General features: G+C 57.0%; 52 protein-coding genes (2 of these 52 cut by a window edge). 25 read left to right on the plus strand and 27 right to left on the minus strand.

Features of this window, described 5'->3' with window-relative positions:
• The 5 genes from pyp to HVA01_RS08540 all read right to left on the minus strand — a co-directional run.
• Window positions 1-154 carry the 5' portion of a photoactive yellow protein gene (gene pyp / locus HVA01_RS08520; RefSeq protein WP_146874836.1) on the minus strand. It extends 230 nt beyond the left edge of the window, so only the first 154 of its 384 coding nucleotides appear in the window; its start codon is at window positions 152-154; its stop codon lies beyond the left edge, outside the window.
• Window positions 155-332: 178 nt separating this feature from the next.
• Entirely contained in the window at window positions 333-830 is a 498-nt protein-coding gene (locus tag HVA01_RS08525) for a CIA30 family protein (RefSeq protein WP_146874838.1), read from the minus strand.
• Between the two features lie 103 nt (window positions 831-933).
• Window positions 934-2,376 carry an ethanolamine permease gene (gene eat, locus HVA01_RS08530; protein WP_146874841.1) on the minus strand — a complete coding sequence of 481 codons (1,443 nt, stop codon included), beginning with the start codon at window positions 2,374-2,376 and terminating at the stop codon, window positions 934-936.
• 115 nt (window positions 2,377-2,491) lie between these two features.
• The gene (gene eutC, locus HVA01_RS08535) at window positions 2,492-3,328 is read right to left on the minus strand and encodes an ethanolamine ammonia-lyase subunit EutC (protein ID WP_146874843.1); all 837 of its coding nucleotides are present in this window, start codon (window positions 3,326-3,328) and stop codon (window positions 2,492-2,494) included.
• Window positions 3,318-4,733, minus strand: a complete 1,416-nt coding sequence (locus HVA01_RS08540; RefSeq protein WP_146874845.1) for an ethanolamine ammonia-lyase subunit EutB — start codon at window positions 4,731-4,733, stop codon at window positions 3,318-3,320. Before HVA01_RS08540 ends, eutC begins: the two co-directional genes overlap by 11 nt.
• Before the next feature lie 228 nt (window positions 4,734-4,961).
• On the opposite strand from HVA01_RS08540, the gene HVA01_RS08545 reads away from it, so the two are divergent.
• Window positions 4,962-5,912: a helix-turn-helix domain-containing protein gene (locus HVA01_RS08545; protein ID WP_146874847.1), complete on the plus strand. Its 951-nt coding sequence runs from the start codon at window positions 4,962-4,964 to the stop codon at window positions 5,910-5,912.
• A 1-nt stretch (window position 5,913) separates the two neighbouring features.
• Here HVA01_RS08545 and HVA01_RS08550 read toward each other — a convergent pair whose 3' ends face one another.
• Complete coding sequence (locus HVA01_RS08550; protein ID WP_146874849.1) at window positions 5,914-8,259, minus strand: putative bifunctional diguanylate cyclase/phosphodiesterase; 2,346 nt, start codon at window positions 8,257-8,259, stop codon at window positions 5,914-5,916.
• A 413-nt stretch (window positions 8,260-8,672) separates the two neighbouring features.
• On the opposite strand from HVA01_RS08550, the gene HVA01_RS08555 reads away from it, so the two are divergent.
• The 4 genes from HVA01_RS08555 (at window position 8,673) to HVA01_RS08570 (ending at window position 11,658) form a co-directional block, all read left to right on the plus strand.
• Window positions 8,673-9,020 (plus strand): helix-turn-helix domain-containing protein, encoded by a 348-nt coding sequence (locus HVA01_RS08555; RefSeq protein WP_146874851.1) that lies wholly within the window; start codon window positions 8,673-8,675, stop codon window positions 9,018-9,020.
• Window positions 9,021-9,256: 236 nt separating this feature from the next.
• On the plus strand, window positions 9,257-9,889 hold the full coding sequence (locus tag HVA01_RS08560) for a class I SAM-dependent methyltransferase (protein ID WP_146874853.1): 633 nt from the start codon (window positions 9,257-9,259) through the stop codon (window positions 9,887-9,889).
• A gap of 97 nt (window positions 9,890-9,986) precedes the next feature.
• Window positions 9,987-11,366: a PepSY-associated TM helix domain-containing protein gene (locus HVA01_RS08565; protein WP_146874855.1), complete on the plus strand. Its 1,380-nt coding sequence runs from the start codon at window positions 9,987-9,989 to the stop codon at window positions 11,364-11,366.
• Window positions 11,367-11,382: 16 nt separating this feature from the next.
• Window positions 11,383-11,658, plus strand: coding sequence for a TIGR03643 family protein (locus HVA01_RS08570; RefSeq protein WP_146874857.1), 276 nt, complete (start codon window positions 11,383-11,385; stop codon window positions 11,656-11,658).
• A 54-nt stretch (window positions 11,659-11,712) separates the two neighbouring features.
• Here HVA01_RS08570 and darG read toward each other — a convergent pair whose 3' ends face one another.
• The 3 genes from darG to HVA01_RS08585 are packed head-to-tail and all read right to left on the minus strand — an operon-like array spanning window position 11,713 to window position 14,016.
• Window positions 11,713-12,792 carry a type II toxin-antitoxin system antitoxin DNA ADP-ribosyl glycohydrolase DarG gene (darG, locus tag HVA01_RS08575; protein WP_146874859.1) on the minus strand — a complete coding sequence of 360 codons (1,080 nt, stop codon included), beginning with the start codon at window positions 12,790-12,792 and terminating at the stop codon, window positions 11,713-11,715.
• Window positions 12,793-12,802: 10 nt separating this feature from the next.
• Window positions 12,803-13,447 carry a type II toxin-antitoxin system toxin DNA ADP-ribosyl transferase DarT gene (darT, locus tag HVA01_RS08580; protein WP_146874861.1) on the minus strand — a complete coding sequence of 215 codons (645 nt, stop codon included), beginning with the start codon at window positions 13,445-13,447 and terminating at the stop codon, window positions 12,803-12,805.
• Complete coding sequence (locus tag HVA01_RS08585; RefSeq protein ID WP_146874863.1) at window positions 13,447-14,016, minus strand: DarT ssDNA thymidine ADP-ribosyltransferase family protein; 570 nt, start codon at window positions 14,014-14,016, stop codon at window positions 13,447-13,449. The genes darT and HVA01_RS08585 overlap by 1 nt, the downstream gene beginning before the upstream one ends.
• Before the next feature lie 335 nt (window positions 14,017-14,351).
• Between HVA01_RS08585 and zigA the strand changes: the two genes are divergently transcribed.
• Window positions 14,352-15,578 (plus strand): zinc metallochaperone GTPase ZigA, encoded by a 1,227-nt coding sequence (gene zigA / locus HVA01_RS08590; protein WP_146874865.1) that lies wholly within the window; start codon window positions 14,352-14,354, stop codon window positions 15,576-15,578.
• A gap of 7 nt (window positions 15,579-15,585) precedes the next feature.
• Here the strand turns inward: zigA and HVA01_RS08595 are convergent, their stop codons facing one another.
• Genes HVA01_RS08595 through HVA01_RS08610 form a run of 4 tightly spaced genes read right to left on the minus strand, consistent with a single transcriptional unit; the run spans window position 15,586 to window position 19,552 of the window.
• Complete coding sequence (locus tag HVA01_RS08595; protein ID WP_146874867.1) at window positions 15,586-17,622, minus strand: RecQ family ATP-dependent DNA helicase; 2,037 nt, start codon at window positions 17,620-17,622, stop codon at window positions 15,586-15,588.
• Window positions 17,623-17,664: 42 nt separating this feature from the next.
• Entirely contained in the window at window positions 17,665-17,883 is a 219-nt protein-coding gene (locus tag HVA01_RS08600; protein WP_146874869.1) for a DUF1653 domain-containing protein, read from the minus strand.
• Window positions 17,880-18,767 (minus strand): tRNA cyclic N6-threonylcarbamoyladenosine(37) synthase TcdA, encoded by an 888-nt coding sequence (tcdA, locus tag HVA01_RS08605; protein WP_246129559.1) that lies wholly within the window; start codon window positions 18,765-18,767, stop codon window positions 17,880-17,882. Before tcdA ends, HVA01_RS08600 begins: the two co-directional genes overlap by 4 nt.
• Window positions 18,768-18,778: 11 nt before the next feature.
• Entirely contained in the window at window positions 18,779-19,552 is a 774-nt protein-coding gene (locus HVA01_RS08610) for a pseudouridine synthase (RefSeq protein ID WP_146874872.1), read from the minus strand.
• A 255-nt stretch (window positions 19,553-19,807) separates the two neighbouring features.
• Here HVA01_RS08610 and sodC point away from each other — a divergent pair, with 255 nt between their 5' ends.
• Window positions 19,808-20,344, plus strand: a complete 537-nt coding sequence (gene sodC, locus HVA01_RS08615) for a superoxide dismutase family protein (protein ID WP_146874874.1) — start codon at window positions 19,808-19,810, stop codon at window positions 20,342-20,344.
• A 110-nt stretch (window positions 20,345-20,454) separates the two neighbouring features.
• On the opposite strand, the gene bfr is transcribed toward sodC, so the two are convergent.
• From bfr to lptF, 5 genes are all read right to left on the minus strand, one after another.
• Window positions 20,455-20,937, minus strand: coding sequence for a bacterioferritin (gene bfr / locus HVA01_RS08620; RefSeq protein WP_146874876.1), 483 nt, complete (start codon window positions 20,935-20,937; stop codon window positions 20,455-20,457).
• Window positions 20,938-21,140: 203 nt separating this feature from the next.
• Window positions 21,141-21,347, minus strand: a complete 207-nt coding sequence (locus tag HVA01_RS08625; RefSeq protein WP_146874877.1) for a (2Fe-2S)-binding protein — start codon at window positions 21,345-21,347, stop codon at window positions 21,141-21,143.
• 158 nt (window positions 21,348-21,505) lie between these two features.
• The gene (locus HVA01_RS08630; protein ID WP_146874878.1) at window positions 21,506-21,979 is read right to left on the minus strand and encodes an RDD family protein; all 474 of its coding nucleotides are present in this window, start codon (window positions 21,977-21,979) and stop codon (window positions 21,506-21,508) included.
• A 36-nt stretch (window positions 21,980-22,015) separates the two neighbouring features.
• The gene (gene lptG, locus HVA01_RS08635) at window positions 22,016-23,080 is read right to left on the minus strand and encodes an LPS export ABC transporter permease LptG (RefSeq protein ID WP_146874880.1); all 1,065 of its coding nucleotides are present in this window, start codon (window positions 23,078-23,080) and stop codon (window positions 22,016-22,018) included.
• A complete protein-coding gene (gene lptF / locus HVA01_RS08640) occupies window positions 23,080-24,159 on the minus strand; it encodes an LPS export ABC transporter permease LptF (RefSeq protein WP_146874882.1) in 1,080 nt (359 codons plus the stop codon). Before lptF ends, lptG begins: the two co-directional genes overlap by 1 nt.
• 123 nt (window positions 24,160-24,282) lie before the next feature.
• On the opposite strand from lptF, the gene HVA01_RS08645 reads away from it, so the two are divergent.
• The 15 genes from HVA01_RS08645 (at window position 24,283) to HVA01_RS08715 (ending at window position 45,622) form a co-directional block, all read left to right on the plus strand.
• Window positions 24,283-25,806, plus strand: coding sequence for a leucyl aminopeptidase (locus tag HVA01_RS08645; protein ID WP_146874884.1), 1,524 nt, complete (start codon window positions 24,283-24,285; stop codon window positions 25,804-25,806).
• Window positions 25,807-25,970: 164 nt separating this feature from the next.
• Window positions 25,971-27,104 carry a branched-chain amino acid aminotransferase gene (locus HVA01_RS08650; protein WP_146874886.1) on the plus strand — a complete coding sequence of 378 codons (1,134 nt, stop codon included), beginning with the start codon at window positions 25,971-25,973 and terminating at the stop codon, window positions 27,102-27,104.
• Window positions 27,105-27,191: 87 nt separating this feature from the next.
• The gene (locus tag HVA01_RS08655) at window positions 27,192-27,623 is read left to right on the plus strand and encodes a DNA polymerase III subunit chi (RefSeq protein ID WP_146874888.1); all 432 of its coding nucleotides are present in this window, start codon (window positions 27,192-27,194) and stop codon (window positions 27,621-27,623) included.
• Window positions 27,624-27,743: 120 nt separating this feature from the next.
• Window positions 27,744-31,202 carry a DEAD/DEAH box helicase gene (locus tag HVA01_RS08660; protein WP_146874890.1) on the plus strand — a complete coding sequence of 1,153 codons (3,459 nt, stop codon included), beginning with the start codon at window positions 27,744-27,746 and terminating at the stop codon, window positions 31,200-31,202.
• 1 nt (window position 31,203) lies between these two features.
• Complete coding sequence (locus HVA01_RS08665) at window positions 31,204-32,403, plus strand: MFS transporter (RefSeq protein ID WP_146874892.1); 1,200 nt, start codon at window positions 31,204-31,206, stop codon at window positions 32,401-32,403.
• A 95-nt stretch (window positions 32,404-32,498) separates the two neighbouring features.
• A complete protein-coding gene (locus HVA01_RS08670) occupies window positions 32,499-35,345 on the plus strand; it encodes a valine--tRNA ligase (protein WP_146874894.1) in 2,847 nt (948 codons plus the stop codon).
• Window positions 35,346-35,435: 90 nt separating this feature from the next.
• Complete coding sequence (locus tag HVA01_RS08675; RefSeq protein ID WP_146874896.1) at window positions 35,436-36,143, plus strand: ZIP family metal transporter; 708 nt, start codon at window positions 35,436-35,438, stop codon at window positions 36,141-36,143.
• A 133-nt stretch (window positions 36,144-36,276) separates the two neighbouring features.
• Window positions 36,277-37,311: an aminoglycoside phosphotransferase family protein gene (locus tag HVA01_RS08680; RefSeq protein WP_146874898.1), complete on the plus strand. Its 1,035-nt coding sequence runs from the start codon at window positions 36,277-36,279 to the stop codon at window positions 37,309-37,311.
• A 38-nt stretch (window positions 37,312-37,349) separates the two neighbouring features.
• Complete coding sequence (locus tag HVA01_RS08685; RefSeq protein ID WP_146874900.1) at window positions 37,350-38,570, plus strand: ABC transporter substrate-binding protein; 1,221 nt, start codon at window positions 37,350-37,352, stop codon at window positions 38,568-38,570.
• Between the two features lie 2 nt (window positions 38,571-38,572).
• Window positions 38,573-40,246, plus strand: a complete 1,674-nt coding sequence (locus HVA01_RS08690) for an ABC transporter permease (protein WP_146874902.1) — start codon at window positions 38,573-38,575, stop codon at window positions 40,244-40,246.
• A gap of 10 nt (window positions 40,247-40,256) precedes the next feature.
• The gene (locus tag HVA01_RS08695) at window positions 40,257-40,895 is read left to right on the plus strand and encodes an ATP-binding cassette domain-containing protein (RefSeq protein WP_146874904.1); all 639 of its coding nucleotides are present in this window, start codon (window positions 40,257-40,259) and stop codon (window positions 40,893-40,895) included.
• The gene (locus HVA01_RS08700) at window positions 40,882-41,592 is read left to right on the plus strand and encodes a TIGR04283 family arsenosugar biosynthesis glycosyltransferase (protein ID WP_246129561.1); all 711 of its coding nucleotides are present in this window, start codon (window positions 40,882-40,884) and stop codon (window positions 41,590-41,592) included. The genes HVA01_RS08695 and HVA01_RS08700 overlap by 14 nt, the downstream gene beginning before the upstream one ends.
• Window positions 41,582-42,205, plus strand: a complete 624-nt coding sequence (locus HVA01_RS08705; protein ID WP_146874908.1) for a TIGR04282 family arsenosugar biosynthesis glycosyltransferase — start codon at window positions 41,582-41,584, stop codon at window positions 42,203-42,205. Before HVA01_RS08700 ends, HVA01_RS08705 begins: the two co-directional genes overlap by 11 nt.
• 139 nt (window positions 42,206-42,344) lie before the next feature.
• Window positions 42,345-44,492: a dihydrolipoyl dehydrogenase family protein gene (locus HVA01_RS08710; protein WP_146874910.1), complete on the plus strand. Its 2,148-nt coding sequence runs from the start codon at window positions 42,345-42,347 to the stop codon at window positions 44,490-44,492.
• A complete protein-coding gene (locus HVA01_RS08715; RefSeq protein WP_146874912.1) occupies window positions 44,489-45,622 on the plus strand; it encodes an FAD-dependent oxidoreductase in 1,134 nt (377 codons plus the stop codon). Before HVA01_RS08710 ends, HVA01_RS08715 begins: the two co-directional genes overlap by 4 nt.
• Window positions 45,623-45,636: 14 nt before the next feature.
• Here the strand turns inward: HVA01_RS08715 and HVA01_RS08720 are convergent, their stop codons facing one another.
• The 6 genes from HVA01_RS08720 to HVA01_RS08745 form a co-directional block, all read right to left on the minus strand.
• Window positions 45,637-46,092 (minus strand): META domain-containing protein, encoded by a 456-nt coding sequence (locus tag HVA01_RS08720; RefSeq protein WP_146874914.1) that lies wholly within the window; start codon window positions 46,090-46,092, stop codon window positions 45,637-45,639.
• Window positions 46,093-46,121: 29 nt separating this feature from the next.
• Window positions 46,122-46,562 (minus strand): lactoylglutathione lyase, encoded by a 441-nt coding sequence (gloA, locus tag HVA01_RS08725; protein WP_146874916.1) that lies wholly within the window; start codon window positions 46,560-46,562, stop codon window positions 46,122-46,124.
• 263 nt (window positions 46,563-46,825) lie between these two features.
• Window positions 46,826-47,872, minus strand: coding sequence for a sodium:calcium antiporter (locus tag HVA01_RS08730; protein ID WP_146874918.1), 1,047 nt, complete (start codon window positions 47,870-47,872; stop codon window positions 46,826-46,828).
• A gap of 410 nt (window positions 47,873-48,282) precedes the next feature.
• Window positions 48,283-49,647 (minus strand): glutamate--cysteine ligase, encoded by a 1,365-nt coding sequence (locus tag HVA01_RS08735; RefSeq protein ID WP_146874920.1) that lies wholly within the window; start codon window positions 49,645-49,647, stop codon window positions 48,283-48,285.
• Between the two features lie 2 nt (window positions 49,648-49,649).
• Window positions 49,650-50,789 carry an aldo/keto reductase gene (locus tag HVA01_RS08740; protein WP_146874922.1) on the minus strand — a complete coding sequence of 380 codons (1,140 nt, stop codon included), beginning with the start codon at window positions 50,787-50,789 and terminating at the stop codon, window positions 49,650-49,652.
• 77 nt (window positions 50,790-50,866) lie between these two features.
• Window positions 50,867-51,628: a DUF72 domain-containing protein gene (locus HVA01_RS08745; protein ID WP_218031546.1), complete on the minus strand. Its 762-nt coding sequence runs from the start codon at window positions 51,626-51,628 to the stop codon at window positions 50,867-50,869.
• A gap of 302 nt (window positions 51,629-51,930) precedes the next feature.
• On the opposite strand from HVA01_RS08745, the gene ligD reads away from it, so the two are divergent.
• Entirely contained in the window at window positions 51,931-54,546 is a 2,616-nt protein-coding gene (ligD, locus tag HVA01_RS08750; RefSeq protein ID WP_146874924.1) for a DNA ligase D, read from the plus strand.
• Complete coding sequence (locus tag HVA01_RS17845) at window positions 54,497-54,631, plus strand: YqaE/Pmp3 family membrane protein (RefSeq protein ID WP_146874926.1); 135 nt, start codon at window positions 54,497-54,499, stop codon at window positions 54,629-54,631. Before ligD ends, HVA01_RS17845 begins: the two co-directional genes overlap by 50 nt.
• Before the next feature lie 125 nt (window positions 54,632-54,756).
• Here the strand turns inward: HVA01_RS17845 and HVA01_RS08760 are convergent, their stop codons facing one another.
• Window positions 54,757-55,206 (minus strand): DUF2267 domain-containing protein, encoded by a 450-nt coding sequence (locus HVA01_RS08760; RefSeq protein ID WP_170243495.1) that lies wholly within the window; start codon window positions 55,204-55,206, stop codon window positions 54,757-54,759.
• A 322-nt stretch (window positions 55,207-55,528) separates the two neighbouring features.
• Entirely contained in the window at window positions 55,529-55,978 is a 450-nt protein-coding gene (locus tag HVA01_RS08765) for a DUF411 domain-containing protein (protein WP_146874930.1), read from the minus strand.
• A gap of 78 nt (window positions 55,979-56,056) precedes the next feature.
• Between HVA01_RS08765 and HVA01_RS08770 the strand changes: the two genes are divergently transcribed.
• Window positions 56,057-57,127: a metal-dependent hydrolase gene (locus HVA01_RS08770; protein WP_146874932.1), complete on the plus strand. Its 1,071-nt coding sequence runs from the start codon at window positions 56,057-56,059 to the stop codon at window positions 57,125-57,127.
• Window positions 57,128-57,142: 15 nt separating this feature from the next.
• Here the strand turns inward: HVA01_RS08770 and HVA01_RS08775 are convergent, their stop codons facing one another.
• On the minus strand, window positions 57,143-57,671 hold the 3' portion of the coding sequence (locus HVA01_RS08775) for an MliC family protein (protein WP_146874934.1). It continues 200 nt past the right edge of the window; 529 of the gene's 729 nt are visible here — the last part of the coding sequence; the start codon falls outside the window, past its right edge; its stop codon occupies window positions 57,143-57,145.

Raw genomic sequence — 57,671 nt, forward strand, 5'->3', positions numbered from 1 at the left:
TAATGCCGCCTTCCGCTGCGTTGTATTGAACGATTTTGCCGTTGGCATCAAGCTGAATGGCGCCAAAGGCTAGTTCGTCAAGTTTTTTATCATCCATTTTTGCCAGCGAATTTTCGATATCATCGCCGCCGAAACGAACCGTTTCCATTGCCATTACCGCATCTCCTGAGTAAAACGCACTATGGGATTGGTTACCCACCGAAAGCTCTACAAATATTTTACAGTAGTTATAAAGCTAAGCTAAAAAATAGCAGCATCGATGCTCTAGGGCAATTAAATCATACGAATGGATGAATCAAATATCATACTTTAGCGAGACTGGCGTCATACGTTCATTCTAGTAGCCCACAAACACTCGTCACCTGTAAACAAAACCGCCCGGCGGTGCGGTCGGCGATCAGAAACCCCAACTGGGTAATCTGCGCAGGCTGAATAGTCGGCGCATCGGTGAGCAGCGTGCCACGCCGCACTGCTTCAAAGGCGCGCCAGGGGAAGTGCAGCGTTTCCCAACCGTCACGCGCGGGGGTAAATTTCACTCGATAGGCTGAAGCGTCGCCAAGGGAAGTGCTTTTCAAGCGCAGCTGATAGGTACGCCCGTCGCCGCGAACGGTGAGCGCTATGCCCTGGGCATCCGCTAACATGGGTTCAAAACCGTTGGGCTCGCGGCGAACGGAGGCAAAGCCGCCGCCGTTTTCCAGCGACACCTCGCCATGAAAACGCCCTTCACCATCCACAACGCTGAACGAGCTCTGGGAAACACCACCCATAACGCCATCGTCCACGGCAAACCAGCGCTGCTGTTCGTTAGGGTTATCAAAGGTTAGCTCCATGTTGTCTCCTTACCTTTCCTTAAGCCAAAAAAATAAAAGCCCCTGTACCGTGAGGCACAGAGGCTTCAAAGACATCATTAGCCTAGGTGATTAGCCCTGCCAATTACAGCTTGCTCGCGGCTACCGGCACCGGGGCCACGTCGTTATCGTCCAGGTCTTCAGGCGAGGCGACCACCAGGGCGAATTCTTCTTCGGCCGTTTTCGCCACCAGGTTATTTTTGCTGTAAAGGAAGTAATAGGCGGCACCGGCGATGAACAGCACGATCGTGTAGTTAAACGCGCGGGGATCAAACGCGTACACGCCCGTCAGCGCGACAATTGCCAGCACTAAGGCAATCGATGAGGTCACTACCCCGCCCGGGGTTTTATAGGGGCGCGGCAGATCGGGCTGTTTTACTCGCAACATAATGTGGCTCAGTGCCATCAATGCGTATGAGATCGTCGCACCCACTACGGCCATGCCTAAAATCAAATCGCCTTCGCCACTGAGTGACACCAAAAAGCCAAACACGCCGGGCACGATCAGCGCTAAATAGGGCACTTTACGCTCGCTGGTCAGCGACAGGCGCTTAGGTAAATAGCCTGCCCGCGAGAGCGCAAACACCAATCGGCTGTAGCCATAGATAATCGAGAAGAACGAAGCAATTAAGCCTGCCAGTCCCAATACGTTGACCAGTGTGGCCAGCACCGGGCTGCCTGCGACGTTCAGCGCATCAACTAACGGCACACCGCTTTGGCCGATCATTTCGGCCCCCGCCGCTCCGGCCAGCAGCACCACCACTAGCAAGGCGGTGAACAGCAAAAACAGCATCGCACCGATAATGCCTTTGGGCATATCCCGCGCAGGGTCTTTGGCCTCTTCCGCCGCCAGCGGAACACCCTCAACCGCTAAGAACAACCACATACCAAACGGCAGCGCCGCCCAAATGCCGTACCAGCCAAACGGCATAAAGGTGCTGGCACCCGCGGCATCGGTAGGGGCAATATCAAACAGATTAGCCGCATCAAAATTACCGATTAGCGCCACCGCGGTAGCCAGAATGGCGAACACCGCCAGGCCGCTAATTACCATCATCACTTTGAGCGCTTCGCCTACGCCGGCCAGGTGAATGCCGATAAAGATGGCATAAAACAGAAGATAGACGAGCGGCCCGTTGATCCCCAGCAGCGATTCCACCGCGGCGCCGATAAAAATCACAATCGCCGCAGGGGCCAAAGCGTACTCAATCAGTACCGCCAACCCCGTTAAGTAACCACCGGCTGGCCCCATGGCCTGGCGGGCAAAGCTGTAGCCGCCACCCGCGGCGGGAATCGCCGCCGACATTTCCGCAAGCGACAGTACCAGCGCCAGATACATCAGCGCCATTAAGCAGGCGGCAATCGCAAAGCCGCCCCAGCCGGCTTCGGCAATGCCAAAGTTCCAGCCGGCGAAGTCACCGGAAATCACGTAGGAAACCCCTAACCCCGCCAGCAGCATCCAGCCGGCGGTGCCTTTGCGTAGCTGGCGCTTGGCCAGATACGCTTGATTAACAGATGGTTGTGTCATCGTTTTGCCCTCATGGTGTGGAACATAATCGTCGCAAGCGGCGTGCTGGTGATTACTCACGTTGTTCCGTGTTGTTGTGTGATTATTATTAGCGAGTGTCGCTCGTGGGGGGACGTTAATCCGCCACCAAAAAGTTACGCGTCGAGCCTGAGGCTGAGTCGCCTTCCAGTACGTCGTCTTCACTGCGGTCTTTTAATTGAACGCCTGATAACTTGAGCTGGCGGGCCTCTTTTAAGAGCAGAAAGAAGCGCCGAGCAGCCTCCTCCACTTGCAGGCCTGCCGGGCGCACGTTGGAAATACAGTTGCGGCGGTCATCCTTAAGCCCTGGCTCTGGTGCCCAGGTCATATACAGCCCCAGGCTATCCGGCGAGCTCAGCCCCGGCCGCTCGCCGATCATCACCAGCACGGCATCGGCATTGAGCAGTGCGCCAATTTCGTCGCCAATCGCCACCCGCCCCTGCTCGACAAGTGTCAGTGGTGCTAGCGTCCAATCAGCCGCATCGCTGTTCAGCATCTGATAAAGCGCGCTAAGAAACGGCGCACTGTTCTGCTGAACGGCCAGCGCAGAAAGCCCATCGACCACGACCACCGCAAGGTCATAGCGCTGCTGAGACTCAGCGGCTTGCTGTAGGTACTCACGGGTCTCGTCGTTAAGGCGACGGCCATAGTCGGGCCGCTGCAGGTACATGGCACGGTCCTGGGCATAGCTGTGCAGGCGCAGCGGTGCTTTAGACAAATCCAGCGCTTCGGTTAACGCTTTCGCCAAAGTTTCTACCTCAAGCGGGCAATGAACCGCATCCTGGGCCTGGGCATGGGCGAGTTGAAAAGCCAGTAGCTTGTTGGTGGGCAGGCTGACCCCAGCACGCCCCAAACCAATCCGTGCATCGGTAAAGGCATTCAGCCGCTCCCAGGGGTTTTCCACCACGATGGGGGATGAAGGTTTATCCGCCATGGCTTGGCTCCTTGGGCAGGTGGCGCAGGCTGTTGGCAAACGCAGCGGGGAGCTGGTCGTTGAGCCTGTGGGTGCTGATATCCTGAAAAATCTGCATCTCTTCGAGCCAACGCTCAAATTCCGGTGCCGCTTTTAGTCCCAGCACTCGCCGGGCATAGAGCGCATCGTGAAAGGAGGTGGTCTGGTAATTGAGCATAATGTCGTCAGAGCCGGGAATGCCCATAATAAAATTGCAGCCCGCGACACCCAGCAAGGTGAGCAGGTTATCCATATCGTTCTGGTCGGCCTCGGCGTGGTTGGTATAGCAAACGTCGCAGCCCATGGGCACGCCCAACAGCTTGCCGCAGAAGTGGTCTTCCAACCCCGCCCGGGTGATCTCCTTGCCGTCGAACAGGTATTCAGGGCCGATAAACCCCACCACGGTATTGACCAGCAGCGGGTTAAATTTGCGCGCCACGGCGTAGGCACGGGCTTCGCAGGTTTGCTGGTCGAGCCCGTGATGGGCATCGGCGGAGAGCGAGCTGCCTTGGCCGGTTTCAAAATACATCACGTTGCGCCCCACCGTGCCGCGGTTGAGAGACTGCGCCGCCGCTTCGGCTTCAGCGAGGGTGCTTAAGTCAAAACCAAAGCTGCGGTTAGTGGCTTCGGTACCGCCTATTGACTGAAATACCAAATCGACCGGGGCGCCCTGCTCTATGGCTTCCAGCGTGTTCGTCACATGGGTAAGCACGCAGGATTGAGTAGGGATCTGATACTTCTGAATGACGTCATCCATCAGGCGCATCAGCTTGACGCTTTGGGCGACGTTATCGGTGGCCGGGTTAATGCCAATCACCGCGTCACCGCTGCCGTAGAGCAGGCCATCGAGAATACTGGCGGCAATGCCGGTGACATCGTCGGTGGGGTGGTTTGGCTGAAGCCTTGTCGAGAGCCGACCCGGCAGGCCGATGGTGTTGCGAAACGCTGTGGTGACCTGGCACTTTTTGGCGACCAGAATCAGATCCTGGTTGCGCATTAGCTTGCTGACGGCGGCGGCCATTTCGGGGGTAATCCCGGCTTTCACCTCCGCGAGTACCTCGCTGGTGGCGTGATCGGAGAGCAGCCAGTTCCGAAAATCGCCCACGGTCAGGTGGCTGATGGGAGCGAAGGCGGCGGCATCATGGTCATCCATAATCAGCCGGGTGATTTCGTCCTCTTCGTAGGGGATCAACGCTTCGTTCAAAAAGGTGGTAAGCGGGAGTTCCGCCAATACCATTTGGGCGACCACACGCTCTTCGGCACTCTCCGCCATTACGCCAGCCAAACGGTCGCCGGAACGAGGCGGCGTGGCCTTGGCCATCAGCTCGGCTAGGCTTGCGAAGCGGTAGCTGCGGCTCCCCACCGTGGTGTAATAGGTCTGCGCCATGAGACTTTCCCCTATGCATTGCGGATGCTTGCATTGCGACTACTTTTTAATCGCGCTAATAGCGCATTGAGGTATAAAACTTGCTTGTCTTTACCATAGCGTTATCAATAGATAGCGAGTATCGAGTTTTGGCAAACCCGTCACCCTTCTATTAATACCAATAAATACAAAGCACTAAGGCGATTGCCAAGTAAAAATTAGACTTTTTAGCGCCAGAAGGAGAGCCCCATGGCCACACTCGACAGCGCGCTTGCACCAAAAAAACGCACCCAGGAGGCGTTTGATGCCGATGAGCATGCACAAAACCTGACGCGTTGGCAGCAAGAATACGACCAGCTCAGCCCTGGTTGCTTTTACGGGCGGCTGGATGAAATCGAGCTGCCCGCCATGCAGGTGTTTAAAGAATATACCGGGCAGGCGCTGCGTCAGGACTGCCGCGTGTGGACGGACTCACTGTGGTTGGGCATTCCCACGCGGGCACTTGGGTCACGGATCAATGGGCAGGCGTTAGACGAGCATGAGGTGATGTGTCGCCCCGGCGGGCACGACTTTGAACTGGTTACTCCAGAGGCTTTCAATATTTATGGGCTGGTGATTCGCCTGCCGCTATTACAGGCCGCCGCACGGCAGCAGGGGGTTGTACTGGATGAGGATTGGCACTGTTCACCGCGCCGCCGCATCACCCCGGAGACGCTAAGTGCCGTGGCGTTTTTACTTGAACGCCTGCTCTCTCATCAACAGGACGCCATTGCCGAGAAGGTGCATCAGGATATCCTCCTGACGGGACTGCTTGAGCTACTTAAAACCAACCAAACAAGCCATGCGTTGCCACCCAGTTACACCCATCGAAAAGCAGTGGTTGACCGTGTTAAACGCTACGTTGAGGAAAACCTGGAAGGGCCTGTGACCATGGAGGAGCTTTGCCAGCTAACCCATGTTAGCCGCCGCACTCTGCAGTATAGCTTTACCACTATCTTAGGCATTAGCCCGCTGCAGTTTTTACGCTTAACGCGGCTCAATCGCGTACGTCGAGCGTTGCGGGCGGCATCATCGGAGCATTCAGTCACCGAAATAGCCACCTATTGGGGCTTCTGGCATTTGGGGCAATTTGCCCATGACTATAAGCAGCAATTTGGCGAATGCCCTTCGCAAACGCTTAATGCGCAATCCACTCTATAATTTAGCTCAGCCAGCGCTGAGCAAATCGCTCGGCGGTGAGAGGCCGGTCAAAGTAATAACCTTGACCCTGAGCGCAGCCCATCGAGACCAACGCGTCTAATTGAGCCTGACTTTCGATTCCTTCCGCTATTGTCTCTAGCCCCAGCGTATTCGCCATAGCAATAATCGTCGCCACAATCACACGGTCGTTGTCGCTGGTCAGCATATCGCGTACGAAAGAGATATCGATTTTGATTTTAGCGGCGGCAAAGCGTTTTAAATAAGCCAGCGACGAGTACCCCGTGCCGAAGTCGTCGATGGCTAGCCCAAACCCATGGTTTTTTAGCACTTCGGTCATGGCAATCGCTTTTTCGGGATTGACCATGATGCCGCTCTCGGTAATTTCCAGACTAAGTTGCCATGCTTCTAAACCGAAATGGGCACAGCTTTGAAGCAAGTTGGCAATCAAGCCTTCCGCTTCAAACTGCTGGGCGGCAATATTAATCGCCAATTGACCCGGCATCGAGTGCCCCTGTGCTCGCCACACGGCAAGCTGGCTGCACGCCTGCTCGATTACCCCGTTACCGAGGGCCACAATCATGCCGCGCTCCTCGGCGATAGGGATAAACTTGCCCGGTGGCACGTCACCAAGCTCTTCATCGTGCCACCGGCAAAGTGCCTCAGCGCCGACCAGCTGACCGCTGCTTAAATCCACCTGAGGCTGAAAGTGCAGGTTCAACTGCTTGTCAGCAATCGCTTTGCCAAGGCGTTTCGCAAAATTGAGCTGCTCAAACACAACGCGACCCATCCACGGTTCAAATAAACACATGGCGTGCTTTTGCCGCTTGGCTTGATACATCGCAACATCAGCGTATTTCAACAGCGCCTGAGGGGTCGAACCATGCTGGGGATAAAGCGAAATACCCACTCCCACCGACAGCGTGAATGACTGCTGGTTAATAACGACAGGCAGCGCGATGCTGTCGCTTAGCCGTTGCGCCAAGGCTAACGCATGGCCTGCCTCCATATCAGGACAGACCACCACAAACTCATCGCCACCTAGCCGGGCTAAATAGTGGTGACGGCTCAACGACGCCACTAACCGCTCCGCGACGGTTTTGAGCACTAAATCGCCCAGGTCATGCCCTGCGGTGTCATTAATCTCTTTGAAGTGGTTGAGGTCCAGTAGCAATAGCGCAAAGTTAGGGGACTGGGGATCGAGGACCACTTGCTCTAAGTGGTGCATAAAGGCAGTGCGGTTAGGCAACCCGGTGCCTGCGTCACAAAAAGCCAATTGGCGTATGCGCTCTTCGTCTTGCTGGCGCTCAAGCTCCCCGGCGGCTCGCGCGGCAAATAGCTGCAGCACATTACGTACGCTATCCACATCGGTCAGTGGCGCTTTAAACATCACCCCAATAAGCCCCATCGGCTGGCCGTGGCTATTGTCCAGGCGTCTCCCAACGTAGCCGTTTACCCAAGAAAGCGCTCCGTTACTTTCGGCAGGCAGCATAATGGCCGCGCCCTCTACTACGATGCACTCCTGCTCAACCATCACCTTGTGGCAAGGCACCCCCGGTAGATAGTAGGCAAAATTATCCTGAATTTGACCATTTACATACAGCGTTAAGGTATGCGCGAAATCAGCATTGTGTGTATCTAACAGGGCAATAAACCCCACCTCTGCCGATAATGCCTCAGCCATATGAGCGGTTAGTTGATGCAGAAACGCTTCACCATTTTCCGCAGCCACGGCGGTCGCGACATTGACTACGGCGTTTTGAAATCGTTGCTGTTCATTGATGGTATTCAGCAGTGCTTCATTATGTCGGCCTATCCGCTTCAGCGCCTGATTTTTATATAACAGCCGCTCGCGCGTTTTGCTTTCCGCTAACTGATGCGCTAATTCGGCGCCTGCCAGCACGGACGCTATACGTAGCACTTCCTCGGCATATAGCGGCAGTATTAAAGGGGAAGAGTGCATTAGAGAAATAACACCCAAGAGATTGCCATCAGGTGCTATCATGACGACACCCCAGTATCCCTCGACTCCCAGCGCGGCAAGCCGCTTATCGTCAGGGAATTGTTGGCTAACCTGGGAATAAACAAAATAGGTAGAGTAATTGACGACATGTTGGCATGGTGTGCCTGACAGTAAATACGGCGCCGTCTTATTGAATTTACCCTGGGACCACTCTGCCAGACTGGTGACCCTACCCTGTTGGCTGTCGACATGCTCGACGGCAACATGATCGACCTCGAGAATATCCGCTAAGGACTTCACAAGGTGTTGAAAAAAGCTCTCTTCACTGATGTTGGACAACTTGTCGGCTAGTTGTCGAAAAACATCTGGTGCAGCTGTTAGAGACATGGTATTAAAGCCTTCAGGTTTAGTCATATACGAAAAGCTGCTCTTTCGTCATTCTTTAACAACATCTCAAAACAACTTCTAAGCATTCATCACTTAACCATCATAATATCACCCACTCACTACAATCATTTTAAAAGCCACCTCAAAACCAATAATTAAAATTTAAAAGCCACACTTAAAAAAACAATAATTTCAAAAAAAGGCTTAAAAAAAATAAAAAAAAAGTCGTTTATTTTATTTAAATGAACAATAAAGAGCATTTAACCACTTCTCGAATACGTTTATAAGTAATCATAAGCAGCAAAACGTAACTGACAACACACAAACCAACCTAAGAGGGTGATATTCAACCCAAACAGTCCTTCATGTCAATAGGTTGTTACCCAACTATTTAGGTCTAATTGGAGGGCGTTGTGAATAAGACAGAACAGAAACGGCTAGCAGACAGCATTGGCGGGGCTATTGCCAAACAGCGAGTTCGTAGTCAATTGACCCAAGAAGAAGTTGCTGAGCGCTTAGGAATCGGTAATGAAGCCGTTTCACGCATTGAGCGCGGGCGTGTCATTCCCAATATTGTGCGTTTAATCGAGTTTGCGGAAATTTTCAACTGCGAAGCCGCAGAGTTGCTTGGCCAAGCCAGTTCTCATATTGACGACCAGTCAACTAGAATAAAAAATTTAATTAACCCTTTAAACCATAATGATCGCCAACTGATTATCGATATGATTGAAAGAATCGCTATACGGCTAAAAAAAGAGTAAACAAACGCAATAGCTATAGGCAAGATCACTGGCTATCTAAAACATATCACCCATAAAAAAATCAACCATACAGACAAGCTTATTTATCGTATCGCTCTCTAAAAACGCTCAAAGAAAAAGATAATGGAAGCCGCTATTGGTTGATCCTTCGCGTTCGTGCTATAGGTATTCCAATGCGTAAGGTACTCAGTGTGCCGTTCCGCGCGAAAGCAACTGCCCCACTGCAAAGAGGCGTTATGTTCAACACCACCGCTTGGAACCGCCTGCGCTATAACGCTTACGCCCCCTTCTACGATGCAGTGGCGACCCGTGTCTTTCGTAGGGCCCGGCGTGTTGCGCTGGGCCAGGTGGACTGGGAGCCAGGTATGCGTGTGCTGATGGTGGGAGCTGGAACAGGGCTAGACTTGCCTTTTCTGCCCCACGATATTGAGCTGCATGCCACCGACTTAGCGCCAGCGATGGTCAAGCGCACGGCCAAACGCGCTGAGGCCCTGCGCCGTGATGTGGAGTGCCGCGTCATGGATGCCGAGTCGCTCAACTACCCTGACGAGCACTTTGACGCCGTTATCATGCACCTTATTATTGCGGTTATGCCTGACCCACAGCGGGGGCTCACCGAAGCACACCGGGTATTAAAGCCGGGGGGCCAGCTCTGCGTCATGGATAAATTCCAGCCGGATAGTCAGCCGGCGGGGGCAGGTCGGCGGGTTTTGAATCATTTAACCACGACACTGGCAACCGACATTACCCGCCAAGCGCAACCACTGCTCACCGAGGCAGGGTTCTTTATCCGCCACGATGAACCGGTGCTCATGAACGGTCTGTTTCGGGCTCTGCTTGCTGCAAAGCCAACCACGCCTAGCCGCTGAGCGTGTGACTTTTTACCGCTGCTTTCGGGCTAGCGATTACTAAGTAAACTATCTAAGCTGTCTGGCTATTTTACCGATACGACTCGGATCCAAGCTAATGACCGCCCGCTCGCCTAATCACACCCGTCACCTGCTGTTTGTCATGCTTAGCCGCCTGCACTTATATATCGGCCTTTACATCGGCCCTTTTATTCTCATCGCGGCACTTTCCGGCATGGCTTACTTACTCAGCCCACCGCTTGAAGAGTGGCTTTACCACGACACCCTGTATGGCGTTACCCAGGGCGAGCCTCAGCCGCTTGCCGACCAGCTTGAAACGGCTCAGCGCTACCTGGGCGATTCGTCGCTCCCCAGCGCCGTGCGCCCTGCCCCAGGACTAGGCGACACCACGCGGCTCATGTATAGCGACCCAGGCTTAGGCCCGTCTGAGCACCGGGCGATATTTGTGGACCCGATCACCCTGCAAGTAACCGGCGACACAACGGTTTACGGCACTAGCGGTATTTTGCCGCTGCGCACAGCGATTGATCACTTTCACCGCCAGCTGTTGCTGGGCGATGTAGGCCGGCTTTACAGCGAACTGGCCGCCTCTTGGCTTTGGCTTGCCGCGCTGGGTGGCCTTTTACTGTGGATTTGGCGACGTCGCTCGCTGAACGCGCTTTCCGGCCCGCATGCCACTCGCCGACGCCACGCAACATTAGGCCTGATTCTATCGTTAGGGCTGGTGTTCTTTTCAGCCACGGGCCTTACCTGGTCACAGTGGGCGGGGGGCAATATCGCCGAGCTGCGGCATGCCTGGGGCTGGAGCACTCCAAGCGCCTCGACGGCGCTGATCGATACCGATACCCAACCCCACGATGAGCATGCCGAGCATCGCGGCCACACGGCCATGGTGGCCACGTCTATCGCGCCTGAAGATTTTGACCGAGCGCTGAGCGCTGCGCGTCAGGCGGGCCTCAGCGCAGCGCGCCTTCAAATAATGCCCCCAAGCAGCCCACAGCAAGCATGGCGGGTAGCTGAAATTGACCGCCAATGGCCCACTCAGGTAGATCAAGTGGCATTGCATCCGCGCTCAATGGCAGTGACTGATCAAACCGACTTTGCCACCTTTCCCTGGGCGGCCAAACTCACCCGCTGGGGGATTGACCTGCATATGGGGGTCCTGTTTGGCCTCATCAATCAAATAATGCTGGCGTTAATCGCTGCGGGGCTTGTGACATTGATCGCATGGGGCTATTTAATGGCGTGGCGGCGTTTACGCGCAGCAAGCGGTGAGCGCTTTCCTACCGTGGCTGAGCCGTTTTGGCAACTGCCTCTCTCAGCCAAATTAAGCCTGCTGGCAGGCGCTATCGCATTGGGCTTGGCGCTGCCTGTCTTGGGCGGCAGTCTAGCGATTTTCGTCGTGATTGACGCGCTGCGCTGGTATGTTAAAAGACGCGATACTGGGCGCAGCTCAAATGCCCATCACATTCGTTAATACTTTGAGGTAATCAATGCCAAAAGCTGCCGTAAAACGCTTTCGCCGCTTACCCGATGACGAGCAGTCGCGCATTATTGAGATGGCCTGGGAAGACCGCACGCCGTTTGAAGCCATCGAAACGCTGTTTGGCCTTGCCGAACCTGATGTAATTGAAGTGATGCGCCATCAGCTTAAACCTGCCTCGTTTCGCCTATGGCGCAAGCGCGTCACCGGCCGTACGACCAAACACCAAGCCCTGCGCTCACCGGATGTGCTACGTGGCTACTGCCCCACGCAATATAAGCGCTAGGTGTCTGCTCAACCGGATTTTATAGATATGAATATGCGCATTCTGTTAGTGCCACTAACCAGCAGCCTTTAATGGAATAGCGTTGAGCCGGTTGAGCGCCAATTCGACGTTGGTGCGATCAAATAACTTCAGTTTACGCTGCGCCGAGTGTTGACCTCCCGGCCAGTGACGCACACCTTCCATCAATGACGCAGGGTCTGGCGTTGCCTGTGATTGGGCCAACAACCAATCCACCGTGGCTAGTAGTTCCATTCCAAAAGGCGACTCAAAACCATCAATCAGAGCGGCCGTTTTTTCAAGCGCTGGCAAGTAAGCTTTCGCCTCAGTTTTGAGATACAGCGTCACTTTTTCCCGGTTGGCATCATTGAACCAGATAGTATCAAGCGGGCCGCAATCATTGATGCGCTTCTCGCTTTTTAGATAGCTACCATCCAGCCCATTGAGTAAATGGCGCAGCCGATCGGCATAGGGGCCATAGCTGTTAGCCTCGAAACGGAGATCCAGCGGGTTATCGACACCCTCTGCTTCAATCGCTCGTTCCAGAAACCAGGCCAGCTTTTGAATTTCCAACAAACTGCACTCCATGCCTAGCACCCAGTAACGGCGAACCAGTTCAGCAATCAAGGCACGAGCAGGCGTTAATTGTTCTACGCCCTGACGTTTTGCAACATTTTGGTATTTGGCCGTCGGCTCAAAGACGATAATCTCGACGCCCTGCAAATCCCCCAGCGCTTGGTCAATGTGGGGCTTCACCTCAGCCCAATCCAGCCCACCGTTGCCTGCGCCCAGTGGAGGGAGAGCAATTGAGCGCACTTGATTACGCTCAATAAAGCCGCGCAAATCGGCCAAGCCGTCAATAACCCACTGTAGTTGAGACTTCGCACGCCAGTGCTGCTTGGTAGGAAAATTGATGATCCAGCGGGGGCCCATCAACTCATCGGTTTCGGTTACAAACATGCGGCCAGTTTGCACTTCTCCGCTTTTGCAAGCTTGTGCATAGGCCGCCATATTGGCGGGGAAGCGTTCTTTGAACATCAGCGCAATTCCCTTGCCCATCACACCCACCGTATTAACGGTGTTGACCAGGGCCTCAACCTCAGCATCCAGCAAGTTGCCTGTTGTATAGGTGATCATGACTGACTCCTTAAAAGTACCAGCTGGGCCGACAGTGAATATCCAACGCGCCACCCAGCTCAGCGGCCTGCTGCTGTAATTCTAGCTGTACCTTCGGGGTATAACATATTGCCCCTAGCAGTGCCTGTATAGGTACATATTTGTGAATCAGCGCTTCTGCTTGATAACGTTCAATTTTCTCAGGATCATCGGGGTCACGCTGAAAGTTGCGCTGTTGTAGAAGCGGCCAGTCAATGGCGCTCAGATTGTCTAGGTCATTAAAATAATTGGCAGTGACTGGGTAAGCATGACGGTCGGTAAAGACAAAGGGCAAACCCAGCTCAGCAACTTTATGCAGGCTGGAAACCAGAATCACGATGTCTGCGTTCGCCACCGTTTTCACGCCGCCACGGCCAGTATGGATGTTGTACATCATTGGCGAAAAGGGCGTGAAGTAAAAAGGCACATAATCGTTTAGCACACCGCCGGGCGCTCGCGGTACATCACGATGCGCACGGCGGTTAATTAACTCTTCATTGCCAATCACCACCCACTCCGACGCACGCATGCCATGATGTCCGGCATGAAGCCCATTCACCAGAATCCATGGCAGGTTCTGGCGATGGGTTATTCGCCAAATCAGGGCTTTTTGGGGATTCAACTTATTGAGCGCCATCAGCAGAACATACCCCGGTTCACCGTAACTTCAATACCTAGATCCCGAGTAGCCAATTCTTCAAGCACTCTCCTCTGAACTTGCTCCGTTGGTACGAAGATTTTAAAAAAATCAGCAACCCTGACGGTCTTTGGGGACAGGCACTCCGCCATGCAAACACTTTTACAGTCAGCGTCATTATACTCCCGATTATCCATCAGTCCCCAATCAATCAAATCAAAGCCTTCTCGGTAATCGTAAAACCTGAACTCCTGCCTGGCCAAAGGGTGCTTTGGCAGAACTCTCCAGTTCCTGCCCATGGCAAGGGTTCGGTGCACCGTTAACAGTACGAAATCTTCATCAGGGCGATCTGTCTGTACACGCCCGTCAAAAGGATTCCGCGAAAACCAGTGAAAAGGAACATAATCATCTAGCCCATGTTCAGCACGCCCAGCCAAAATCTCTACATCAGCAACATCGTGGAACCCATTCAAAGCTGATCTCGGCTGTAGGCCGCTTTCCAAAATCGAGCCAACATTGTTCAGGCTTGTCAGATGGTAAAGCAGCTTCTGTTCCCTGATGGATGCCATGTGCGCTTGCCCCTAATTAATTAGACGATTTCAGCTGCTTGTTCTACTTCTGTTCCGATACACGCGGAGTGGGCACGTAATACATAATGATTATATGGGACTCTCAGTCGTACCGACGAAACTATCGAAAATCTTTTAACCAGCTGTTTTATTTGAAATAAATTGATTATAATTTTTTCTCATCAATCAAATGCATACGTTAGCCTACCTGTAACTGCTCCTCACATCGCTCAATGTTAACAGGCTTCATATAAACCCTACTCAGCCTATTCTAAAATCACCCCTTAATTGTTATATTATCACATAACATAAACCCGTTTAGAGGTGACCTAGCAATGACCGCATTTACTCCCCTGCCCGTGACGGTGCTCTCGGGTTTTCTGGGTGCCGGTAAAACCACCGTGCTCAATCATATCCTTGCCAACCGCGAAGGCCGCCGCGTCGCGGTGATCGTCAACGATATGAGCGAGGTGAATATCGACGCTGCGCTGGTGCGCGGCGGCCCTGGCGAGTCGACGTTGGATGGCGACGTGGCGCTTAACCGCAGTGAGGAACGGCTGGTCGAGATGAGCAACGGCTGCATCTGCTGCACCCTGCGCGAAGACTTGCTGGAAGAGGTCAGCCAGTTAGCCCGAGAAGGCAAGTTCGACTACTTGGTGATTGAGTCCACCGGGATTTCCGAGCCCCTACCCGTGGCGGAAACCTTTACCTTTGAAAACGAAAGTGGCGAGAGCCTTTCCCACGTTGCGCGGCTGGATACACTGGTCACCGTGGTGGACGGCGCTAACTTCCTAGAGCAGTACCGCGAAGCGCAGAGCCTTGCTGAAGCCGGTGAAAGCCTGGGTGAAGATGATGAGCGCAACGTCGCCGACCTGCTAGTCGATCAAATTGAGTTTTGCGATGTACTCCTGATCAGCAAAACCGACCTGATCAATGAGAAAGAGTTAGAGGCCTTGAAAGCCATTTTGCATTCGCTGAATCCTGACGCCGAGCTCATACCTATCACTCAAGGCGGCGTGCCGCTGGACAAGGTGCTGGATACCGGCAAGTTCAACTTTGAGCGCGCCCAGTTGGCACCGGGTTGGCTAAAAGAAATGCGCGGCGAGCATGTGCCTGAGACCGAGGAGTACGGCATCGGCAGCTTCGCCTACAATGCTCGTCGCCCCTTCCATCCACAAAAATTCCACGACTTGCTCAACCAGGAGTGGTTCGGACAAGGCCTGTTACGCTCGAAAGGCTTTTTCTGGCTCGCCACCCGCCCCCAAGCCGCAGGTCAGTGGAGCCAGGCAGGCGGCATCGCCCACCACGGCCCCGCAGGTGTGTTCTGGAAAGCCATCCCCGAAGAGCGCTGGCCAACAGACCCAGAAACGCGTCAGTTTATTATGGAGAAGTGGCAGGAGCCGTTTGGTGATATGCGCCAGGAGCTGGTCTTTATCGGCCAACACCTGGACCAAACCAAGATGCGCGAAGCGTTGGACGCCTGCTTGCTTAGCGAAGCTGAGGTACTGGCAGGCCTTGAGGCGTGGAAGCAGCTACCCGACCCCTTCCCTGCTTGGGAATAATAGTGCGCTAGATGTTCTCAACGCGACCTGCATTGCCCACATACTGCGCTGCCCACTGGCGCATTTCGGGATAGGCGCGCTGCTCAAAGACCGCGAAGCCATTCAGACTGCGGGCTTTGAGCGGGTTAAAGATCGGCATGGTTAAGCCGCACAGAAAATGCGCCAGCCGCTGCTCGTTGGGCGGCTGGCCGAACTGTTTAGTGTGGCACTCAATCAGCGGCGTAGCGTAGCGCTGAAAATCAGCAGCGGTTAACTCAGGCGAAGGCGGCGCATCCGGTAGTTTTACCGGGTTGCCGTAACACACCGAGCAGTGGCCACAGCGGCCCTGTTCGCTCTCAGGCGGTGCGTCAAACGTATTATCGCCAAAGGTACTGTCACCAAAGTGCATGGCCAATCGCCGCGTTAGGCAACTCTCCGACTCAAACAGCGCCAACATAGCCTGGAGCCGTTCAATTTCGATACGTTCGCGATTGAGGCAGTCGTCATATAGCTTCCTTGCCAGCGTCTCAATGGCAAACGCCGGCTGACACACTTCATAGACATCGGTCATCCGCTTGCCTTCCAGGGTCAGCCAGCCCTTATCCTGAAAGTACTCAAGGGCAGTAATAACGCGGGCGCGAGAGGCGTCGATTTGCTGCGCCTGCCCCGCACTGTGCAGGCGGTCAAAATCCACCGTTCCCCAAGTGCGTGCGATGGGAATATTGTCGACCAGCAAACGTACAAAGGCCGCCCGCTCGCCTTGAAAGCGGCCCACCAGGGCATCTGGTTCGATGTGATAGCGCAGCCGGTACTCGGCGAGAAACGCAAAGCGCGGGGCAATAATGCCGTGCATTTCCAGCCGCACCAGCAGGGTTTTCAACGGCAGCAGGCGAATATTGGTGTCGCGGGAGAGGGTATTGAGCAGTACTTCCCACTGGCGATCTGGCGCATTGCCAGCCGCCGCGATCTCTTCCAGCAGGCGGTAGATGCCAGCGTGCTCGGGGGTATCGCCGTAAACGAAGTTTTCCAGCACCCGCAGGCCATCCCGCCCGGCCATGGTCAGGCAGGTGGAAGGCAGGCCGTCACGCCCTGCCCGGCCAATCTCCTGGCTGTAGTTCTCGATGGATTTGGGCAGGTCAAAGTGCACCACATTGCGGATATCGCCCTTATCGATGCCCATCCCAAAGGCAATGGTAGCCACAATGCAGGGCGACTCGCCGCCCATAAATTGGCGCTGAATCTCATCGCGCCGCTGGGAATCCAACCCCGCGTGATACGCCTGGGCGGCGATACCCTGGGCCGCTAATGCTTTAGCGACTCGCTCAGCGGTTTGCTGGAGGGTAACGTAAATAATCGTCGGCGCTTCGCTGCCCAGCTGCATCTGGGGTTTCAACCAATTGGCCAACTGCTGCTGGCGATCCGCCACCGCGGGTGCCACCAGCAGCTCAAGATTAGGGCGGTAGAAGCCGGTGGTAATGATGTTATCTTCCGCGATGGCAAACTTCTCGCCCATATCGGCAATCACAGTGGGCGTCGCGGTAGCGGTCAGCAGCAGTACCTGGGGAATGGCAAAATCGCGCTGGTAGTCCGGCAGTTTCAAGTAATCGGGGCGGAAGTTATGCCCCCATTCAGAAAGGCAGTGGGCTTCGTCGACCACTAATAGCGATATCTGCACCTGACGCAGAAAGTGCCGAAAACGCTCATTCTTAAGTCGCTCCACCGAAATCATCAGGATTTTCAGCTCGCCGCTTTTGGCGCGTTCCATCACATCCCGAGTCGTGTCGCGGTCTTGGGTGGAGTCGATACTCGCCGCCGCCACACCGTGGCGGGTTAGAAACGCCAGTTGATCCTGCATCAGCGCCAGCAGCGGCGACACCACCAGCGTTAGATGCGGCAGATGCAGCGCCGGGAGCTGATAGCACAAGGATTTCCCCGCGCCGGTGGCAAAAATCGCCGCTGTAGAATGCCCCGCCAATACCCGAGACACCACCGCCTGCTGGCCGCCACGAAAGTCGTCAAAGCCGAATACGTCTTTCAGCGTTTGCTGGGGTGATGATGAGGTCATAAACACTGCCTACTAAGTAATGAATAGCTACGTAGTGAAGATCTAAAACGCCTTTTCCAGCGCAAAGCGCGGTTGGGTATGGCCCTCTTTGGTAATGGTTTCCGTAAACATCTCCAGCGGGCGAACCCATAGGCCGTAGTCTCCATAGAGAGCGCGGTAGACCACTACATGCTCTTCGCTTTCGCTGTGCTGGGCGGTGCCGAGCACTTCGTATAGGTTACCTTTGTAATGGCGGTAAATACCGGGAACGGGAGCGGTCATTCATTTTCCTTTGGAGTAGCGGCTGGCTGGTTGGCTTTTTTGGCGAGTCGTTCAAGCACTTTTGAAGCAGCAACGAAGCCAAAGGTGCCGGTCAGAAAAGTGGCGGCGCCAAAACCGGAGGCGCAGTCCAGGCGCGTGGCCTCGCCATTGCCGGGCTTTTGCAGGCATACCTCACCGTCGCTGCTGGGGTATACCAGCTGCTCGTCGGAGTAGACGCACTCCACCGAGAAACGCCGCTTGGGGTTACGGGAGAAGCCGTAATCCCGGCGCAGCCGCGAGCGCACTTTGGATAACAACGGATCATGCTCGGTGCGGGTGAGGTCCGCTACCTGAATACGCGTGGGATCAGTTTGCCCACCCGCCGCGCCGGTCACGGTAATCGGAATTTTACGCCGCTTGCACCAGGCGATTAGCGCAGCTTTGGCGATCACGCTGTCGATGGCATCCACCACGTGGTCGGCATCATCGGGGATGCGCTCGGCCAGATTGGTGGGCGTCACGAAGGCGGTGTCGGCAACGATCTCAATTTCGGGGGCAATCAAACGGCAGCGCTCAGCCAGCACGTCGACCTTGGGCTGGCCAATGGTGCCATTCAGCGCGTGCAACTGGCGGTTGACGTTGGAGACGCAGACGTCATCCAGGTCGATCAGCGTCAGCTTGCCAATGCCCGAGCGCGCCAGCGCTTCCACCGTCCAGCTCCCCACCCCACCCACACCGACCACCACCACGTGGGCGTGACGAAATGCTTCGGCAGCACGTTGGCCATAGAGGCGACGAATCCCGCCAAAGCGCAACTCATAGTCGGTAGAGGCTGGGGCGTTAGAAACTGGGACGGCAGTGGCCGGCTCCACATTAGCCGTCGGTATTGGCGAGGTTGAGGACATAGCAGACTCACTCATAGTGCTTGCAGGGCTGAAGGCGTTTTTTGCGGCGGGGTGCGCACGCTATCCAATGGCAAGTGCCCCGCCCAGCCAAGGTGTTCAAACAGCGCAATCATGGTGGCATCCAAGGCGCAGGTTAATTGTACACGCTTGGCCAGCACCGGGTGGTCAAACGCCAGGTGAGTGGCTGCCAGCAATAGCCGCGGTGCCGCCAGCTGTTCGGCAAAAAAGCGGTTGTGGACACTTTTACCGTGCTTGGCATCGCCGATAATCGGATAGCCACGACGGGAAAGGTGACGACGAATTTGGTGGCGCCTCCCGGTCAGCGGCCGCGCTTCCACCAACGAGTAGCGCGCCACTGGGTAGCGGTCGACTTGCACCGGCAATTCAACGCTATCCAGACGACGGATATCGGTCATCGCCGGCATGGCGGGCATCTCGGCTTTGGGTCGCGTACCATCTTCCTCTCGCAACGGGTAATCCAAGCGCTGATTTTCTGGGGCTTTGCCGCGTACCACCGCCAAATAGCGCTTGTCTACCTGGCGCTCGCTGAACGCTTCGCTGAGTAGCCCCGCCACTGCTGAAGAGAGCGCAAACACCATCACCCCCGAGGTGGGCCGGTCTAACCGGTGAACGGGATAGACCCGCTTGCCAATCTGGTCGCGCAGCCGCTGGAGCAGAAATTCTGTTTCGCCACGCGCTAACGCCGAGCGATGCACCAAAAGCCCGGACGGCTTATGCACCGCAACGAGGTGCTCATCCTGGTAAAGGATGTTGAGTGGCGTCATAACGCTCCCTGGTAAAACAGCGGCAAAACAATTGACAAAGAAAGGCCGTTATTGTCGCGGCTGGGCAGCGAGATGTCATCCGCTCGATACGGTAATTCTCCTTCTCACCCAGCGCGCGATTTAACAAATACTGAGGTGAGTGAGATCGCACCCCATCACTCACAGGGTAAGCTGGCGCCGCAACCATTAGGCAGCTACCTTAAATGAGCAACGCTACTACACAGCGTTTCCATGGACTTGGAAGGAGAAAATGTTATGCGCTATTCAACACCATTGACGGCTATTGCTGCGTCACTATTACTCGCCACTTCAGCAGCTCAAGCCAACGAAACCCTTGACGTCGAAATGCATAAAGTCAGCGCCGATGGAACCGAAGAGTCGATTGGTACCGTAGCCCTTGAGCATACGGATCACGGTTTATTACTCACGCCTTCGCTGACGGACCTTGAACCCGGCGTTCATGGCTTTCACGTGCATCAGAACGCTAGCTGTGACCCCGCAGAGAATGACGACGGTGAAATGACCGCCGCACTTTCGGCTGGCGGGCACTATGACCCCGAAGAGACCGACACTCACCAAGGCCCTTACGGTGAAGGCCACCTAGGTGATCTTCCGGTGCTGACGGTGAATGATGATGGCGAAGCCAATCTGCCCGTCTTGGCCCCGCGCCTGAGCATGGCAGATATGTCAGGCCGTAGCTTAATGATTCACGCAGGCGGCGATACCTACTCGGATGAGCCGCATCTTGGCGGTGGCGGCGCCCGCATGGCCTGCGGTGTCGTTGAGTCTTAATGCCAGGTTTGCATTTCAGCGCAACAAAACGGGCAGCCAAGTGGCTGCCCGTTTTGCGTTATATGATTAGCTGAACGAAACAGTTAGCTAACAATATTGGCTAAAGCGCGTTACTCGTCGCCAGCCATCTGCATTTGACGCTGCATGTAATTCTGAATACCCACTTTATCGATCAAACCAAGCTCGGTTTCGATATGATCGATGTGATCTTCTTCGTCGGCAAGCAAGTCACGCAGCATATCGCGAGTAACGTAATCTTTAACGCTTTCGCAGTAGGTGATCGCTTCGATGTAATCGTTGCGGCCATCGTGCTCGATTTTTAGATCGCTCTCGAGCATCTCTTTAACGTTTTCGCCGATGTACAGCTTGCCCAAGTCTTGCAGATTGGGCACACCTTCTAGAAACAGGATACGCTCGATAATTTTATCAGCGTGCTGCATTTCTTCGATGGATTCGTCGTATTCCCATTTGGCCAGCGCTTTTAAGCCCCAATCTTTATACATTTTAGCATGCAAAAAATACTGGTTAATCGCGACCAGCTCATTGCCGAGGGCAATATTGAGATGCTGAATAACTTTTGGATCACCTTTCATAACGTCACCTTTTCTACTGTAATGCTGATGCTTAAGCTGTCTTTAAGCTGGCTTTAGATAATGCGATCAAGCAGTTACGTCAATGGAGAAATGTAGACGCACATAGCTATACTCCCAGCGTTCATGGGAGTATAGACAAAGTGACTAAAAGTTCAAGCAAATCATATATTTGCTAACGATAACCCTAACAATAGCGATTCGCGTCACACCGCGTATGCAAGGCCCATATCGGCTTCTTGGCGCGCTTCCTGTAAGGCATCGCGGGTAATCGTTTTAGCAAAGCACGCGCATTTACCACACTGCGTTGCGCAGCCGGTGGCTTCACGTACCTCTCGCCAGCTGCGCGCTCCGTCGCTAACGTGCTGGCGAATCTGATGGTCGGTTACTCCCTTGCACACGCAAACGTACATGGCGACACCTCATAAAAGTCATGAGATGAATGTAAATGATTCGCATACATTTTATCAAGCAGAAATAACTCTTTTTTGTTAGCCATTCGTCTTAACAAGCAACGGCAGCACGATAAGATGTTGTCGCGACTCTACTTTTCGCCCCGCGCCCGCTGGAATTATTTTTTGGGCAAAACTACCGTTTGCGTGTTGGAAGCAATATCCGGCCAGCTACGCCGTTCGGCATCAAATAACACCCATACATAGCCCAAGCCAAACGCCAGCAGCGATACCCAGGCTACCGCGCAGCGAATCAGGCACTGCTTCAAATCCAGCGAGTAGCCATCCAGCGTTTGCACCCGTAGCCGCCATGCCTGCATGCCCAGGGTCATGCCCCCCCGCGACCAGGAGAAAACAAAAAATAGCGTGACAAAAAACACCAGCATGATGCGCAGGCTCCAGATATCGCTGGCCGTGGTGCCAATCTCTTCGGGCTGCTGGCCAAGCACATAGCGGAAAAACACCATATGGACGACGGTCACCGCGATCCAAATCGCTGTGACCAAAAAGCCGTCATACAGCATAGCGCCCAAGCGGCGGCCAAGACCGGCTGGCCATACGCTGTCCAACTGAGTAAAACGTCGTATCTTCATAGCTCTCTCTTTTTGGCTTTTTTACGGCGAATATCGCTAACCATTACGGCGCAGAAAGTAGATCCCAACGCCCGCACACGCCAGTGTGGGCACCAGCACGGCCCAGACGGGGGAAAAGCCGAAAATTGTTGAGGCGGGCGCCAGTAAATCCTGAATATATTTAAAGCTCAGCCCGGTGATAACGCCGTAGAACACGCGGGTACCGGCGGCCACGGTACGCAGTGGGCCAAATACGAAGGAGGCGGCAATCAGCACCAGCGACCCCATGGTGAGCGGCATCAGCATCTTCTGCCAAAAATACAGCAGCGCCTGGTCATTCTGCAGGCCCTGCGCTTCCAGGAACTGGGCATAGGCCCACAGTTCACTGGGCGCCTGGCTCTCAATATCGCGCAACAGCCGCTCTAGCTGGGTGGGCGTAAACGAGGTTTCCCAGCCCATGCTCGCCGTTTGGTCAGACTCGGTGTGATCGTCAAAAATGTGCGTGGTCGCCACGTTTTCCAATCGCCAGGCATCGCCTTCCCAGCGGGCGCGCTGGGCATAGGTGGCTTCGACTAGTTGGCGGCCATCAAAACGGTAGCGGGTTAAGTCGAGCACCACGTCATCGGCACGAATCGCCCCGAATCGGTAAACGCTGTCGCCCTCGATCTGCCAGCCGCTGCGGCTGGTCAGCATGGCGCCTTCCCCCTGGAGTTTTTCCAACCGCCACGCTTCGGCATACTGCTCGGTGCGCGGGCTGACGTACTCGGCGACCAGCAGCACCACGATCACCACCACCAGCACTGGCTTCATCACCCCCCATACAATACGCGCCAGCGATCGCCCAGCAGCGCGCATCACGGTGAGCTCGTTACTGGAGGCCATGCTGCCTAGGCCAATCAGCGCCCCAATTAACACCGCCACCGGCGCATACTGGTAAAAACGCCAAGGGGTGCGCATGAGCAGGTAAAACAGCGCATCCAAGGCACTGTAGCCCACCTGCACATCGTTTAAGTCATCGATATAAGCAATGGTGATATCCAACCCCAACAGCACGAACTGAACGACCACAATGGCCGCCAGCACGTTGCGGGCGATATAACGATCCAGACGATCAATGAACATTAACGCATCCCCTTACGTTGTGAGCGCCACAGCAGTAGCAGGCCCAACCCTAAAAACAGCCCGTGTACCGGCCACACACCCAGGATGGTGGGCCAAGTGCCACTGCCAATCGCATCGACAACCGCGAGCAGCAGGCTGAGATAGGCAACGTATAAAAATACCGCTGGCAGCAGTTTGCCAAAGCGCCCCTGGCGGGGATTAACGCGAGAAAGCGGCTGCGCCATCAAGGCCAGCACAAACACCATCAGCGGAAGCCCTGCCCGCCACTGCCACTGGGCCTGCGCCCTGGGGTTGGGGTTATTCCATAGCGCGGGCGTGGTGGCATACTCCAGTGAATCAAGCTGCTGCCGGTCGTGGCTCAACCCTAGGCGCAGCGTGTAGCGCTCGAAAGTCAGCCGTTCGGCGCTCTTATCGCCTGGCGTCACCCCGTAGCGCTCACCGTCATCCAACACCAAAAAACGGCTGCCGGTGTCGGGCTGGGTTTCCTGATAACCCGAGGCCGCACGGGTAACGAAGTCATGGGTTCCCTCGTCGCCGGGCTGGTTTTGTTCGTGCACTAGCACGTCCTGCATCTCCGTGCCGTCGCTAGAAAAGCCGGCAATATACGCGGTGCGGCCGCCGCCAAACTCTTGAAAGCGCCCAGGCGCCAATACCGAAACATCCAGGCGACTACGCTGTTCTTCCAGTGCGGTTTCGGTTTGCAGCGCCCCATACGGCGTCAGCCACAGGCTGCAGATACCCACCAGCACTGCCACTACGCTGGCAGGCAGCAGGGTCACTTTTAACAGCCGTGAGGGGCTCATCCCACAGGCGACCATGACGATGATTTCGCTGTTCATATACAGCTGCCCATAGGCCAGCAGGATGCCCAAAAAAAACGCCAGTGGTAGGATTAGCTCCATAAAACCAGGCAGGTGGAACATCATTAGGCTGCCTAACATGGTGACCGGGATATCGCCTTCCGCCGCGTCCGAAAAATAGCGAATAAAGCGGCTGCCCATGATCACCAGCAGCAGAATACCGGCGACTGCCGACATGGTCAGTAACACTTCGCGAGTTAGATATCGAAATAAAATCAACGCGCTCTCCGGCTAGTCGTGCAGGATGCCATGCAATACGGCCATGGCTTGGGTACACTAATCAAACGTTAAATAGCGGGTCATTATCCCGAATCCCTCGATGCTTGTCTTGTTGGAGACGTCATGGAATTTTCCGTTCAGACTGCTAACCCGGCCAAAGCCGAAACGGCCTGCTTTTTGGTGCCGGTTTTTAAAGCTGGCGAGCTACTGCCCACCGTCGCCAAACTGGACGACGCCAGCGAGCGCCTGATTGGCCAACTACTGGAGCGTGGCGACTTTGATGCCGCGTTGGGCAATGTGCAGCTGGTCCCCTTTGCGCCGGGCCTGGGCGCCGAACGCATCCTACTGGTGGGCTTGGGAGAGCGCGAAAAATGCCAGGAAGCGGCTTTTATCAAAGCCCTGGACGCTGCCATGATGGCACTGATCAAACTGCCTATCGATGAAGCCAGCGTAGTTTTTAACGATGTGCCACTGGCTGACCGCGACGCGGCATGGAAAGCGCGCAAAGTCATGGAAGCCGCGGAGCGAGCGATTTATCGCTTTGACCAGTTCAAATCCTCGCCTGCTCCCGCCCCTAGCCTCGCCAAGCTCAACTTGATTATCAGCGACATCGATGCGGCCCCGCTGGTTAAACAGGGCGCGCTGGTGGGTAACGCCATTGGTCAGGGCATTAACTACACCCGCACCCTGGGTAATTTGCCCGCCAATGTCTGCACGCCCCGCTACCTAGCTGACCAGGCACAGCAGTTGGGGCGCGACTCCAAAGGCGCGCTGGCAATCGACATTCTCGATGAAGAAGCGCTAGAAGCCTTGGGCGCAGGTTCTTTGCTCTCAGTCGGCCGTGGCAGCAAAGAGCCCTCGCGTCTAATTGTGATGAAATACCAGGGCGCGGAAAGCGCTGATGAAGCCCCCCATGTGCTGATCGGCAAAGGCATTACCTTCGATACCGGCGGCATTTCGCTCAAGGCCGGCGAAGGCATGGACGAAATGAAGTTCGACATGTGCGGCGCCGCCAGCGTGTTCGGCACCGTTAAAGCCGTACTGGCGATTAAGCCCAAACTCAACCTGGTGTTTATCGTGGCCGCCGCGGAAAACATGCCCGACGGTCACGCCACCAAGCCCGGCGATATCATCAAGACGCTCAAAGGGCTGACCGTCGAAGTGCTTAACACCGATGCGGAAGGCCGCTTGGTACTCTGCGATGCGCTGACTTACGCCGAGCGTTTCACTCCGGCCAGCGTAGTGGATATTGCCACCCTCACCGGCGCGGTGATTGTGGGCCTGGGCCACCATGCCACCGGCCTGCTCTCCAACGACGATGACTTGGCACTCGATCTGCTGGATGCGGGCGAAGCCGCCTGGGATCGCGCCTGGCACCTGCCGCTGTGGGACGAGTACCAGGAACAGTTGGAGTCCAATTTTGCCGATCTGGCCAATATTGGCGGTCGCCCGGCGGGCACGATTACTGCAGCGTGCTTTTTGTCACGCTTTGCTGATCACTTCCCCTGGGCACACCTGGATATTGCCGGTACCGCCTGGCACTCCGGCAAGCAGAAAGGCGCCACCGGGCGCCCTGTGGGGCTACTAACCCAGTACCTGCTGGACCGTGAAACCGACGCCCAAGTAGAAAATAGCGACACCCAATAGCATAACGCGTCATCACAATCAGGCGATCAACGGTTGCCTTTCGCAAGCGCAACCGTTACACCTGAAAGTATTAGCGTGTGCCGACGCCATAAAGGCACACGCTACTCCTAATGACACGCTCATATTTGCCCTTCGGGGCCTGGCTCTAGCGGAGACAACACGCCGTGCCCACAGCTTCAGATACCCAGTTTACATCTCAGTTTGAAACCCTGCCGTCCAATCAGCCGATGGCCGATGAGATCCGTGCCAACATCCTTAACAATCCCGGTTTTGGCAAGCACTTCACCGATCACATGGCGCATATACGTTGGACCGTCGACGCCGACTGGCATGGCCATCAGGTGCGCCCCTATGGCCCCTTGACGCTCGACCCGGCCGCCTCTGTGCTGCATTACGGTCAGGAGATTTTTGAAGGCATTAAAGCCTACCGCCACGCCGACGGCTCTATCTGGACGTTCCGCCCGGAGAAAAATGCCGAGCGTTTCCGCCGCAGCGCCCGCCGGTTAGCGCTGCCAGAGCTTTCCGACGCAGACTTTATCGGCTCGTTGAAAGCCCTGCTGGCCCAAGACCACGCCTGGGTGCCAACGCCCGCCAGCGCTTCTGATGAGTGCAGCCTCTACCTGCGCCCGTTTATGATCGCCTCTGAAGCGTTTCTGGGCGTGCGGCCAGCGCATGAGGTCGATTACTACGTGATTGCCTCACCGGCGGCGGCCTACTTTAAAGGCGGCGTTGCCCCGGTGTCGATCTGGCTCTCTTCGCACTACAAGCGCGCCGCCCCAGGGGGCACCGGCTTTGCCAAGTGCGGTGGCAACTATGCCGCATCGCTAGCCGCGCAAAAAGAGGCCGAAGCCCACCAGTGCGGCCAGGTCGCGTTTCTCGATGCGGCCGAAAACAAGTGGGTGGAAGAGCTGGGCGGCATGAACCTGTTCTTTGTTTTCAAAGATGGCCGCTTAGTGACCCCGCGCCTGACCGACACCATTTTGGAAGGCGTCACGCGCAACTCGGTATTGACGCTTGCCAAAGAGGAAGGCCTAACGCCGGAAGAGCGCCCGATCAGCATCGACGAATGGCGTGAAGGTGCCGCCTCCGGCGAGATCACCGAAATATTTGCCTGCGGCACCGCCGCGGTAATCACACCGGTGGGCGAGCTGGTCTCTGAGCACGAGCGCATTCGCCTCACGGCAGGCGACGCCAATAACGACAGCAATGAAGTCGCCATGCGCTTGCGCACCAAGCTGCTCGACCTTCAGTACGGCCGCAGCGAAGACAAGCATGGCTGGCTCACCCAACTGGTTTAAGCTGTTTTTAACCCCAACGCTTCACTCCTCATCGCCGCCGCAACGTTTGCGGCGGCGCTGTTTGGAGCCGTTCACTCTGGAACCGCTATGGCGCGCATTGATTTCTACATTTTGCCCGATACGACCTTGGAAGCGCGCTTACAGTTTGCCTGTAAACTCGCCGAAACCATCTGGCGAAAAGGCTACCGCCTGCATCTGCACTGCGAAGATAAAGCCCTCGCCGAGCAGGCCGACGACGCGCTGTGGAATTTCCGCCCGGACGCCTACCTTCCCCACGCCCTGGAAGACAGCGAAATGGCCGCCAGCGTGCCCATCACGCTAGGCTGGCAGCAACTGCCGGTGCCCACAGAAGAAACCGCGCTGCTAAACCTGCACCCCGACATTCCCGACGGCGTAGAAAACTACGCGCGGATCGCCGAGATAATTAACCAGCACCAACAAGTGCTCGTCGCCAAACGCGCCTGCTGGCAGCGCTATAAAGCATTGGGCCATGAAGTTGTGCCGCATAAGTTGGGGTAGCGACCCTGGGGACACATTTGATATGAGCCAGCCAACCGGCGAAGCGGCAATACTGGTCAACGAGCCCTGGGGATTGATAGATTCGGCTCGAAACGTTCACTGTTACGGAGCATATCGACTGTGTCTTTAGACCCTGCTGCTGAACTCGCCATTGCCTTAGACTCAGGCAACTGGGCACACTATTTTGATGCACAAAGCCGCAAACGCGGTCAGGCACTCGCACGCCAGGGGCGGGTGACACTAGGCGGCTTAGAGCATACCGACCAAACGTATTTTTTAAATGGCAGCGTCGACGGCAATACGGGCAATTATTCGGTTCAAGCATTTATTCAACAGCAAGATCGTCGCCTGGCGCTGTTTACGAGTTGCGACTGCCCTGTGCACATGAACTGTAAGCACGGTGTCGCGCTGATCCAGACGTTTATGAATGAGGTGATGCCTCACACGCCAACCGACCCTATCAGCGAAAGCGCCGCTGAATCAGATATCACCCAAGCGCACGAGCGCCAATGGCAACGCTGGCTCAACCGGTTCAACAAGACGCATGAAGACGACGCTCAAAACGTGGAAAGTGATCGCCGCCTCGCGCTCTTTTTGTCTCTCGACAAAGGTTACCGCGCTATCAGCGTGCAGATTGCTGCCGTATGGCTGCGCCCCTCCCGTGCGCTCAAGGGCGCAGCAGCCAAGCGCTGGGTAGACCCTATCGGCATCCAGCGTCAGCCAACGGGGCTAAAACCTGCCCCAGCCAGTGGCTGGCCCGAAGGTGTGGAAGAAAATCTGCAGCTGCTCTTGCAGGGCGCCCCCCAACGCCACCGCGATATTAGGACAATTGAAGAGTATCCCCTGGCAACCGACCTGCAACAGCGGGCACTCCTTCGTTTGCTTGAAAGCACCGAGCCGCCGCCGATCTTCCACAACAAGCAGACCGGCGCGGCGCTGCACTACACTCCAGATCGCACGCTAACCCTCGACTGGCAGCTAGGGGAGGATGGGCTGCAGCATCCTGTCGCGTTGCTCGATGATGTCCCGGTGGACAATCACCGCGTCGCGCTGGTGGCGATCGGCAACGCCCTGTGGCAATTCGATCTTAACCAAGCGTGCTTTGGTCCTGTTGAGGGCGACACGACGCTGTTTACCCAGTTGGAGATGGCCCCAGGATTGCCGCCTGAAAAAGCCGCTTGGCTGGCCCAACAACTTGAACAAATGCCGCAGCGGCCCAAGCAGCTAAAGGCCCCTGCTGCGCCCGTAAAACGTCAGATCAACGATGTTAAACCGACGTTATCAATGCATATGCAGCTACTGGCACTCGCTCAGCCGAACCGTGCTGCACCTACCGATACGCTAGGCCTAGGCATTTTACGCATTGATTATGACGGTATTTCAGTGCCACTCGATGACACATCACAGGTACATTTTCAGCAAGGAAATGAACTGGTTGATATAACCCGTCAGCCAGAAACGGAAAAAGCCCTCGTCCGTCAACTGCCCAGCGGCATGGCCCCGCTGGTAACGCTGTTGGCGCAATCCAATCAGCCCTCGGAGGACTTCGACCCGGCCAGTATGGTGCTGCTGCGTGACCAGCAATTGCCCACCCACATAGAAGAGTGGCCCGACTGCCTGGCAACTCCCGATGAGTGGTGGCCGATGATCCACCAGCTGCGCCAGCAAGGCGTTGCCATTACCTTTGATGACGACTTTCCCGACGAGCCGACCTACCTCACCCCCGATGCCTGGTATGGCGAGCTTGAGGAAGGTGGCGGCGGCTGGTTCACGCTCTCGCTGGATATTGATCTGGAAGGCGAACGCGTCAGCTTGCTGCCACTGCTGGGGCAGCTACTCGATCACCCAGACTTCCCCATTGAGCCCGAGCCCGGCGAGGTTGAAGATGCCACTTGGAATGTCGCCCTGGGCGATAACCATTTCGCCGTACTCCCCCTTGGGCGGCTGCGCGAGCTAATGTCACCCATCATCGACTGGCTGCGCGACAATCCCGGCCGCGAAACACTGGCGCTGCCCGTTACTCAGGCTAGCCAGTTGGACGCCCTGGCCAAGCAAGAACAGTGGCAAGGGCGAGAAAATGTACAACAGCTGGCCGCCGCGCTGCACCAACTGCCACCAGCGTTACCCACCCCGGAGGCCTTCGCTGGCACGCTGCGCCCCTATCAGGCCGAAGGCATTGCCTGGCTGCGTTTTCTGGCGACGCTCAATATCGGTGGCATTCTCGCTGACGACATGGGGCTGGGCAAAACCATTCAGGTGCTGGCGCATATTCTTGATGAGCGCCAGCGTGGCAATCTCAACGGCCCAGTACTGATCGTTGCCACCACCAGCCTGGTGGGCAACTGGCAGGCCGAAACCGCACGCTTTGTGCCCACCCTGAGCGCGCTGGCGGTGGTCGGCAGTAAGGCGGCGCGCGCCCGCTTGTTGGAACGTATGGGCAGCGCCGATATCGTCATTACCACCTACCCCCTGCTGATTCGCGATATCGAAGCGCTAAGCGCCCAGCGGTTCAGTCTTGCGGTTTTTGATGAAGCCCAAGCGATCAAAAACCCCGCCGCCCAAACGGCCAAAGCCGTGCGGGGGCTAAACGCAGAGCGCCGCCTCGCCTTGACCGGCACCCCGCTGGAAAACCATTTGGGCGAACTATGGGCTGAACTCGATGCCATTAACCCCGGCTTTCTTGGCAGCCAGCAGTGGTTTGGCCAACATTACCGCCGCCCCATCGAACAGCACGCCGATAGCGATGCCCGGGCGCGGCTCTTGCGCCGCATTCGCCCGCTGCTGCTAAGGCGTACCAAACAAGAAGTGCTCACCGACCTGCCTGAGAAGACAGACATTCAGCGCAGCGTCGAACTGGTCGGCAAGCAGCGCGAGCTCTACGAGAGCCTTCGCATCGCCCAGCATGAGCGCTTGCGCCAATCGATCGAAAAGCGCGGCTTGGCGCAGTCTGGCATCGTGATGCTCGACGCCCTGTTAAAACTCCGTCAGGTCTGCTGCGACCCACGCCTGGTCAAGCTCGATAGTGCCCAGCGCGTCACCCGCTCCGTGAAGCTGGAGCTACTGCGTGAACTGCTGCCCGAGCTGATTGACGAAGGGCGCCATATCCTGGTGTTCTCGCAATTTACCGAGATGCTCGACCTGATTAGCGACGCGCTGCAGCAGGATAAGATTGCCCACCTGATGCTCACCGGCCAGACCCCCAATGCTAAGCGCAGCGACTACGTGACGCAGTTCCAGCGCGGCGACGTGCCCGTCTTCTTGATTAGCCTTAAAGCGGGCGGTGTCGGGCTCAATCTCACCCAAGCAGATACCGTGATCCACTACGACCCCTGGTGGAACCCCGCCGTGGAGGCCCAGGCCACCGGCCGCGCCCACCGGATTGGCCAGCAGAACCCGGTGTTTGTCTACAAGCTGGTGGCTAGCGGCACGGTCGAGGAGCGCATTATGGCCTTACAAACCCACAAAGCCGACCTTGCCAGCTCGATTCTGGCTCCCGAAACGCACCCACAAGACGACAAAGGCAAGCTTGCGTTTGACGAAAACGACCTCGCCGAACTGTTTGCGCCTTTGGACGCCTGATATGTCGAGCTTAAACCTTCGACGGTTTCCGCTCGCCGTTATCGTCATCGCCCAACTGTTTGGCACCTCGCTATGGTTTAGCGTTAATGGCGTTGGTTTGGCGCTGCAGGAGGCCGTGGGCCTTAGCGAGAGCGATTTAGGTCTGCTCACCATCGCCGTTCAGGCGGGGTTTATCAGCGGCACGCTGCTGATCGCCACCACCGGTCTTGCCGACCGCATTCGCGCCAGCCACCTGTTTGCGGTCTCGGCTGTTCTCGGCGCGCTGATCAACGCTGCGTTTATCGGCGTGGCCGAAAGCGTCACGCTGGCCGCTATTGCGCGCTTTGCCACCGGGCTCTGTCTGGCGGGGATTTATCCGCTGGGCATGAAGTTGGTGGTGAGCTGGACACCCAGCCACGCAGGCGCCGCGCTGGGTTGGCTGGTGGGCATGCTGACGCTGGGCATTGCCTCGCCGCATCTACTGCGCGGTTTAACGCTGCACTTACCCTGGCAGTGGCCGCTGCTGCTTGCCTCGCTGTTGGCGCTGGTCGCCGCGCTGATGATTTTCAAACTGGGCGTTGGGCCGCACCTTCCTGCCATCGCCAAAAGCGGCCGCCCCTGGGCCGGGTTAGCCGCCTTTAGGCAGCCGCGTTTTCGTGCCGCTGCGCTGGGTTATTTTGGCCACTGCTGGGAGCTGTATGCCCTGTGGGCGCTGGTGCCGTTCCTGGTCGCCCGGGAGCTAGAGCGCTTGGGCGCCACCAATGGCGCTCAACCGTGGCTAAGCTTTGCGGTCATTGCACTGGGCTTGCCCGGTTGCGTGCTGGCGGGCAAATGGAGCCGCCACATCGGCAGCGATCGTGTGGCCTGCGTGGCGCTGGCAGTCTCCGGCGCGCTGTGTTTGATTTATCCCCTGCTTGGCAGCGCATCGCCCTGGCTTTTGTTGGCGCTGCTCGGCGTATGGGGCGTTAGCGTGATTGCCGATTCCGCGCAGTTTTCTGCGCTGGCTTCGGCGACTGCCCCACCCGAGCGGTTGGGGGCGGCGCTGGCGATGATGAATGCGATTGGCTTTGGGCTGACCATCCCCTCCATCGCCCTGGTTACCGCGCTGTGGTCGAGCCAGTCGCTGGCAGTGATTTGGTGGCTGCTGCCGGGGCCCATCCTCGGGCTAATCGCCATGCGCGGGTTTTCCGCCCATACCATGACGGTCGATAATCGAGCGTGAGTAGCCCCTGACGATCCATGCGCTATCGCGGTATACTCTTGCGCTATACATTTTCATATTTTGTACATTTCTCGCCAGCCGTGAGCCGACTCTCCATGGAAAAGACCTACCAACCCGAACAGATCGAAACCCGCTGGTACGAGCGCTGGGAAGCCGACAACCGCTTCGCCCCTTCCGGCAAGGGCAGGCCCTTTTCGATCATGATTCCACCGCCCAATGTGACCGGCAGCCTGCACATGGGCCACGCGTTCCAGGACACCATCATGGATACCCTGACGCGCTGGAAGCGGATGCAGGGTAACAATACCCTGTGGCAGGTAGGCACCGACCACGCCGGTATCGCCACGCAAATGCTGGTAGAGCGCAAAATCGCCGCCGAAGAAGGCAAAACCCGCCATGATCTCGGCCGCGATGCGTTTATCGATAAAGTATGGGAGTGGAAGCAAGAATCGGGCGACCATATTACTCGCCAGCTGCGCCGCATGGGTGCCAGCGTTGACTGGTCGCGTGAACGCTTCACCATGGACGACGGTTTCTACAAAGCGGTGCAGGAAGTGTTTGTGCGCCTGCATGAAGAGAAACTGATTTACCGCGGCAAGCGTTTGGTCAACTGGGACCCCACGCTGCACACCGCCATTTCTGATCTGGAAGTGGAGAACAAAGAGCAGCAGGGCAGCTTCTGGCACTTCCGCTACCCGCTGGCGGACGGCGTTAAAACCGACGACGGCAAGGATTACTTGGTGGTCGCCACTACCCGCCCGGAAACCCTACTGGGCGATACCGGCGTGGCGGTGAATCCAGACGATCCGCGCTACGCCTCGCTGGTCGGCAAGTTCATCGAGCTGCCGCTGGTCGGTCGTCGTATTCCGGTGGTCGCCGACGAACACGCTGATATGGAAAAAGGCTCCGGCTGCGTCAAGGTCACCCCGGCTCACGACTTCAACGACTACGAAGTCGGCAAGCGCCAGAACCACCTGCTGATCAACGTCTTCTCTAAAAACGCGGCGATTCTTGAGCAGGCCGAGATCTTTGATCTCAAGGGCCAACCCCAGCCGGATGCAGACGCCCGCCTGCCCGCCAAGTACGCCGGGCTCGACCGCTTTGAAGCGCGCAAGCTGATCGTCGCCGATATGGATGCCCTGGGCCTGCTGGAACAAGTCGAAGCTGTTAACAACACCATGCCCTATGGCGACCGCTCCGGCGACGTCATCGAGCCGCTGTTGACCGACCAGTGGTTTGTGGCCGTGGAAAGCCTCGCCAAGCCCGCCATTGAAGCAGTGGAAAGTGGCGATATCCAGTTCGTGCCCAAAAATTACGAAAACATGTACTTCGCCTGGATGCGCGACCTGCAGGACTGGTGCATCTCCCGCCAGCTGTGGTGGGGCCACCGCATTCCCGCCTGGTATGACCCCGAAGGCAACGTCTACGTTGCCCGCAGCGAAGAGGAAGCCCGGGAGAAGTACGCACTCGACCCCGAGGTGGTGCTTACTCAGGACGAAGACGTACTCGACACTTGGTTCAGCTCAGGCCTGTGGACCTTTGGCACCCTCGGCTGGCCGGAACAAACGCCGGAGCTGGAAACCTTCCACCCCACCAGCGTGCTGGTCACCGGTTTTGACATTATCTTCTTCTGGGTCGCCCGGATGATCATGATGACCCTGAAGTTCACCAAGCAGGTACCGTTCAAGACGGTTTACGTGCACGGCTTGGTGCGCGACGGTCAGGGGCAGAAGATGTCCAAATCCAAGGGCAATGTGCTGGATCCCATCGACCTGATCGACGGCATCAGCCTGGATGCGCTGCTCGAAAAACGCACCGGCAATATGCTGCAGCCGAAACAGGCCAAGGCGATTGCCAAGGCCACCAAGGACGAATTTAAAGACGGCATTGAAGCCCACGGCACCGATGCGCTGCGCTTTACGTTCCTCTCCCAAGCCACCACCGGGCGCGATATCAAGTTTGATATGAACCGCCTGGATGGCTACCGCAACTTCTGCAACAAGCTGTGGAACGCCTCGCGCTACGTGTTGATGAACGCTGAAGGCGAGGACTGCGGCACCGATGGTAGCGAGGTTGAGCTTTCCCTGGCCGACCGCTGGATTATCTCGCAGCTGCAAAAGGTTGAGGCCCAGGTCACTAAGGCGCTGGAAGAGTACCGCTTCGACCACGCCGCCCAGGCGCTGTATGAGTTCGTTTGGAACGAGTACTGCGACTGGTATTTGGAGCTTTCCAAGCCTGTTTTATGGGATGAAAATGCCACGGTAGAGGCGAAGCGGGGAACGCGCCGCACCTTGGTACGTGTACTCGAAGCGATTCTGCGCCTGGCTCACCCGATGATGCCCTATATCACCGAAGAGATTTGGCAGCGCGTGTCCCCGCTGGCGGGCATGTATATGGGCGAAGACGCCTCGATCATGCTGCAAGCCTGGCCGGAAGTCGACGAAAGCAAAATCGACGACCAGGCCAGCCGGGATATTGAGTGGCTGAAAGGCGTCATTATCGCCGTACGTAATATCCGCGCTGAAATGAACATCGCCCCCGGCAAACCGCTGGACGTGCTGCTCACCAAAGGCAAACCGGAAGACGCCAAGCGCCTGGAGAGCAACCGCCACTTCCTTTCAAAACTGGCCAAGTTGGAAAGCGTTAGCTGGCTTGACAACCCCGACGACGCACCCCTCTCAGCCACACAGCTAGTCGGCGATATGGAAGTGCTGGTGCCAATGGCGGATTTGATCGATAAAAATGCCGAGCTCAAACGCCTCAGCAAAGAAATCGACAAGCAGGACAAGCTGATCGGCGGCATCGAGAAGAAGCTCAGCAACGACGGCTTTATCGCCAAAGCCCCGCTCGCCGTGGTGGATAAAGAACGCAGCAAGCTGGCCGAATTCCAAGCCGCTAAAAAGCTGTTGGAAGAACAAAAAGCGAAAATTGAAGCGTTGTAAGGTTGGTTCGTAGGTAGTAGCGAAACAAAAACGGCACCTCATCGGTGCCGTTTTTGTTTTTTGGCAACCGATGTGGGAACTGGTGGATCAATGAGTGTTTATGTCATGCTTTTCATCGCCTGGGGCGCCGGTCTTATGGCTCTTTTCGGCGGCTTTTTAGCGCATGTTGAGGGCACTGCTAATACGCTTGCCAAACAAGAGCTGGTGCATGGCATCACAGCGTTTGGCGGTGGCATTTTAATGGCCGCAGTGGCCTTTGCGCTGGTGCCAGAGGGTATGCGTGAGTTAAATGCTTGGCAATTAACGGGGTTGTTTGCGGCAGGCGGAATCACTTTTTGTATTTTGGACGCCTGGTTGCAAAACAATGAAGGCAATGTCGCACAATTTATGGCGATGTTATTAGACTTTGTGCCGGAAGCGATTTCACTTGGCGCGGTGTTTGCTGCTAACCCGCAACTGGGTGTCTTACTGGCTATTTTTATAGCGGCACAAAATTTCCCCGAAGGATTTAACGCCTATCGTGAATTACGAGCCGCGAAGTTAACGACTAAAACAGCATTATGGGGACTATTGGGCGTGTCGTTTTTCGGGCCGCTGGCTGCAATAATGGGGTATTGGTGGCTGAGTGAGGCGCCACAAATTACGGCGATGATCATGAGCTTTGCAGCAGGCGGCATTCTGTATCTGGTGTTTCAGGACATTGCGCCGCAAGCGCGAATGCGCCGCCGTTGGACACCCTCACTGGGTGCCGTACTTGGCTTCATCATCGGCATGCTGAGTAAGCAGCTTTTAGGCTAGCCCTCAGTTTATAAATAAGGGTTTCCCCTCTATCACCGTCGCCCTAGCCACTTTTGCTTATAAAACGTGTAAGGTTGGTACAAGAATCGCCACTGAGTGGCATCGCTGATTCAGCAACGACACGGACGCTACTATGCCGACACCAACTGAAGCACGCTTAGACGCGCTGGCACGCGAATTAAAACGCGCTGGGATTAGCTACCAAACGCTCACCCCGATGGCGGATACCGGGCTTGCTCACGATCATGTGTGGATTCACCGCGAAGGTGATGACTGGGTAGCGCGGCTGCCCAAGCAGAGCCAGATGAACCTGCCGCCGGAAGAAAACCTGGCGTATCAGTCGGCGTGCTATGAGCGCTCGAGCCCTGGCGGGCACACGCCTCGGCTTTATGACGTACTGCCGCCAAGTGACCAGCTACCCCGTGGCGGACTGCTGGTGGAAGCTATCCGCGGCCGTTTGGCTCAGCTACCGGAAGACCTGCCCGCCATCGCGGAAGCGTTGGCTAGCCTGCACCGCCAACCGCTGCCTAGTGAGCAGGCGCCGCTGCTCGCGCCGACTGACCCTTGGCAGGCCATGGTCAGTGAAGTGCATCAACAAGCCCAATGGTTAGCGGATGCCCAGCTTTCGAGCAAAGTCACTCAGCGCATCAAGCAGGAGCTGGATCTACTCCCGCCCCGTTTAAGCGATGTCACCCCGACGCTAATTAGCTTTGACACCCACCCCGGTAACTTTTTAATCCGCGACGATGGCCGCGCGGTGCTGGTAGATTTAGAAAAGTGCCGCTATGGACTGCCGGGGATTGACCTCGCCCACACCTCGCTTTACACCTCGACCACCTGGGATATCAGCAGCCAGGCGGTGCTGACGCTAGAGGAAGTGATCCACTTTTACCGTCGCTGGCAGGCGGCCATGAGTGAAACGCCCAATACCGATACCCTGGTTGCCTGCCGCCGTGCTACCTGGCTATGGTCATTGACCTGGTGCGCCAAGTGGCGCTCCCAGTACTTAAACGCCCAGGATGCCCAGCAGCGTGGTGAAGACTGGTCGGCGGAACTCACCGACCCCGCGGTGATTGACCACGTGCGTGACCGCGTTGAGCACTACTTATCCATGCCGATTATTGATCACGTTCACAGCGAGCTACAGTGCTTACAGGCTTCCCTGTAACGCTTGTCCAATTTGAATAATTTTAAGTGAGGTGTGCGATGCCGAATAACCGCAACGGCCTGGTTGCCACGATTAGCATGACGATGTTGGCGCTGGCTCTTCCAGCCGCCGCCGACCCTGACCCCAGCGATTGGCCAGCGGTGCTGGATGAGGCTGAAGGTCAAACCGTTTACTGGAACGCCTGGGGTGGCGATACGCGCACCAATCGCTATATCGACTGGGTAGCCGAGCAAATGCAGGCGCAACACGATGTTGATGTGGAGCACGTCAAGCTGGACGATACCGGCAGCGCGGTGGCGCGGGTGCTGGCGGAAAAGCAGGCGGGCAACCACGACGACGGCAGTATTGATCTGATTTGGATCAATGGCGAGAACTTTGCCGCCATGCGCGAAAACGACCTGCTGTTTGGCCCCTTCGCCAGCGCACTGCCCAATTTTGCGCTCACTAACGCCGACGAGAACCCCGAGGTCGTCACCGACTTTACCCTCCCCACCGACGGCTACGAGTCACCCTGGGGAAAAGCGCAGATCACCTTTTATTACGACAGCGCCCAAACCGAGACACCGCCCCAGGATATGCAGGCGCTACTTGAGTGGGCCAAGAATAACCCCGGTCAGTTCAGCTACCCACGCATTCCCGACTTCACCGGCAGCACCTTTTTAAAGCAGGCGCTGATCGAACTCACCGACCAGGATGAGGCGCTTTACCAGCCGGTGAAGGACACCGACTTCGAGGCCGTGACAGAACCTCTGTGGGCCTATTTAGATGCGCTGCACACGCACCTGTGGCGTAGCGGAAGAGCGTTTCCCGATTCAGGCCCTCACTTGCGCGCGCTGATGAGCGATGGCGAGCTAAGTTTGGCGTTTTCGTTCTACCCCACCGATGCCGCCGTGGCGGTGAGGGAGTACGAACTGCCCGCAAGCGTACGCAGCTATGTATTGGAAGGCGGCACGCTGGGTAACGTCCACTTTGTGGCAATCCCCTATAACTCGCCACATAAAGCCGGTGCCATGGTGCTCGCCAACTTTCTCCTCTCCCCACAAGCCCAGGCCGAAAAGCAGTCGCTGGCCATGTGGGGCGACCGTAGCGTGCTGGATATCGAACAGCTAGACGCCGATGCCCAAGCGCTGTTTGAGCAGGGGGAACGCCACCCGTCTGAACTGCCCGCCGACGCGCTATCCAACACCCTACCCGAGCCGCACCCGAGTTGGATGACGGCGCTGCAAGACGCCTGGCTTGAGCGTTACGGCGTTAACTAACAATGCTGCGGCTGGCCCCGGCGCTGATCATCGCGTTGCTGGTACTGCCCGTTGGAGCGGGGCTGGTAATGGTTCTGCTGCCCGCGTTTGGCTACCTGCCAGCGCTAGGCGGCCACCACGCAAGCTTAGCCCCCTGGCAGACGCTGTTTGCCCAGCCGGGTCTGGGTCGCTCAGTAGCGGTCAGCTTTGCCAGTGGCTTGGTCAGCACGGCCATGGCGCTGATGATGGTGGTGCTGTTTTTGGCGGCCAGCCGAGGCACGTGGTTAGACCGCGGTATTCGGCGGCTCGTCTCACCGCTGCTGGCGGTTCCCCATGCAGCGGTTGCCTTTGGGTTTGCCTTTTTGATTGCGCCCTCGGGCCTGGTGGCCCGGCTGCTATCCCCCTCGCTAACGGGCTGGGAGCGTCCGCCGGACGCGCTAATCGTCAATGACCCCTGGGGGCTTTCGCTAATAGCGGGACTGGTGCTGAAAGAAATGCCCTTTCTACTGCTGATGAGCCTTGCCGCCTTACCGCAGTTACAGGTGGATAATCGGCTGATGTTGGCGCGCTCGCTGGGCTATTCGCCTACGATTGCCTGGTTAAAAACCGTGCTGCCCTCGCTGTATCCGCTGATCCGCCTGCCGGTGTATGCGGTCATCGCCTACGCCACCTCGGTGGTGGACATGGCCCTGATCCTGGGCCCAACGCTGCCACCTACGCTTAGCGTGTCTATCTTGAACTGGTTCAACGACCCGGATATCACCCGCCGCTTTATGGCCTCGGCGGCCGCGGTACTGCAACTTGGCGTAACCCTCGCGGCGCTGCTCTGCTGGTGGCTGCTTGAGCAGTTGACCCGCCTGTTGATGCAAAACTGGCTGACCAACGGCGGCCGCCAGCGGGGAGAAACCGCCCTGCGCGTGGTGGGCCGCTCGGCGTTACTGTTATCAAGTATGACGGCGCTAGCGGCCCTGGTCGGTTTGGGGCTTTTTTCACTGGCGGGCTTTTGGCGCTTTCCCGAGCTGCTGCCGCAGATGTTGACGCTGGATCACTGGCAGCGCAGCGCCCCTATGCTCGCCAAACCACTGCTTAATACCGCGCTGATCGGCCTGATTTCCACGGCGTTGGCCACGGCGCTGGTCTTGGCAACGCTGGAAAATGAACACCGCCAGCACCTTCAGCCCAAGCGCGCGCTGTGGCTACTGTATTTACCGCTTATCGTGCCGCAGATTGCCTTTCTGTTTGGGTTAATCGTGGCGGCGGAAAGCCTGGGCATTCGCCCTCAGCTAGGCTTGGTCATCGCCGGCCACCTGCTGTTTGTGCTGCCTTATGTCTACCTCTCACTGGCCGAAGCCTATCGCCGCTTGGATCCCCGCTGGCTGCAGGTGGCGCGCTCACTCGGCGTGTCACGTAACGCTGCTTTTTGGCGAGTTCGCCTGCCGCTATTATTAGCCCCGCTGTTAACGGCTTTTGCGGTAGGCTTGGCGATCAGCATTGGCCAATATTTGCCCACTCAACTGCTCGGTGCGGGCCGCGTGACCACCGTGACGACGGAGGCCGTGGCGCTCGCTTCTGGCAATAACCGACGTTTAATCGGCGTTTGGGCGCTCGTCCAGGCGGGGTTGCCGCTGGTTGGCTTTATGCTGGCCTTGGCGCTACCCCGCTTGTTGGGTGCCAAGCGCCGTGAACTCGCGACCTAAGAGGATTGCCGTGACCGCTTTCGCTACCGCACCGCTGCGCCTTGAGCAAATTCAAATCGCCCTCGCGGACCGAGCGTTATTGGCAGTGGACGCCACCATTGCGCCGGGTGAAGCGCTCACGGTGATGGGCCCTTCCGGCTCGGGAAAATCCACCCTGCTGGCGTATATGGCGGGCTTTCTCGACCCGGCCTTTAGCGCCAACGGCGGCGTCTGGCTGGGCGAGCGCAATCTGCTCAATTTACCGGCGGAGAAGCGCGGTATCGGGCTGCTGTTCCAAGACCCCTTGCTATTTCCGCATCTCAGCGTGGGCGGCAACTTACGCTTTGGCTTACCGTCTGGCGTCACTGATAAGTCACGGCAAGTGGCGCAGGCCTTGGCGCAAGTAGGGCTGGCAGGCTTTGAAAACCGCGACCCGGCCACGCTTTCCGGCGGGCAAAAAGCGCGGGTGGCGCTCATGCGCCTATTGCTCTCCAAGCCCCAAGCGGTGCTGCTGGACGAGCCGTTTTCCAAGCTGGATACCGCGCTGCGCCAGGAGATGCGCACGCTGGTGTTTAGCCAGCTGCACGCGGCTGGCCTGCCCGCGCTGCTGGTAACTCACGACCATGCAGATGCCAAGGCGGCGGGAGGGCAAGTCATTGAACTCGGGTGAACAGACACCTCGTCTCAGCATCGTGATACCGGTGCTAAACGAGGCCGCGGGCATTGCAGCGATGCTCGCAGCGCTACAACCGCTGCGTGGCCAGCCCCTTTCTCAACGGGCCGAAGTAATTGTGGTGGACGGCGGCAGCGGCGATAACAGCGGTTGCGCCGCCCAGCCACTGGCGGATCAGGTGCTCAGCAGCCAGCCTGGCCGCGCGCGGCAAATGAACCTGGGCGCACAGCAGGCCAGCGCCCCAGCGCTGTTGTTTTTGCATGCGGATACCCAACTGCCCGAAGACACCGTTGAGCAGATCACCCAGGCGCTTAACCGCCACGCCTGGGGGCGCTTTGCTATTGCGCTTTCAGGCCGCAGCCGCTGGTTACCCGTGGTCAGCTGGATGATGATTCAGCGCTCGAAGCTTACCGGCATCGCCACCGGCGACCAGGGCATCTTTGTCCGCGCAAGCACCTTCAAGGCCGTGGGTGGCTTTCCTGAGCAGCCGCTGATGGAAGATATTGCGCTGTCTAAGCGGCTCAAACAGATATCTTCCCCCGCCTGCTTGAAGGCCAAAGTGGTAAGCTCGGGAAGGCGCTGGGATCAGCACGGCGCATGGCAAACCATCTACCTGATGTGGCGGCTGCGCTATCGCTACTGGCGCGGCGCGAGCGCCATCCAACTCGCCAAGGAGTATCGCGATGCCCGTTAAAAGCGAGGCGCTGCCTCACTTGCACCTGCTGGCCAAGGCACCGCTGCCAGGGCAGGCGAAAACACGCTTAGCGCCATTGCTAGGTGCTGACGGCGCCGCCCTCGCCCATGCCGAACTAGTCAGGCACTGCGTCGCCAACGCCTGCCAGGCGCTGCCTGCCGCACGGGTCACGCTATGGACCGCGCTTGATCACGCCCACCCGCTGTTTATTGAGCTTCGTGAGGCGTTGGGTTTGACCTTAACCCCCCAACCCGACGGCGACCTGGGCGCCCGGATTCGTTGCGCGCTGAACAGCACCCCAGGCCCCACCATGCTAATGGGCAGCGACTGCCCGAGCATCAGCGCTGAACTGATTGCGGCCTGCGCCCACCGGCTGGCCAGCCACGATGTGGTTATATTACCCGCTGAAGACGGCGGCTACGGTTTGATCGGCACCCGCCAAGACTACCCCGGGCTGTTTGAGGCGATCCCCTGGGGCAGCGAGAGCGTACTGACTGCAACGCAGCAACGGATTGCAGCCCTCGGCTTAACGGCCGCTTACCCAGCCACCATTTGGGATGTCGATCGTCCCGAAGACTGGCAGCGCTGGAAAGGCTTAACCGTCGCGGTGTAAGGAAACTGGCTGTTTTCACACTATTTCGCATAACTGTTTTGCATAACTGTTTCGCATAACTGAGCAGCACAGCTGGGCAGCACAACTGAGCAGCTTGATTGAGCAGAACGATTTTTATCACTAAGCGCTGGAGCCTACCGTGACCCGACAACGTTTGATTATTGCCGCGCTACTGCTAATCGCCATTGGGGCGTATTTTCTCAGCGGTGCCCATCAATGGTTCACCCTGGATACGCTAAAAGCCTACCAAAGCGACTTCCAAGCGGTGTTCAACCAACACCCCTGGCAGGTGGCCGGCATCTTTTTTGCCGTTTACGTAGTAATGACCGCGCTTTCCCTGCCGGGTGCAACGCTGCTGACATTGTTGGGCGGGGCGCTCTTTGGCCTCGGTTGGGGGCTGTTGATCATCTCGTTTGCCAGCACCCTGGGTGCTACATTGGCTTTTTTACTATCACGGTTTTTATTCCAAAAGCCGATTGAGAGACGCTTCCCACGTCAGTTCGCCGCGGTGAATCGCGGCGTCGAGCGCGACGGTGCCCTTTACCTCTTTACGCTGCGTTTAGTGCCTGCCTTTCCGTTCTTTATGATCAATCTCGTCATGGGGCTAACGCGGATTAAAACCATCACGTTTTATTGGGTAAGCCAAGTGGCCATGCTTCCCGGCACGGCGATCTACGTCAATGCGGGCGGCCAGCTCGGTGAGCTGGAAAGCTTAGGCGGCATTATCTCGCCGACGCTGCTGGCGTCGTTTGCACTGCTGGCGGTTTTCCCCTGGATAGCCCGGCGCATTGTGCTGTTGGTGCAAAAGCGCAAGGCCTATCAAGGTTTTACCCGCCCGCAGCGATTTGACTACGACATCCTAGTGATCGGCGCTGGCTCCGCGGGGTTGGTCACCAGCTATATCGCCAGTGCGGTTAACGCCAAGGTGGCACTGGTGGAAAAACATAAAATGGGCGGCGACTGTCTGAATACCGGCTGCGTGCCCTCCAAGGCGCTCATTCGCGCCGCCCGTGCCGCCCATGAGATCCGCACCGCGCATCGCTTCGGTGTCTCCGCCCGCGAACCACAGATCGATTTTGCCAAGGTGATGGGACACGTCCATCAATCGATTACCGCGATCGAACCCCACGACAGCGTTGAGCGCTACACAGGCCTGGGCGTTGAGGTCTACCAGGACCACGCCATGCTGCGCTCGCCTTGGGAGATTCAGGTCGGTGATAAAACCCTCACCGCCCGGCATATCGTTTTGGCCACCGGCGCCCGGCCACGGGTGCCGGCGCTACCGGGCATCGAACTAGCGCCGGTGCTGACGTCTGAGAACCTCTGGTCGTTAACTGAATTGCCCAAGCGCTTGGTGGTACTCGGCGGCGGCGCGATCGGCTGTGAACTGAGCCAAAGTTTTGCCCGCCTGGGCAGTCAGGTCACCCTGGTGGAAGGACTTCCCCAACTGCTGAGCCGCGAAGACCATGAGGTCGGCGAGCACGTAGCAGCCACCCTGGCTGGCGAAGGTGTCACGGTAATGACCAACACCCAGGCGCTGGAAGTGCTTAGTGAGGAAGAGGGTAGCTATCAGCTAGCCGTCGAGCATCAGGGCGAGCGCGTCACGCTTGCCTTTGACTATCTGCTGGTCAGCGTGGGCCGCCAAGCCAATGTGGAGGGCTTGGGGCTTGAGGCGCTGGGCATCACCACCACGCAAGCTGGCACCCTGGAGCTTAACGAGCGGCTGCAAACCCGCCTGCCCAATATCTGGGCCTGCGGTGATTTGGCTGGGCCTTACCAGCTCACCCACGCGGCGGCTCATCAAGCATGGCACGCCGCGGTCAATGCGCTGTTTGGCGAGCTGAAAAGCTTTGCAGTGGATTATCGCTACATGCCCGCCGTTACCTATGTACAGCCGGAAGTCGCCCGGGTCGGGCTCAACGAGAAGGAGGCGATCGATAAAGGCATTGCCTATGAAGTAACCCGCTATGCCATGAGCGAAAGCGACCGCGCGATTGCCGAAGGCGCCAGCGAGGGCTTTATTAAAGTACTGACCGTGCCCGGCCGCGACAAGATTCTCGGCGCAACCATCGTGGCCGAAAACGCCGGCGAGTGGCTAGGTGAGTTCACCATTGCCATGAAGCACGGTCTGGGGCTCAACAAGCTGCTGGGGACCATTCACCCCTACCCAACACTTGGCGAGGCCGCCAAAGCCACGGCTGGCGTTTGGAAAAACGCCCATAAACCCGAGCGGGTGCTGGCACTCTTGAAGCGCTACTTCAACTGGCGGCGCGGTGAAGGACAATGAAGCGGCTGTTACTCATCGGCGCGGGCCATGCCCATGCCTTGGTGCTTGAAGCCTTTGCCCAACAGCCTGATTCGGGCATCGCGATTACCGTTGTCAGCGACAGTCCTTTAGCCGCTTACTCCGGCAGCGTACCGGCATGGCTGGCGGGAGAGTGTACGCTGCGTGAAACGCAAATTGACGTGGCGGCGCTGTGTCAGCGTGCCAATGCGCGGCTTATTGTTTCACCCGTTAACGCCATCGACACCCAGGCGCGTTACGTAGCGCTTGCCGATGGCGAGCGCATTGCGTTTGACGTCGCCTCGTTAAATATCGGCTCGACCCTGGCCAGCCCAGAGCAGCACGGCGAACAGTCCCCCAAACTGCTGGCCATGCGCCCACTAAGCACGCTGCACCAGCGCTGGCAGGGGCTACAAGATGATATTCGCCAACTGCCCCGTGATATCCCCCAACGCGTTGTGGGCGTTGGCGGTGGAGCCGCTGGCTGCGAAACGCTGATGAGCGTGCTGGCCCAGCTACGTGAAAAGCGTCCGGATATCGACTGGCAGGGCCATTTGCTCAGTGCCAGCGACGCACTACTGCCTGGTGCCGGTTACCTGCCGCGCTGGCTGACCCAGCGAGCGCTATCACGCGCAGGCATTCACGTGCACCGGCAGGTACGTGGGCGTGCCTTGGTAGACGGCGGCGTATTAACTCATTGTAACCTGATCGTTCGTGCCGACATTGTGCTGTGGGCAACCGGGGCAGTCGGCCACCACTGGCTGATTGATACCCCGCTGCCGCTGGATAAGCACCGCTTCATTGGTGTCGACAATACGTTGGAAGTCATTGGCCAGCCGGGAATTTTTGCCGCTGGTGACTGTGCGGCGTTGACGCCACCCCTGCCGAATGCAGGGGTTTATGCGGTGCGCATGGGCCCGCACTTAGCGGACAACCTGCGCCGCGCCTGCCACAATGAGCCGTTAACCGCCTGGCATCCGCCCAAACGCGTATTGGCACTGATTGGCACCGGCGACGGCCGCGCGATTGCCAGCCGCGGCGCCTTTGGGGTGGCAGGAAAGTGGGTATGGCAATGGAAAAGGCGGATTGACGCGCGCTTTATCGCCCGCTTCAATCCGCCTTTTGAGGACTAATTTTTGAACACGAATTAATGTGCTTCGCGCCAGCCGCCTAACACGCGACTATCCGGACCAAAGAACACCAACCGATCATGGTCAATCAAATAGCGGTAGGCAGTCTCCAGCATATCGGTGACGCGCTGGGCATCGTTCATTTGCGGGCAAGCCATGCGTGTGGTTGCCAGCTCGCTAAACTCGATACGCTGGTTATCGCCTAGCGTTACCTCACCGCTAAAGCGGTTACAGCCGTCGTGACCGCTAACGTTGCCTGCATTATCAATCCGGAAAAATGGCGTTTCCGGCATCGATAGCCGCTCATTGGTGCCCACCAGCAGTAGATTCCAACGCTGCTCAACGATAGGCCCGGAGAGTTCAGCCCCTCTGGGTTCTTCCCGCGGCGCCGAGCTTGGCCCCGGCGCGCTGCTACAGGCACTTAATAGCAGCGCGGCCGAGGTAAGCCATGGCAGTAAATGCCAACCTTTCATGGTCTTGGTGATCCTTTCCTATGGCACGCTTACCAGCTGCCGGTGTTTTCCATCGACGCCCAGGGCTCTTGTGGCGCTAGCGCATCGCCCTTTTGCAGCAGCTCTACCGAGATACCATCAGGCGACTTAACAAACGCCATATGGCCGTCGCGGGGCGGGCGATTAATCGTCACGCCGTTATCCTGGAGCTTTTGGCAAAGCGCGTAAATATCCTCCACACGGTAGGCCAAATGGCCGAAATTGCGCCCGCCGGTATACTCTTCCGGGTCCCAGTTATAGGTCAGTTCCAGTTCAGGGGCGGTGAGCTGGGCGGAACGTTCCTCATCGTCAGGGGCGGCGAGGAAAACAAGCGTAAAGCGGCCTTTTTCATTCTCTTTGCGGCGGACTTCTTTAAGGCCTAGCAGGTCACAGTAAAAATGCAGTGAAGCATCCAAATCACTAATGCGGACCATGGTGTGTAGATATTGCATAACAGCTCCTGATTACCAAAAGTAGGAAGGTTTCTACGTCTACTGTGCCATAAAATTGCTTTGCTAGAATATAGAGGTAGCCGTCTCACTGACAATGGGTATTTATGCTACCTCATACGCTACATGGACGCTTTGAGTCATACCTTGAAGCGTTAGCTCCCCCGACTCGAGCATGCAGCCCGTGCTCCCCGCTTCAAGGACGACGGCTACGGCCTGAACCGGGTAGAGAACCGCTTGGCCAGGTAAAATCAAACCGAAACGCGTTAGCCATTCATATCCGCCAGCAACAGCAGCACACCAAGGAAGTACAGCACCATGATGGTGACGCTTTCCCAGCCGATACTCCCCGGCCCCTGCTCCTGGCGGCGGATCAACCCCATCATCAGGATGCTCGACATCACCAGGGTCAATGACACCCAAAGGATCACATCAGCGGTCATGGTGTGGTAGATGGACCCCGGCCGATAAGCGATGTCCGAGGCCGCCGTGAACAGGGTATCGAAGGCATTGCCGCCAATGATACCGCCCACTGCCAGGGTCAAGGCCCCCCGGCGAACCGCGGCAATCGAGGTGACAAGCTCAGGGATCGAGGTGCTCACGGCCGTCAGTAGCACCCCGACCGCCGTCTGGCTGAGCCCTGTCTTGACCGCAATATTGTTCGCCGTAGGGGCCAGCACCCAACCGGCGAAACCCAGACCAATCAACAGTAACAAAAAGGTGATCCATAGCCGAGGCAACGAAGGCATTGCCGAGATTTCATCCGGCGTGTCCTCGCGTGTTTCGCGCGTGACCGAGGGTTTCCACATGGGATACAGCCGGGCGCCCCGCACCAGATGAATGCCATATATATACAGCCCCAGCAGTATCGGCGTGACCGGATGAATGCCCCACAAGGAGACATCGGGCAGCTTGGGGGTCAGAAGAATCAGGCCCAGAAGAGTGATCAGTAAAGCGTTTTGCAACATGTTGGGAACGGAGGCAGCCGCATGTTCCAGGTTTGCGCGCCGATAGGCCAGATCGGCCACCACCAGAAACAAGGTTTGCACGGCAATACCGCCCAACGCATTACTTACCGCCAGTTCAGGATGACCTTTCCAGGCAGCGGTCACCGAGAGTACCGCGCCGCCGGCCGAGGTCGAGGCTCCCAGCAATACCGCACCGGCGACCGCTTCCCCGAGCCCTGTCCGGTCGGCGAGCTGGTCGACCACACGCGTAATCCATATACCCAACACAGTAATGGTCAAGGCACATAGCGCAAAGACACCCGCACTTTCGGACAATGACCAGCTTGCAGGACTCAATGGATCCAAATCACCTCCTATGCTCGCTTTGGTGGTTGTTATTCATGTGTCTTCTAGTTTCGATCCAGTCCCGTTATAACATTCTCCCACAAGCAACAAGCAAGGATAAGTCGTCTTTCATGCTGTCTTTGGTTTTCATACTAGTAGAGGGAAGCGTTGACTGTGCAGTATCAGGCTGCGATAGGCGCATACAGGAACGACTGTGGAAAAGACCTGTCGAGAAAAGGTGTCGAAACCGATAGCCAAACGCAACTCGACACATACGACACCGTACGAAGGGGCCAACAAGGGCAAGATGCTCGTGCGCTTGTAATAGCCCTTTGCAATAGCCCTTTGAAATAGCTCTTTGTAATAGCCCCCGAGCCAGCAAACAAACGCCCGGCCGTCATTTCATGGCGGCCAAGCAAGAAAACAACCATTCAAAATGTGGCGTGTCGATACAGGGGGCTAAGATCACCCTGCCACTGGCGCTGAAAGAGCTTGCGCCACTTCTCCGCCGGGCTGAGCCTTGCCTGGATAATATCCTGGAGCGGCTGCAAATAAAGCGCTTCATCCGCGCCGTCCACGTCCACTTTTTGGCGCCTTTTGAGTCCCTCATGGGCTAACGCCGTCACGTAGTTCAACGCCGCGAGCAAAGACTCTGCGGGATATATCCCCGCTACGGACACCTCGGCGCTTTCCGCCATGCCCACTTCGGGCAGGTAATGCCTCAGCTGGTTCAAGCGTGCCACGTCACATCCTTCGATAAAACTCAGCGCCTTGCTCAGCGCTTGATCATCGTAAAGAATGCCCGTCCAGAACGCCGCCAATGCCATGCTATGTTCCAGCGTCAGGGAATCATTACCCCGCAACTCCAGGTGATCCTTCAGCCTTACATCATGCATCAAGGTATTGAGGTGGTCTTGCCAGTCCTTGAGCGTGGGTTTTTCTCCAGGCAGCTCAGGCAATGCCCCCTGCATCAGGTCGGTGAAAAAACGTCCGGCAAGATCCACATGCACGCCATTTCTTTTCACCGAGTACATGGGTACTTCCAACGCCCGCTGCACGTAGGTGGAAAAGCTCAGGTCCGGCGAAAACACCAGCGGAAGGATGCCACAACGCGCCGAATCAGTGTGCAGCCAGACGTAGTTGCGATAAGAAGTCATCTGGCTGTCTCGGCCGTCGGCGAAGGGTGAGTTGGCCAGCGCCACCATCACCAAGGGCTGCAAGGCCATTGCCACGCGATACTTATCGCGCATGTCCTGCTCGCTGCAAAAGTCGAAATTTAGCTGAAACGAGCAGGTGCGCGTCATCATGTCCAGGCCATGAACGCCCACCTTGGGCATATAGCCGCGCATGATGTGAAAGCGACTTTTAGGCATCCAGTCCGCTGCTTTTCGCTTCCACTGCGGGGCGAATCCCAAGGCCATTACACCCAGCCCCATTTCATCGGCCAGTTTCGAAAGTTGCAGGCGATGTTCGAGCATTTCCTGATAAACACCGTGCAGATCGGCCCAAGGACTTCCGGAAAGCTCAAGCTGTCCCGCCGGCTCCAAGGTAATAGCAGCCCCCTCACGTTTCAGGCCGATGAGATTGTCCTGTTCGAAGCTCGGCTGCCATCCAAAACGCTGCCACCTAGTCAGTAGCGCCTGAATGCCGGGATCTCCGGCATAGTGCAATAGACTGTGGTCGTAGCGCGAAAAAATGAATTTTTCGTGCTCGATGCCGATCAAGCACTGTGCTTTTGGCTTGCACTGCGCCGCAAAGTCATCGCATAGGCGTTGGGTGTCGATCATTGCTTGCATAATCAGCTCGGTGTCGGGGCATTTTCGGCGATCAGCCCTTCTTCCTTCAGCGCCTGCCAGAATTCGGCCGGGATATCGGCATCCATCGAGGCGCGGTTTTCTCGTGCCTGAACGGCATTGCGCGCACCGGGAATGGTGGCGGCGACCACATCGGGCGCGGCGGTGAACTGCAAGGCGGCGGTGCGCAGATCGGTACCATGTTCATGTGCGATCGCGCTCAACCGATCACGCTGCTTCCAATATCCCTCGGGGATATCCTTGCTGTACATCCAGTAATGGGTTCCGGCAAGAAAGCCCGAGCCCAGCGGTGCGCCGATCACCAGCGATACGTCATTGTCGCGGCACTTCGGAAACAGGCGGTTCAAGGCATCTTCATGGTTGATCAAGGTGTACTGCGTGGCCTGCAGAATTATATCCGGGTCAGCGTTATCAATGGCTGCAAGGCTCGGTTCGATGTCATTGACCCCCATTCCCCAGGCGCCGATGATACCTTCCTCGCGCATACGGGTTAGCTCAGGCATGGCCCCATCGGTGGCGGTCTTGAGATATTGCGTCCACTCCTCGCCCATGTCCTCGTTGCTGGGCGCCAGGTCATGAATGTAGACGATATCGATCTTGGGTAGCCCCAGGCGCTGAAGGCTATCCTCCACCGAGCGACGCACCCCGGCGGCGCTGTAGTCGTAGCGGTAATCGAAATTAAGTCTCCCTGCCCAGATACTGATATTGCTCGCCGAGGCATCCGGCACCAGTAGCCGCCCTACCTTGGTCGACAACACATAATCGCCGGGTGGCTTGTTATCCAGGAAATGCCCCATACGGCGCTCGGACAACCCCAAGCCGTACCAGGGCGAGGTGTCAAAATGGCGCACCCCGTTGTCCCAGCATGCCTCAAGCATGAGCCGGGCCTCGTCATCGGGCGTCACTCTGAACATGTTGCCAAGTTGGGTGCCACCCACGCCGAATTGGGCTTCCGGGGGAAACAGGCCGGAGGCGAGCGGCGGGTTACGAGGGAGTGCCGAGGCGCTGCTAGCGTTGGTGGCATTGTTCCCGCTGGTTCTATTGTCGGTAGCCAACAATGGCGGTGCTGCGGTGGCTGCGGCGGCAATGACTGCGCCGCTCAGAAATTCTCGACGATTCGGCATCATTTTTCTCCCTGACAAGAATAAAGAATAAGACTCCGTCGAGAATAAGACTGGAACAGGATCGTCAAACTCGCCAGTCATTGAGCAAGACGGTCATTGATATAGCGCTTCAGTTTAAGGGCGTCCTGAGCGCCGCAAGCCTGCTTGGTGTTATTGAAATAGATGTAGACATCCCGGCCGTTCTGAAGCTGCTCGACAACCCGCCGGGCTTCGGCAACCAGAAACTGCGACGAGTAACTCCCAGCGTAGTTATCGCCATGAAAGCGTAGATAAGTCCAGTCTGCGGTCATTACCCTGGGGTGATCCTCGAGCATGTCATGAATGCACAGCGCCGCGGCATGCTTGCGCAGTACCTCGTAGACATCCTCGTTGAACCAGCTCGGATCACGCAACTCAACCACCCAGCGCCACTTTCCGGGCACCTGTTCCAAAAACGTATCCAGGCGCTCGGGTCGCACCCGCCACCTGGGCGGTAATTGCAGCAGAATCGGCCCAAGATGTTTTTCGAGCCGTTCAGCCACCTCGACAAAGGCCGGGATGCTCTTCTCAGGGTCCTTGAGTCGCTTGATATGGCTGCCGTAACGGCTGAACTTGAGGGCATATTCAAAGCCTTCCGGTGCTGCCTCGCGCCAGTTATCGAAGGTCTCGGCGGTGGGGAGATTGTAAAACGTATTATTGATTTCCACCGTATCGAACTGCTCGGCATAGTAATCGAACCATGCCTTTTGCGGCATGTCTTGCGGGTAGAAACGCCCTTTCCAATCACGGTATTGATACCCGGATGTGCCGAGGCGCAATCGACCCATCGGCGTTTTACTCTCTGCTGTCTGCTTGGTCATGGGATACTTCCCGTAAAAACCGAATAAAAAACGAGTATAGTGGCCGATGGACCATTGCAAATGAGCATGGGTCAAACTTTGATAAGTATTGGTCACTTCGTTGGAGTAAGGGTCACGTTATCCAAGACGCAGGCCCAGCCAGCCGTTCAAGCGCCGATTTCTAGATCAGACTTTATCAGCCTATTTCTATGAAATAGTATGGATCTTCTACTCTCACCCGATTACTTCTCCCTGCTTGGCGGCGCTGCCTTGCTTGACTAGGCTGACTGAATAATCAGCAGATTCAAGCTCAAGGAAAGGCGATGGCAAAGCTCAAGGAATACCGCCGCAAGCGTAACTTCAAAAGCACCCCCGAGCCCGCTGGGGAACATGACGATAACGGTTCCGAGCATGGGGCATCTGGAAATGGCACTGCTGGAAACAGCTTCGTGGTGCATAAACATGCGGCGAGCCACGACCATTTCGACCTGCGGCTAGAGCAGCAGGGCGTGCTGCGCAGCTGGGCGCTGCCCAAGGGCCCCAGCCTTGAACCCGGTGAAAAACGCCTGGCGATACAGGTGGAAGATCATCCTTTGGAGTACGCCGATTTCGAGGGCGTGATTCCCGAGGATGCTTACGGCGGTGGTACTGTGATGATCTGGGACCGAGGCGAATGGAAGCCACACGGCGAACAGAAGGAAGGTCACCTCAATGTTGAACTCAATGGGGGAAGGCTCAAAGGCCGCTGGACGCTGACTCGCATGAAAGGCGGCAAGGGAAAAGAGGCAAAGGATGATAAACAGTGGTTGATGATAAAACGCAGCGATGAAAATCAGCGCGACAAGCCCGAGGTCAGTATCGATGAAGACAGCAGCATCGTATCCGGGCTCAGCATGGCCCAGATCGCTGAGGACCGCGATACAAGCTGGACCTCACAAGATGACCGAAGCAACGAAAATAAAAGCAGCGAAGCGTCCATCCCCGACCCCGGTTCGCTGAAAGGTGCCCACCGCGCCGACCTTCCTAGCAAGATCAGTCCGCAACTCGCCACGCTCGTTCACGAAACCCCGGATGCCGACACATGGATTCACGAAGTGAAACTCGACGGCTATCGCATCCTGGCCCGTATCGAAAACGCTGAAATACGCCTGATTACCCGCAATGGCAAGGATTGGTCGGACCGCCTCCCCCGACTTGCCGAATTATTGACACAGCTGCCGGTGAAATCCGCCTTGATTGATGGCGAGGTAGTGGCGCTGGACAAAGAGGGCACCAGCAGTTTTCGCTATCTACAGGAAGCAATGAGCAACAAAGAGACAGAGGATCTCGTCTATCAGGTGTTCGACCTGCCCTACCTGGAAGGCTACGACCTGAAAAAGGTACCGCTTATCGAGCGCAAGCACGCCCTTGCGCAATTACTGAAAGCCGGTGGTTTCAAGAGCAACAGCCAAATACGCTACTCCGAGCATACCGACACCCAGGGGTCGGCTTTCTATCAAAAAGCCTGCCGGATCGGGCTTGAAGGCATCATCAGCAAACGCGCCTCGAGCCACTACCAGGAAAAGCGCAGCAAGGACTGGCTCAAGTCCAAGTGCGTCATTCAGGAGGAATTTATCGTCGGTGGCTACACCGACCCCCAAGGCTCACGCAGCGGTTTCGGGTCGCTATTGATGGGAGCCTTCGATAAAGACGACCGGCTTGAGTATGCCGGACGTGTGGGAACCGGTTTTAGTAGCCTGCAGCTCGAATCACTGAGCGCCACTCTCCAGAAGCTGGAAACGTCTCGCTCGCCGTTCAATGCCCCGGTGCCTGATCAAGATTCCATCCATTGGGTACGCCCGGAACTGGTGATTGATGTGGAGTTCACTCAGCGCACGCGGGATGGGCGTTTACGTCATCCGTCATTTCGTGGACTGCGCGAAGATCGCAACCCGCAGGAAATTCGCATGAGCCGCAAAAAACCGAGTGCCGCCACTCCCTCGAACGGTAAGCCATCCGAAACCAAACTTTCAGATCAACGCCGTACGCAAAGACGAGCCAGCAAGGATGAAACCGAAGTACTCGGTGTGCGGCTCACCCATCCCGATCGTATCCTGTTTCCCGAGCAAGGCCTGACCAAGCTCGATCTGGCCCGCTACTACGAGAATATTCAGGACTGGATACTGCCGCACCTGGCTCGACGACCCCTCTCGCTGGTGCGTTGCCCGCAAGGGCGCACGGATGAATGCTTTTTTCAGAAGCATCCCCGCAGTGCCATTCCCGACAGTGTGCCGCGTGTGAAAATCTCGGAAAAACAAGGCAACGCCGACTACCTCTATGTCGAGTCGGCCGCGGACCTGGTGGGTCTGGTTCAGGCCGGCGCCTTGGAAATTCATCCGTGGGGGAGCCATATTGATGACGTCGAACACCCGGACATTCTGGTTTTCGACCTCGACCCTTCTCCAGGCGTGAACTGGAAGGAGATCCTGCGCGTGGCCAGCACGCTTCGCGACCGCCTGGAATCACTCGGCATGCAAAGCTTCGTGCGCACCACCGGTGGCAAGGGAATTCACCTGGTCGTGCCGCTGGTGCCCGAGGCCGACTGGGAGCAGGCCAAAGCCTTTGCCAGGGCGGTGGCGCAATTGCATGCCAGTGATGATCCTGAACGCCTGACCACCCAGACATCCAAGACCAAGCGCGAAGGCCTGCTGTTCATCGACTACTTGCGCAATGGGCGAGGCAACACAGCGGTAGCCTCCTACTCCGTACGAGCACGCCAAGGCGCACCCGTCGCCGTGCCGGTACGTTGGGATGAACTCAATGCCGCCCTGCGTGCCGACCGCTACAGCGTCTCGAACCTGCGCCGGCGCCTGGCGGCACTACGAGAAGATCCTTGGGAAGGTTTTCTGGATGCTGCGCGCCCGATCAATACCCAGCTGCTCAAGGCGGTGGGGCTCTAGGGTCGGTTGGCGGCAAAAGACCCTGACGCTATTTGGCTATATCCCAGGCATTATTTACGCCTTCTACGTCATCCTAAAGTATTAGGCAGCACCAGGTATAACGTGATCGAACATGAAAAAAGAAAGGCGTCACTCACCTGCAGCGACGCCTGAATCTCAAAAGTATTACCCAGCCGCTTCAAAAAAGCAAAAGCTCAGGTTATGGCCTGCTTACACCGGCCGCTCTCGCCACAACTGGGCAATATCCGGAGGCAACTGGCTGGCGACATCCTCAGCTTCGCCTTCGCTGATTTGGGCGCGTACCGTGGCGAATACCCGGCGGGAGATCGACTCCGCCTCTTCCGGGCTGGCTTCAAGGTCCGAGGCGACCATTTCAATGAACTCTTCCTTGCCGAAGCGTTGCGGGGCCGAGCTTTTATCGATTCCGCTATGGTCGAGTAGCTCCCGCAGCTTCAGGGGGAGCTGGGCTTCCATCTTGCTGGTTTCAGTAGGCTGAATACGTTTTTCCAAGGCACCCAACACCGCCACGGTGGCCCTTTCCGCCTCTTCCTGGCTGATATCGCCGGGCGTGCATAGCTCATTGAGAAAGTGGTGATAGGTATTAGCGGTGCGCGCTTCATGACGCTGATTTTGCTGCTCTGTTTTAGGTTGATTGGCCATCTCTGACGTTCCTCCCTGGTTCGAAACACTAAACCTGACGTACATTCAGCAGCGGGAAGCGAAAAACCGAGGGTCGCTGTGCCGCTTACGCTCCCGCGACTCTTCAGAGTGTGGTAAAGGTTCCCGCAATAGGGCAAGCATTCAGTGCATGTTCGGTGTATTTTTTTGCAATACATGAAGATGGAGGGTTCATCCATAGCCACTTCAGGGAAGCTAACGCTCCAGGGTATGACTCAAAACGCCCATGTAGCGTAAACACCCGTTACCAGTGAATGTTACCTCTATATTTTAGCAACGCTATTTTATGACACAGTAGAACGACTTACTGGGTATATTCGCGGAAAATTTTGGGGGGCTGATTCTCATCGCGCCAGCTAAGTACGGCATAGTCATCCACACGGCCGGTTTCCATTCCCGGCGTGCCGTGAGGCATGCCGGGGACGCTGAGTCCTGCCACATCGGGGCGCTCTTCAAGCAAGCGCTTAATATCACGGGCGGGCACATGGCCTTCGATGACATAGCCCTCGACCAGCGCCGTATGGCAAGAGGCCAGTTCAGGCGTGACGCCGTTGGCGATTTTTATCTCACGCAGATCGCCATCGCGGTGATGATTGACCTCAAACCCCTGCGCCTCCAGGTGCTCAACCCAGGCACCACAGCAGCCACAGTTGGGATCGCTGTGTACGTCAACCGTGGGGGCGGCGAACACTGGAAAGGAGGCGGCTAGCAGTACGCTGCTTAACCATTGCTTACCTAAACAAGAATGCGACATGGAAAAACTCCTTCATCAGCACTGTACAAGAACAGACCATCACCCTATCTTAGCTGGGTTTACCGGTCGGAGAAACCAGTGGATTCACTAACACAAGCCGCACTGGGTGCGGCCGTTGGCGGTGCCGTACTGGGCCGTCGTTTGGGCCGCAAAGCCGTACTGATTGGTGCTGTGCTGGGCACCCTACCCGATCTTGATGTGGTGTTGGATTACGGCGATGCGGTGGCGAATGTTACCGAGCACCGCGGTTTTAGCCACTCGCTGTTTGTGCTGGCGGGTTTGGCCACGCTGCTGGCGCTGCTGTGCGCCCGCTTCGCCCCCGCGCGGGACATTTCGCTACCCCGCTGGTGGTGTTTTTTTGCGCTAATACTCATGACCCACCCTTTGCTGGATGCACTGACTACGTACGGTACCCAGCTGTTTTGGCCACTGAAAGTGGCGCCCGCGGCATGGCCGATTATTTTTATTATCGACCCGTTTTATACCCTTACGCTGCTCGTTGCCTTGGGGGTTGCTGTCGCCACCCAGCGGGTACGTCAGGCCTGCTCATGGGGATTAGCCATCACCTGTGTTTATTTGCTAATAGCGGCGGGCGCCAAGACAGTGATTGAGCAGCGCCTGGACCCTGTGCTGGCGGAACAAGGCCTGGAAGAAGCCCCACTACTGATACAGCCGACCCCGTTCAATATCGTGCTTTGGCGTGCCACGGTGGTTGACGGTGATCGCTATTATGAAAGCCTGATCAGCCTATTCGATGGCGATCATGTGCCGCGACTTGAGCCGTTAATGCGTAACGCCGACTTTGAAGCGGTCGCTTTATCCAGCCTGCAAGGACAACGCCTAGCCTGGTTTGCAGGCTCTTTCCTGCGCTATGAAACCCGTCAGTTGAACGGCCAGGAAACCCTCATCGCCACCGATATTCGGCTGGGCTTTCCGGGCTTTCATCCGTTTAGCTTTACCCTGGCGAGCTTGGAGAATGAACACTGGGAACCGCTTGCGGTCAGCCAACAGGTGGAAAGCTCGCGAGGTATTGATTGGCAGACGCTAGCACGGCTGGCGTCACGAGCCGCGGGCAATACCTCGGCCCTATGCGCCAGCGACTTTGTGGCCCAGAAGTGGCGCATCGAGCCTGTGATTTATGGCTGCTGAGCGCGCTGACGCCACTCAGGGGGCAATACCTTGGCCGCAGCCACTATATTGATCGCCGCCATAGGTCAGCGTGACGCGGGCAGGGAAAGGCTTGCCGCTCATGTTGTCAAAACAGGCACCGGCTTCAATACGCACGCGGAAAAAGGGCGCCACGTCAGCATTTTCAATCACTACCCGGCCTGCCTCATTATCCATCACGCTGACCATATAGGGCAGTTCAATGGTCTCTTCCCCGTAGTTTGTCTGCATGGTCAGCGTCGGCGTATCGTTGGCTAATGCGACTGACCAGCCCGGCTCGTTGCCCTGACCAAAAAACATCACCCCGGGCTTCTCCGCGCGGGTTAACGCATCGCGTTGCTCAGCCAGCGAGCACTTCAGCTGACCGCGCGGCGTTTCCACGCGCGCCTTGTCACCCCGGTTCCAGAAGCTGATCTCACCGTCTTGGTAGCGGGCGCCGCTGGCTACGACCGCTTGGGGTAGCCGCCAGGCGCCGTGCAGCGACCACAGGCGCAGATCGTTGGCATTGGTGGCGGTGACTAAGTGT

The organism is Halovibrio variabilis, assembly GCF_007991175.1.
In the GTDB taxonomy this organism is placed as follows: domain Bacteria; phylum Pseudomonadota; class Gammaproteobacteria; order Pseudomonadales; family Halomonadaceae; genus Vreelandella; species Vreelandella variabilis.

What these genes read in the sequence shown, in the direction of transcription:
- HVA01_RS08525 (WP_146874838.1), bottom strand. Translation starts at nt 830, where the DNA reads ATGGAGCTAACCTTTGATAACCCTAACGAACAGCAGCGCTGGTTTGCC.
- eat (WP_146874841.1), bottom strand. Translation starts at nt 2,376, where the DNA reads ATGACACAACCATCTGTTAATCAAGCGTATCTGGCCAAGCGCCAGCTA.
- eutC (WP_146874843.1), bottom strand. Translation starts at nt 3,328, where the DNA reads ATGGCGGATAAACCTTCATCCCCCATCGTGGTGGAAAACCCCTGGGAG.
- HVA01_RS08540 (WP_146874845.1), bottom strand. Translation starts at nt 4,733, where the DNA reads ATGGCGCAGACCTATTACACCACGGTGGGGAGCCGCAGCTACCGCTTC.
- HVA01_RS08545 (WP_146874847.1), top strand. Translation starts at nt 4,962, where the DNA reads ATGGCCACACTCGACAGCGCGCTTGCACCAAAAAAACGCACCCAGGAG.
- HVA01_RS08550 (WP_146874849.1), bottom strand. Translation starts at nt 8,259, where the DNA reads ATGTCTCTAACAGCTGCACCAGATGTTTTTCGACAACTAGCCGACAAG.
- HVA01_RS08560 (WP_146874853.1), top strand. Translation starts at nt 9,257, where the DNA reads ATGTTCAACACCACCGCTTGGAACCGCCTGCGCTATAACGCTTACGCC.
- HVA01_RS08565 (WP_146874855.1), top strand. Translation starts at nt 9,987, where the DNA reads ATGACCGCCCGCTCGCCTAATCACACCCGTCACCTGCTGTTTGTCATG.
- HVA01_RS08570 (WP_146874857.1), top strand. Translation starts at nt 11,383, where the DNA reads ATGCCAAAAGCTGCCGTAAAACGCTTTCGCCGCTTACCCGATGACGAG.
- darG (WP_146874859.1), bottom strand. Translation starts at nt 12,792, where the DNA reads ATGATCACCTATACAACAGGCAACTTGCTGGATGCTGAGGTTGAGGCC.
- darT (WP_146874861.1), bottom strand. Translation starts at nt 13,447, where the DNA reads ATGGCGCTCAATAAGTTGAATCCCCAAAAAGCCCTGATTTGGCGAATA.
- HVA01_RS08585 (WP_146874863.1), bottom strand. Translation starts at nt 14,016, where the DNA reads ATGGCATCCATCAGGGAACAGAAGCTGCTTTACCATCTGACAAGCCTG.
- zigA (WP_146874865.1), top strand. Translation starts at nt 14,352, where the DNA reads ATGACCGCATTTACTCCCCTGCCCGTGACGGTGCTCTCGGGTTTTCTG.
- HVA01_RS08595 (WP_146874867.1), bottom strand. Translation starts at nt 17,622, where the DNA reads ATGACCTCATCATCACCCCAGCAAACGCTGAAAGACGTATTCGGCTTT.
- HVA01_RS08600 (WP_146874869.1), bottom strand. Translation starts at nt 17,883, where the DNA reads ATGACCGCTCCCGTTCCCGGTATTTACCGCCATTACAAAGGTAACCTA.
- tcdA (WP_246129559.1), bottom strand. Translation starts at nt 18,767, where the DNA reads ATGTCCTCAACCTCGCCAATACCGACGGCTAATGTGGAGCCGGCCACT.
- HVA01_RS08610 (WP_146874872.1), bottom strand. Translation starts at nt 19,552, where the DNA reads ATGACGCCACTCAACATCCTTTACCAGGATGAGCACCTCGTTGCGGTG.
- sodC (WP_146874874.1), top strand. Translation starts at nt 19,808, where the DNA reads ATGCGCTATTCAACACCATTGACGGCTATTGCTGCGTCACTATTACTC.
- bfr (WP_146874876.1), bottom strand. Translation starts at nt 20,937, where the DNA reads ATGAAAGGTGATCCAAAAGTTATTCAGCATCTCAATATTGCCCTCGGC.
- HVA01_RS08625 (WP_146874877.1), bottom strand. Translation starts at nt 21,347, where the DNA reads ATGTACGTTTGCGTGTGCAAGGGAGTAACCGACCATCAGATTCGCCAG.
- HVA01_RS08630 (WP_146874878.1), bottom strand. Translation starts at nt 21,979, where the DNA reads ATGAAGATACGACGTTTTACTCAGTTGGACAGCGTATGGCCAGCCGGT.
- lptG (WP_146874880.1), bottom strand. Translation starts at nt 23,080, where the DNA reads ATGTTCATTGATCGTCTGGATCGTTATATCGCCCGCAACGTGCTGGCG.
- HVA01_RS08645 (WP_146874884.1), top strand. Translation starts at nt 24,283, where the DNA reads ATGGAATTTTCCGTTCAGACTGCTAACCCGGCCAAAGCCGAAACGGCC.
- HVA01_RS08655 (WP_146874888.1), top strand. Translation starts at nt 27,192, where the DNA reads ATGGCGCGCATTGATTTCTACATTTTGCCCGATACGACCTTGGAAGCG.
- HVA01_RS08665 (WP_146874892.1), top strand. Translation starts at nt 31,204, where the DNA reads ATGTCGAGCTTAAACCTTCGACGGTTTCCGCTCGCCGTTATCGTCATC.
- HVA01_RS08670 (WP_146874894.1), top strand. Translation starts at nt 32,499, where the DNA reads ATGGAAAAGACCTACCAACCCGAACAGATCGAAACCCGCTGGTACGAG.
- HVA01_RS08675 (WP_146874896.1), top strand. Translation starts at nt 35,436, where the DNA reads ATGAGTGTTTATGTCATGCTTTTCATCGCCTGGGGCGCCGGTCTTATG.
- HVA01_RS08680 (WP_146874898.1), top strand. Translation starts at nt 36,277, where the DNA reads ATGCCGACACCAACTGAAGCACGCTTAGACGCGCTGGCACGCGAATTA.
- HVA01_RS08685 (WP_146874900.1), top strand. Translation starts at nt 37,350, where the DNA reads ATGCCGAATAACCGCAACGGCCTGGTTGCCACGATTAGCATGACGATG.
- HVA01_RS08690 (WP_146874902.1), top strand. Translation starts at nt 38,573, where the DNA reads ATGCTGCGGCTGGCCCCGGCGCTGATCATCGCGTTGCTGGTACTGCCC.
- HVA01_RS08705 (WP_146874908.1), top strand. Translation starts at nt 41,582, where the DNA reads ATGCCCGTTAAAAGCGAGGCGCTGCCTCACTTGCACCTGCTGGCCAAG.
- HVA01_RS08715 (WP_146874912.1), top strand. Translation starts at nt 44,489, where the DNA reads ATGAAGCGGCTGTTACTCATCGGCGCGGGCCATGCCCATGCCTTGGTG.
- HVA01_RS08720 (WP_146874914.1), bottom strand. Translation starts at nt 46,092, where the DNA reads ATGAAAGGTTGGCATTTACTGCCATGGCTTACCTCGGCCGCGCTGCTA.
- gloA (WP_146874916.1), bottom strand. Translation starts at nt 46,562, where the DNA reads ATGCAATATCTACACACCATGGTCCGCATTAGTGATTTGGATGCTTCA.
- HVA01_RS08735 (WP_146874920.1), bottom strand. Translation starts at nt 49,647, where the DNA reads ATGCAAGCAATGATCGACACCCAACGCCTATGCGATGACTTTGCGGCG.
- HVA01_RS08740 (WP_146874922.1), bottom strand. Translation starts at nt 50,789, where the DNA reads ATGCCGAATCGTCGAGAATTTCTGAGCGGCGCAGTCATTGCCGCCGCA.
- HVA01_RS08745 (WP_218031546.1), bottom strand. Translation starts at nt 51,628, where the DNA reads ATGACCAAGCAGACAGCAGAGAGTAAAACGCCGATGGGTCGATTGCGC.
- ligD (WP_146874924.1), top strand. Translation starts at nt 51,931, where the DNA reads ATGGCAAAGCTCAAGGAATACCGCCGCAAGCGTAACTTCAAAAGCACC.
- HVA01_RS17845 (WP_146874926.1), top strand. Translation starts at nt 54,497, where the DNA reads ATGCTGCGCGCCCGATCAATACCCAGCTGCTCAAGGCGGTGGGGCTCT.
- HVA01_RS08760 (WP_170243495.1), bottom strand. Translation starts at nt 55,206, where the DNA reads ATGGCCAATCAACCTAAAACAGAGCAGCAAAATCAGCGTCATGAAGCG.
- HVA01_RS08765 (WP_146874930.1), bottom strand. Translation starts at nt 55,978, where the DNA reads ATGTCGCATTCTTGTTTAGGTAAGCAATGGTTAAGCAGCGTACTGCTA.